The following is a 57,671-nucleotide window of genomic DNA, read 5'->3' as shown; positions in this document are numbered from 1 at the left end:
GCAAGAATAATTGGTGAGGTTTGGAGGCCAGGTGTAATTAGACGGAGTGCGTAACGTATCGCTTTAGCGACAGCCTCTGAAAATTTATTTTAGATTTCGGGAAGACGTTTTATTGTCTGCTTCGCTTGATCCCATCAACGAACCAAGACATGTACCCATGACAAAAAAGATTGCTTTATCTGCGACCACTCTCGCTCTCATCTTCGCCAGCATCCAGGCCCATGCACAAAATTCTGTGACTCTGTACGGGATCATCGATACGGGTTTTACGTACACCCATAACAGCGGTGGCTCCGCCTCCCAGTTCGCGATGACCGCCGGTAACGAATCCGGCTCACGCTGGGGCCTCAAGGGTTCGGAAGACCTGGGCGGTGGTCTCAAGACAATTTTCCAGTTGGAAAACGGCTTTAATTCGACGACCGGAAAACTGGGTCAAGGCGGCCGCGAATTCGGGCGCCAGGCGTTCGTCGGATTGTCCGGTACGAACTGGGGCACCGTCACACTGGGTCGTCAATACGACCCGCTGATCGACTTGGTTCAGCCGGTGCAGGGTGACAACTATCTTGGTGGCATCTTCACATCGCCGGGCGACGTGGATAACGCCGACAACAGTGTTCGTTTCAACAATGCGGTCAAGTGGGCGAGCCCGACCTGGGGCGGCGTGACGGCTGAGGCCATGTACGCAGCAGGTGGGGTCGCGGGTTCGACGAGCAATGGCCAAAGCTACGCCGCCGCATTGGCGTATAACAGCGGTCCGCTCGCTTTGGCAGCGGGCTATTTGCACATTGACAATGGCACCGCGTCGGTACGTGGAACCTCCTCGTCCACGTCTACGGCGGATTCATTATTCAACTCTAACGTCAACCTTCACTACGAATCGGCGAAGACGATCAACATTGCTCGCATTGGCGGCAACTACCAGATTGGCGCAGTGACAGTTGGCGCTTACGGGAGCTACTCGGACTATAAGCCGGATGCCAGCTCTGCATTCACGACCGCTGAGAAATACAAGGTCGGATCTGCGTACGCCGTGTGGCAAGTATCGGCACCGCTTAGCACGGAAATTGGTTACGTCTACATGAAGTCGAACGGCGATTCCTCGGCCGCTTACAATCAATTTGCTGTTGCGGCGGACTATTTCATTAGCAAGCGTACCGACTTCTACGCCTTCGCCGGGTACACCCATGCTAGTGGCTCCAACGGGATTGGCGCGGCAGACGCGGTGGTCGGATCGACGGATACGGATTCGGGCAAGAATTCGCAAGCTGTCGTCACTATAGGCATTCGCCACAAGTTCTGATCGTTGCCAGTCATGTGCCCGCAATGCATCGCGGGCATTCATGGATGATGAGGCGATCTGATGATCGGACTGTTGCGATTGAGCCGGTCATTGGAACGGCAGAAGGGAGAAGGCGACATCCCTTCTGCCGGACCGTGTCCACAAGCTGCGCATAGCGCTTAGGGTGAGATCAACGAGATCGACTGCGGATGCGGTTCTTCTCGTCTCAATGCCGGCTGTGTTTGCAAGGTGGCATCCGGCTTCTCGAAATCGGTCGGATGTGCGCCAGTACCTGATGGACTAAAGACATAGCCTCGTCCGCGGATGGTCTGGATGAACCGGGGAAGCGAGGGATGCGGCTCTAACACTTGCCTGAGCCGCCAGACGAGTACGTCGAGCGAGCGCTCGCTATACCCCGTCGGGGAATCGCGCAGCTTGGCGACTATGGCACGTCGGGAAAGCACTCTCAGTGGATGTTCCACGAAGAGGTGCAATAGCGGGAACAGGCTCGGATGCACCGTGACGGGGATGCCGTCGCGCGTAACCGATTGCGCCCGGAAGTCGAGAGCGATGCTTCCCAGCTCGCATTTCACGCGCCCCGGCAAGCTCCATTGACCATTTTGCAACCTGTGCCGCAGCACGTTCTGGACCCGTGCAAACAATTCATGCGGATCGCAAGGCATTCTTAAATAGTCTTCAGCTCCGAGTTCCAGGCAGATAACTGCATCGACGCAATCCTTTGGCTCCCCGATCACGATAACCGGGATGTCGCTCCCTGCGTTGCGCAAGGTTTGCAGGACGGCAGTGGCTTGAACGTTGGGCGAACCGTCACGCAACACAAGCAGAGACGGGGTGTCTTGCTTCATGTGGCGGATTAACGAGCGACTGCAGTCAAGCATATATACGGTCATGCCACGACTTTCGAGAAAGTCACTTAGCATCCCGAGGGCGGGCGGATCGACTCCAACAAACCAGATACGCTTATTCATCTCTTTCTCTTGGAATGGCTTTGGAGCCCGCTACGAGGCTGGCAGGTCCAATTAGTACTTCAGGAATTCGACAGTACGGTACGGACGGGCGCCTGTTAGCCCTCACGATGCGTTGCGAGTCATTGCGATTGCGCGCATGCATGGGCTTCGGAACTGCTGGTAGACCGCTTCGCCTTATGTTGACGCTCCAATGCGTCGTGTGTGTTGTGAATTCCGCGAATAGAGTAGACGTCTCCGACCGATGTGGATCTCCAGCCGGCCGATTGATGCAAACAATCTGGACCGGAAAGCTAGCGCTCGTTTCGACCTATCTTAGACTAACAAAACTAACCAATGCATTAGAAATTCAGAAATCCAAAGGATATAACCGATTTCTATAAGGATAGACCCACTTTGGGGTAAGAGAAAACCTACAAATGATTAAGGATTTAACTTGAAACCGCCATGCCTATTACTTTGCATATGAAAAAGAATGCTTGATTGAGATACTCACTTCTTATAAATATCACGCTTGTTCATGAGCGAAATGCCCGCTACCGTCTCGCGCCTGTTGCACGCGCCTCGATCGTGACAACCTTGATGTGCCCGCGCGGCGACGATGCCAAGCGCGCCGGCGGATCACGCAGGTCTCTGGCCAGCACAAAAAGCGGCCTGTCAGAACGCGCTAATCCATACAGGCCTCGCAGCACCTCGGGAGGGGTAAAGCGCACCCTGAAATCGGGTGATTTTGAGTCTGACACGGCCTGGGCCAGAACCGGCGATTCGACAGCGACGTCCAAATCGTTGAAAATCGTTGCTCGAATTTTCAACTTCGGGGTCGAAACAGTCGAGCTACCCTCTGGGGCGCTCGAGTCGGAGGCGCGGCCCCGCCTCTGTTAGCTTGTACGTCAGCTCTTAACCGGATGATTCCATCATGACCACCATTCTCGAAAATCTTCCCGTCCAGCAGCGCGTCGGAATCGCGTTCTCCGGCGGCCTCGATACCAGCGCGGCGCTGCATTGGATGCGCCTCAAAGGCGCGGTACCGTTCGCTTACACCGCTAACCTGGGCCAACCCGACGAGGATGATTACGATGAGATTCCCCGTCGGGCGATACAGTACGGCGCAGAAGGCGCGCGGTTGATTGACTGCCGGGCGCAGCTCGTGGCCGAAGGCATTGCGGCTTTGCAGTCTGGCGCATTCCATATTTCAACCGCCGGCGTGACCTATTTCAATACGACGCCGATCGGCCGCGCGGTGACGGGAACCATGCTTGTCGCCGCGATGAAGCAGGATGGCGTCAATATCTGGGGCGATGGCAGCACGTATAAAGGCAACGACATCGAGCGGTTCTATCGTTATGGCCTCTTGGTGAACCCGGACCTCAAGATCTACAAGCCGTGGCTCGATCAGGCGTTCATCGACGAACTGGGTGGGCGCGCCGAGATGTCCGAATTCATGCGCAAATCCGGATTCGACTACAAGATGTCGGCGGAGAAAGCTTACTCGACCGACTCCAATCTGCTGGGTGCGACGCACGAAGCCAAGGACCTCGAAAGCCTCGAAAGTGGCATGCAGATCGTCAACCCGATCATGGGCGTGGCGTTCTGGCGCGACGAGGTGCAGATCGCCCGCGAACAGGTCACGGTCCGTTTCGAAGAGGGCAGGCCGACAGCTTTGAACGGCGTGGAGTTTCCAGATGCGGTCGAACTGCTGCTGGAGGCAAACCGTATCGGCGGGCGCCACGGACTCGGAATGAGCGATCAGATCGAGAACCGGATCATCGAGGCGAAGAGCCGCGGGATCTATGAGGCGCCGGGGCTTGCGCTGCTGCACATTGCGTACGAGCGGCTCGTGACGGGCATCCACAACGAGGACACGATCGAGCAGTACCGCGATAGCGGCCGCCGTCTCGGACGCCTGCTGTACCAGGGCCGCTGGTTCGACCCGCAAGCGATCATGCTGCGCGAAACCGCCCAGCGCTGGGTGGCCCGTGCAATCACCGGTGAAGTGACCATTGAGCTTCGGCGCGGCAATGACTATTCGATCATGAGCACGAAGTCGCCGAACCTGACCTATCAGCCGGAGCGGCTGTCGATGGAAAAAGTTGCGTCGACGTTCTCGCCGCGCGACCGGATCGGGCAGTTGACCATGCGCAACCTGGACATCAACGATACGCGCGAAAAGCTCCGTGTCTACGCGCAGGTCGGCCTGCTGACCCCAGGCGAAACCTCAGCTCTACCGCAGCTGAAAGAAGACGCCCAGTAAGACCTGGGACACGGATAGGAGCGCACCCTTACGAAGATGTTTGGCGTACACCGGGATTCAGCTCAAGTGATCGCCATCGGGCGTTTGCCGGTTACGCCTCGATCTACATGTTGGTTACCGCTAAATGGCCTCGATCCCGAGGCATATCTGCGCCGTGTCCTCTCTCGCATTACCGCCCATCCGGTCAATCACGTGAGCGAATTGCTGCCGTGGGCCGTTGCTGATCAGTCGCCCTCATACGCCGCTTAGTCGCGATTTCGCGTAAGGACGGCCTCGCGCGGACGCTTACGATGGCTCGGTACGTCACGCCAGATCCCGCGCCGCGTATCCGTAAGATAGTGTAAGAATTATTTGTATGAAAATTTCATCCGTACTGTCGTCAACCCCTACATGAGAGTCTTGCGGCGTTCCCTGCCGGTCCGGTTGGGATCCGCTGCCACCGTGAAATGCAAGGAGATTCGACACGCAGTCTCATGAACCTGAAGGGGGCTATCCAGCTCGTCCCGAAAGTTTCAACAGCCATTTTCAGGCTCCTGTCACAGCGACCCCCAGCCGAGACACAGGACCCGTCATCAATGCCCGCACTCGGCAAAACCATCCGTGTGAGACGCTTGGAGATCTCGCGTTTTACTTCCATAGACACGGCACGATCGACGGGATAAAAGTGGGCGTCGTATCCCCCGAATCGAATATTCTAGGCTCCTGGATCGAGGCTGCCGAGGCGCTGCCGATTACGGTCGTCCAAGTCTATCCGGAGAGGTGGCACGCGCGGACATCGCCGGGCGCTACGCCTCGTTTCTACACGAGCACTGACCTTGATGAACTCTCCGACACCCATATTCTAGTGACGGACTGTTGGCCCGCGGAAGCCAAGCCAGAGGAATTATCCAGCTATCAAATCACAACTGGGATTTTGGAGAAACGGCGACCAGACGCCGAATTCTTGCCGTGTCCACCCGTTTCTCGCGGCGAGGAAGTTTCCGAAAGCGCGATGATGCATGCCAGCTGTCGCGTCGTCCAGGCGAAGGCATTTCTGCTTCATGCGCAGAATGCGGTCTTGGAGAAAATGTTTGAAGCGATTTGAAACACAGAGAACTTTCGTTAGGCGGCGTGCGGCCACGAAGCCTCATTCGATCGCACGGTCGATGAGACATCCAGATGTCGGTTTCAAACAAACAAGAGACGCCGGCCAGCCAATTCAAGACCGTTCCCGTGGGCAGGCCCGACGCAGGGTGGCAAGCAGAAAGGCGGTACTGATCGCCCGTTGCGGCGCCGGACAGCATTCACAGCATTCTTCGCAACACGTCGTTACGGGCGATCAACTGATGCTTGACGACCGCAAGCACGTGCAGCAAAACTAGCCCCGCCAGCAGTGCGCAACTTGCGCGATGTATGACGAAAAGTTTGTCGATGAGCGCGCCTTTCACGAAGGGCGTGTGAATCTCGACCAGACCGAAAAATGAATAACCATTCGGGACCATCAGGAAGCCGCTCGCCAGCACGGCAAACATCGTTATGTAGATCAAAATGTGCACTCGGTGTGCCAGCGCGAGCTGTACTTCGGAAACATCTGGAAGCGCTCGCGGCTCGATTCGCACGAACTTCCAGCACACGCGCAGTGGGAAAAGCACGATCAGCACTGTAGCGATTGACATATTCAGTCGCGACAGGAAATCACGCTCCGGTCCGCTCGAAAGCTGTGCGAGCGCGTAGCCCGCAATACTGGCGTAAATGATTCCGGAGGCGAATACCCAATGGAAAAGCCGGGCGACGCCATCGTAACGATCCGGATCGTGCCCGCGTTTCAACCGCCGTGCGTTGTGCTCCTCAAGGCCAACATTCTGAATGATCGCGGCTTGCGCGTCGTCTGCGTTGTTTCGGCTATGTGGTGCCGATTGCAGCCCCCGGTTCACAGACATGTTCGCGTCCAAACTTGTTAAGCAAAAATCGATGCGCTAGTGCGCGCCAAACATGGTTTGTTGTCCGGCAAGTGCCATACGCGCTCAGCTATTGCCGTTCGAACGTTCCAATGAGCGTCAGATCGTAGCGACCGCGTGCATGTTGGTCAATGAAAATGCAAATAATAATCAGCCGCATTTACATCTGCCTTCGATACCTTTCATCTGGATTGCGTCGAGTTCGTGTTGGTCACGTACTTGCCGGTTTGACCGTGTGTGCGCGAAGTTCTGCTTCTTGGCGCGAGAACGTCCACAAGGCATATTCGAGGGTTGGCAATGGGTTGCTACGGTCAGTGGTGCTGCATGTCGCGGTGACGGCCGTAAGCACTTGCGTGCGGCACTCAACGGCTAGTTTCGGTCGTTCGTCGCCATGTAACTTGCGGCTTTGGCCTCTCTTGCCAACTGCATTGCTTTTAAACTGTCGTCTGAGATAGTCAAACCTCACTGAGTGGAGCCTATGGCCACAAGAAATCCAGCACACGTGGCGCACTGCCAATGTGGCGCGGTCGAGATCAGTGCCTGGGCTCAGCCCATTATGGTCAATGCGTGCTACTGCGACGACTGCCAGACGGCAGCCCAACGTCTCGCCGCATCCGCCAATTCAGAGCGAGCGTCCAGCGTCGACGGCGGCACGGAGTTCATGGTGTTCCGCCGCGATCGCATTGCCTGCACGCGGGGCGCAGATCGACTCCAGGCGATGAGACTGACCGCCCCCTCGAAGACCAGACGGATGATCGCGAGTTGCTGCGCAACACCGATGTACTTGGCCTTTGACGACAAGCGACCCTGGGTGTCAGCGTTCCGCACCCCTTTCGGAGCGGATGCGCCGCCGGTGGAAATGCGGATCTGCACCCGATTCAAACGCTCGGAAGTGGAGGCGCAAGACGGCTTGCCCAGCCATCCCGGATACCCTCCCGCAATGATGATCCGGATTCTGGCCGCCTGGCCGTTCATGCTGTTCAGCAGGCCGGTCGGCGCTTTGCCGTAGTGCGATTGATTTACGGAATTCTTATTGCGATCACCTTCCCTTTTCGCGCGCAGCCCCGATTGCAGATCAAGGGAAGCTCAATTGCCTTTAAAGAGTTCTTGCAGCCGCGCCGCTTCGCCGTTTGTTTGTGAGCGCACAAGGTCTTGATAGACTTCCGCGCGGGTTTTGCCTTGGAGCGTGGCAGGAGCGCCAGACATGGAGTTTCCAGACATGTCCGAACCTTCCGAGTTGTCCGCGCTGGTCTGCACCCCAGTCGTCGGATTTGTGCCGGTGGCCTGCGCATTGGCGTGCAAGGCGCACGTGCAGAGTAGTCCACCAGCGACGAGCAAGACTGTTTTCATGAGAATCTCCTTAACGAGCGTTGCCGCAACATCCGGTTGCGACGAGACGAGACAGACCCGGACCGCCTCAAGAACAAAAACAATGGGAACGAAGTCCGGGAGAGGACGGCGCACCGAGGCGAATAACAGTTACAAAAACCTCGGTTCTCGTTTGCCGATGCTGTCATCTCGATTCTCGGTCGAACCAGACGCCGTCGCCACCCACGTAGGTAGGTAAGCGGCCCGAATCGAGTCTGGAAAGATGTAGGCGTTCCAGGTCTGGCAGGCGCATCCAGAACGCTACATTTGTGTGTGTGGCTTTGGATAGGGGCCTGCTATTCTGTTTGAATTGCACGCTGCCCTATCCGCGGACGGCGAATTTCCTGATCGAGCGCCGTCATGAGATCGTCAGGCCTCACGGTGCGCAGGTTCAGATCGGCAGATCAGGAACGTGCGTTCCGGATGGACTACGCACGGCGCTTCTTCGGACAGCGGAGACTCGCCATCACAATCTTCACCGCATTGTGGGTCGTGTTTTCCATCCACGACTTCGGGCGGTTAGACGTACTCGATCCCTCCCATCTGCACCACAAAGAACTCATTCTGCTGAGAATCGCCGGGACGATCGGCATGACGGTGCCCGTGCTGTGGTGGAGCCCACGCGCACTCGACGAGCGCTGGGGCGTCGGGCTGCTCAGTGTCTGGACGATCAGTTGCTGGTTCGCGGTCCTGAGAATGGTACAGATCTATCCGGGCGATCTGGCCTGGCGGGAAGCTTATCCGATCCTGACGTTTGCCCTTTTCATGATATTCATGGCCTTCCGGCTTCGGGTGATCACTGCGGCCTGGCTGATTGGGCTATGTGTTGTCGGTTACCTCGTCATGCTCTATTTCAAACCCAGCGGCCAGAGCGTTGGCACGCGCATGGAGTCGGTGATTGCGCACGCTACGATGGTGCCAATGATGTATATCGTCGGTTTGCTCCTCTGCATTCCGCTGGAACGTGCCGCGAGGCGCGAATTCATGTATCGGCGCTCCCTGCGCGCGGCCAAGCGGCGCGTCGAAGCGGCCTCGCGCGCGGTTCGTGAGCAGAACAAACGTATGCAAGAGCTCGCCAAGGAAAAAGAGCGATTCTTTTCATCGGCGTATCACGACATCCAGCAACCTCTTGCCGCAATCAACCTCTTCATCCACAGCGTCCGGACCCGGGTCAGCGAGGGACGCACGGTGGATCGCGACCTCGATGTCATCGAGCAGACCGCGTTGGACATCGTCAGCATGTTCAAGGACATTCAAGACTATAGCGAACTGGGCTCGTATGTTCCCCGCCTTGCGTCAGTCAATACGCATGGCCTATTGACCGAAGTCTTCGAGCAATATCGTGAGACGGCGCGCTTGCAGGGAATCGATTTTAGATTCGCCAGGCGGCGGAGTCCTCCGTCGTCCATCGAGACCGACCGATCGCTCTTTAAGAGAGCCGTTTCCAACCTTGTATCGAACGCGATCAAGAACACGTCGTCGGGCGGCGTCGTGCTTGGCTGGGTGCAGCTTGACGCAAGAGTGCGCGTGGATGTATGGGATACCGGAATCGGCATTGGGTTGGCCGATCGGGAGGCGATTTTCACCGAGTACTATCAGATCAATAATCCGGGGCGCGACCGTTTGAAAGGACTGGGACTGGGGCTATCGATCGTGCATCGTGTGATCCGCATTCTGCCGGGACACGGCATGAGTTTTACGTCGGTGGAAGGGCGGGGATCGCGCTTTTCACTCTACGCGACGATATCGACAACGTCCCCGGCTATCGTGGCGAAGGGGCTAGATGGCGACGTCCACACGCCAGTTCTCAATGGTGTGTTTATGCTCCTGTGCGACGACGAACCGACCGTCCTTGAAGGCCTACGGCGTCTTTTCTCGAGCGCAGGCGCGCTTGTGCAGGCCGCGGAGTCGATGGCTGGCTTTGAAGCCATCCTCGCCGACGACAGCCGCATTCCCGATCTTATCGTCACCGATATCCGGCTGCGTAACGGAGTCACCGGCAAGGAAGTGGCTGATCGGATCAGGCGCCACTTCGCGTGGGCGGGAACGATTCCCGTCGCATTTATCACCGGCGAGCTAATGTCCGATAGCGTGCTTCGCGACTTCCCCGAACCACTCGTGCTATTGCGCAAGTCGTCGACACCGGAAAACTTGCTGGCGGAAATCAGCAGGTTCGTTGCTGGTCAACGGAAGATGCTTCCTGATCTCGCGAAGGACCGGTGACTGAAAGCGCCTGGAGCGTAATACCCGTGTCCGTCAGCTTCACGCGCGCTGGGTCGACGGCTCGCAGTGAGTCGATGTGAGCCGATAGCCATCCGTCGCTGTTCGGCCACCTGCGGCTATTGGTCTGCTCTTTCACACAGACGTTCCAACGTCGGCTCCGCCCAGGCAACGGACCTTCGAGGGGGAGAAGTCGCCAAAGCGCTTTTGAAAGATGACGAACGCCAACGCCGGCGCAGGGACCAGAACCGGAGGTCACGGGGGACGTTTTCGCATGAGGATGCGGGCGTAACCGACGAACGTCGCGATCCATCGTGGCCAGCAACTGTATTAGCTAAGGAATTAGCGGGGCAAGCGACCCCGGTATCGCCATCACGCTGGAATATTTAGCCCTGTCATCCGTTTACTGCACACGCCTCGCCCGCATTCGCGTTTGCCATCGGACGATCCAGTTCTAGTTGTGAATGACGCATGCCTCGTTCGCCGCGCACTCGCCGGCAACGGGTCTGCTTTTACGTGGTTTACGTAATTCGCCCCACTGCTGCCGACGCTGTGCGACCCGCGTTCGAGTCGCAAGACTGCTGTCACGGGCGAAATTCGCTTGCGGCGGCCGGCACGCGATGCGTGCAGCGACAACAGACGCGCCCGCCCCGCAGCATTCGTGGAGAGCGAAGTCATGAATCCCCTCATGCAAAGTCTTACTCCGAAGTTCGGCTGGCAACCCTGCCACCGCGTTGCCCGTGGAAAAGGCCGCGCGCTGAAACGCTTGCTGCTGAGCACGCTATACGGCACCAGTCTCGCGCTTTCCTTAGCGGGCAGCGCCATTGCCGATGACCTCACGGCGCTGCTGCCGTCCTCGTTCGTCACCTCATCGACGGTGCCCACCAACGGTGACCTCAATCCGTATGGCGTCGCGTTCGTGCCCGACGGTTTCCCCGGCTACGGCACGATCGCAGCAGGTGACCTGCTCGTGTCCAATTTCAACAACTCGCAGAGCGCCGGCAACCTTCAGGGCAAAGGCACCACCATCGTCAAGATCGTGCCGCGCGGCAATCCGGTCACGTTCTTCCAGGGTCCGGCGCGTCTCGGTTTGAGCACGGCGCTCGGTGTGCTCAGGGCCGGCTTCGTACTGGTAGGCAATGTACCGACCAAGGACGGTACATCCCCAACGGCCGGCTCGCTGCTGGTGATCAATCGAAGTGGCAGTCAAATTGCCGAATGGATGCCCCCGGCGGCAAAGATCAACGGTCCCTGGGATCTGACGATCTTCGATGAGGGCGACCATGCGAAGGTATTTGTGTCCAACGTGCTGGATGGCACCGTCACGAGGCTCGACGTTAGCATCGACGACAACGGCGTCCATCTGAACCGCGCCACGAAGATTGCCTCCGGCTACACATTTCGCCCCGATCCATCAGCACTGGTCCTCGGACCCACGGGACTTGCCTACGATCCGCAGCGCGATGTACTGTATGTCGCCTCGACCGCCGACAACGCGATCTTCGCCGTCTACGGCGCGGGCAGCTCGCAGCACGACGGCAGCAAGGGCGTGCTGATCTACGCGGACAACGGCCATCTGCGCGGCCCGCTCGGAATGGCCCTCGGACCGAACGGCCATCTGTTCGTCGCGAACGGCGACGCGGTCAACGCCGATCCGAAGCATCCGAGCGAAATCGTTGAGTTTACGCCGCAGGGCCGCTTCGTCGCTCAGTTTTCCATCGACCCGGCAGTCGATGGTCCGTTTGGCATCGCGTTTGGGCAGCCAGAGCATGGGTTCGTGCGCTTTGCGGCAGTCGACGACAACACGAACACCGTGACCGTCTGGCATCTGCCTTTTGAGAACACGGGCCACTGAGGTGTAACGCTGCACGCGGCGCATCACGCGAAGATGCGCGCGTGCGGCCCTTCAGCGGACATTCGCCGAGGTCGTGTTACTGCCGCGAACAACCACTTGGCCGATGACCTGCGGAGCGACTCGAAGGAGTGAATGACCGTTGTACCCAGGGAGCTGCCGACCAGGCGGCGCTTCGCCCATTGTCCGTTGTGGGTCGACGTGAGCCCGTGGTCGTGGGACAAGGTTCGGCCATGAAGCGTCGCTCGCCATTGCCACGACTGGGGCGTTTGAGCGCCCCCTCCACTCCCGGAACTTGGGCCGCCCTTCTGCTCATGCGACCCAAGTCGCCTGATCTGAGGAACGGATCGACCACCTAATATCGGCGCGGAAAGCTCCCCCGCTACTTAGCCGACGATCCTGAAGCAATGGAGGCGATCCGTGAACTCGCGGAACAACTGCCGATAGACGCGTCGACGAACATTAAAGACATTACACTCTCCGTCTCCCCAGCCGTGGCTAGAGAGTTCTGGCAACGGCGAAATAAGGTGGCGAACTTCCTCAAACACGCAGATCGAGACGCCAGTTCACTTATCGCACTTGACGAAGTAGATAATTTTCGCTTGATCATGCATCCCACAGTGCTTTGTCTTTGGTTGCGCGCTGGTGCTGCCACAGCTCGGCCAGCTTCGGGCATTCGCTGGCAAAGATTGACGTTCGACCGACCGTTCCACTCTGACTATCCGCCAATTGTCAGGGCTGTTCGTAGCGCGTGATTGACGACGCACGACAAGAGCAATTCCATGTCAGCCGCCCAGAGCGAATTTGATGCCGGGCGCCGGGCGCGGTTTCATGACACATTGCCCTGGGGCGACATGCCCCCGAAGTCGCGCAGTGCTCGACCAGGTCGCGGACAGTTGCGAACGACCGAGTCCTCGAAGAAAAGCGTTTGCAGTCCGGATTATCTTGTTGGGGAACGTGCAATATCGCAGTTATGAACTCGAGCCGTGACGGCAAATTGCCGCCCACGTCACCGTCCCTGCGTACTGACTGGAGCCGTGCGACGGGCGTCCAGTTTCTGCTGACGCAGCGCTTCGGTTGTTTCGCCAAAACCGTCCACGCGCCAGCCCGGCGGCAGCATCACGTACCTGATCGCAGTCCACACGCTGCCTGCCGACATGACATCACGGGCGAGGCTGACCCAGTGTTCGAATTCGACAACGAGCGGGTTGCGAGAGCGCGTTGGTGTCGTGAGACCGTAGCGGCACGGCTCATCAGCGCGTTCTTCGACATACGTACCGAACAAGCGGTCGAATATGACGAGCACGCCGCCAAAGTTCGCATCGAGATAGTCGGCATTCGATGCGTGGTGCACGCGATGCGCGGATGGCGTATTGAACACATATTCGAGCCAGCCGAGTTTTGGGGTCCACGTGTTATGCAGCCAAAATTGATAAAGCAGATTAAAACTCAGCGTCGCCAGCACGATTTCCGGACGCACGCCAAGCCATACGAGGGGGGCGAAAAACATCGCTGAGCCAGTCAGCTTGCCGGTCAGGCCAAGCCGGTAAGCAGACGAAAGCGTCAGTTGATTCGGCGAGTGGTGAACCGCATGCGTTGCCCAGAAAAAGCGAATGCGGTGCGACGCGCGGTGGTACCAGTAGTAGCAGAACTCCTGGCCGATAAAGAGCAGGAACACCATCAGCGCGCCGTTGAGCGTGACGGTGAAGATTCGGTGATCCCAGGCAAGCGCGAAAATCGGGGTCGCGAGCGAAAGCGGCAGCAGTGCGAGCAGCTTGCGACCGGCCACATCGGCCAGCGAAATCCACACTTCATACCAGTCAAAAGGCATTGCGCTATTGCGCTGTCTGCGGGTGAGCACGCATGCCTCGATCAGCGAGACGGCGATGACGAACAACGTAGCGCAAAGAGCGATTTTTCCAGTGGTAACCATGATGGGCAGATAAACGGTTGAGATTGGACGCGTCGTTTGCGGGAAAGGCTGCTATCGCGTCGGATGAAGCTAATGTAGTGTTCGGCCCGGTTAAAAACCATGCGTAAACTATGTCGCCAGATGTCGCGAAATTCCGCCCGTGACGGGCGAGCCGCGGTGCAGGGTCGGCGCTGGCGGCATGCCGCGGCGATGGACTGCGACAGACTCACGTTTAGTGAGCAGTTTCCAATTGCTTGCTCCACTGACCGGCAAGGTCATGAAGGGACATTCCCGTCAACGGTGAAGAGGGCGTTTGGGCGGCCGCTTCACAACTCGAAACGGCCGTTCGTCGATTCTTTAGGTGAGCCGAAACCACCGGGCGACCCCTGATACACCGATCGCAAATCGGTGTGCGACAATCATCGGGTCTCGTGATGGGGAGAACCGCCAGCCTGGCGCGAGCGCCTTCCCGCAACTGAAAATAGCATGACTCGCGATTGCGGAAATTGAAGGTTCATTCCTTTCGCTGTGAAAGAACTGACCTTTCTACCTGACAGCACGAGTGTTCTCTATGGCAGAGGATTCCGGGTACATGTTAGTGGCGCTTCGCGAGGAGGCGGACTTCACGCTCTATCGCGGCAGAGCGCTCGGCAGTTCTATGCCGGTCCTGGCGCTGGCGCTCGCCGCTGATCAGTCGTCGCCCCAGCGCCGGCGGCGGCTCGAACACGAATGGTCGCTCGCGAGCGAACTCGATGCGGCGTGGGCCGCTCAGCCGCTGGCGCTGACCCGTCACCAGGGTCGAGCGATCCTCATTCTCAAGGACCCGGGCGGTGAACCGCTGGATCAGTTACTTGAACAACACAAGCGACACCCCATTGATCTGACTCGCGTCCTTCGCATAGGGATCGGTTTGGCGGCAGCACTAAACCAGGCCCACCGGCAAGGCTTCATCCATAAGGACATCAAGCCCGCGAACGCACTTGTCGACGACGCCGGACACGTGTGGCTCACCGGCTTCGGCATCGCGTCCCGACTCCCTCGCGAGCGCCAGTTGCCCGATGCCCCCGAATTTATCGCCGGATCACTCCCCTATATGGCGCCCGAACAGACCGGGCGCATGAATCGCTCAATCGATTCCCGCAGCGATCTCTATTCTCTGGGTGTCACGCTTTACGAGATGTCGACCGGCAGCCTCCCGTTCACCGCTTCTGATCCCATGGAGTGGGTGCACTGCCAGATCGCAAGGCAGCCAGTATCTCCCCGTGAAAGGGCGCCGGACATGCCCGGGCCAGTGTCAGCCATCATTGTGAAGTTACTCGCTAAAACCGCTGAAGCGCGATATCAGACGGCGGTGGGGCTGGAGCACGATCTCCGGCGATGCCTCAAGGAATGGGAATCTCGTGGATGCATCGATGAGTTCGCGCCTGGCGGCCACGACACGTCGGATCGGCTACTGATTCCCGAAAAACTGTACGGGCGCTCAACTGAAATCAATACGCTGCTCGCGTCCTTCGACCGTGTCGTAAGCGGAGGCAGGCCGGAACTCGTTCTGGTTTCCGGCTATTCGGGTATCGGCAAGTCCGCTGTCGTTAATGAACTGCATAAGCCACTTGTCCCGCCCCGAGGCCTCTTTGCATCAGGCAAGTTCGACCAGTACAAGCGCGACATTCCGTACTCGACGCTCGCGCAGGCGTTCCAGAGCCTTATCCGTCCAATTCTCGCGAAGAACCAGGAAGAGGTGGAACGCTGGCGCGATGCAATCCGTGTGGCGCTCGGCCCGAACGGTCAGCTCATGGTGGATCTGGTCCCGGAGTTGAAGCTCATTATCGGCGAGCAGCCGCCGGTCGCAGAACTATCGCCGCGGGATGCGCAGAGTCGTTTCCAACTGGTATTGCGTCGCTTCATTGGTGCGTTCACGCGGGAGCATCCGCTCGCGCTCTTCCTCGATGATCTGCAATGGCTCGACGCGGCTACTCTGGATTTGATGGAAGATTTACTCACGCATCCGGACGTTAAAGACCTGCTGCTGATCGGTGCCTATCGCGACAACGAAGTGGACGCCACACATCCGCTGACGCGTAAGCTGGGAAGCATTCGCCAGGCTGGCGCGATCGTGCATGACATCGTACTTGCGCCTTTAACGCGCAACGACCTGGAAGAGTTGCTTGGCGATTCCCTTCATTGTGAACGGGGCCGTGCCGGCACATTAGCGGAACTGGTCGAAGAGAAGACCACCGGCAACCCGTTTTTTGCCATTCAGTTTTTGTCGGCCTTGTTCGAAGAGGGGTTGCTCGTCTTCGATCACGCCGAGGGGCAGTGGTGCTGGGATCTGAATCGCATTCACGCCAAGGGTTATACCGACAACGTCGTGGACCTCATGGTAGGGAAATTGAACCGCCTGCCCACCGAAACGCAGCAAGCGCTGCAGCAGCTCGCGTGTCTCGGCAACAGCGCCGACTTCGTCATGCTGCGCACGGTGTATCAGGACTCGATCGAGGAAATGCACGGACAGCTTTGGGAAGCAGTCCGAACGGGACTCGTTATGCGTTCAGAAGAGGCTTACCGGTTTCTCCACGACCGTGTGCAGGAGGCCGCTTACTCGCTCATTCCTCAGGCGTTGCGCGCCGAGGCGCATCTGCGAATCGGCATGTCGATGGCTTCGCACACTTCGCCAGACAAACTTGAGGAAGGGATCTTCGAGATTGTCAATCAACTCAACCGTGGCGCTCATCTGATCACGTCGATTGCGGAACGTGAACGGATCGCGCAACTGAATCTCATCGCGGGCAGACGCGCCAGGATCTCGACGGCGTACGCCTCGGCCCTCAAGTATCTCCACGCTGGGCGCAGATTGCTGACGGACGATGCCTGGGATCGCAACTACGGTCTTGTCTTTCCGATCGAGCATCTGCTTGCCGCGTGCGAATTGCTGACTGCTGACATGACTGGCTCGGAGAGCCGTCTTTCCATGCTGGCCGGACGGGCGAAAACTGCCCACGATACTGCGCTGATTGTCCATTTGCGCCTGACGCTCTATAACCTGCTAGGTCGCGGCGACCGTGGCATGGAGGTATTCGTCGAATACCAGCGAGGGCGCGGAAAAGACTGGTCGCCCCATCCGACGGATGAACAGGTTTTGCAGGAATACGAACAAATCTGGTCGTGGCTGGGGACGAGGCAAATCGGCGAACTCATTGGTCTTCCCGTGATCACCGATCCGGATGTACTCGACACTCTGGATGTTTTCACGGAGGCTGTGCTGACGGCGCAATTCACCGACGAGAACCTTCTCGCGCTCGTGCTTTGCCGGATACTTTCCCTTAGCCTCGAGCATGGCAACAGCGACGCATCGTGCTTCGCGTATGTATCGTTCGGCATGATCGCCGGGCCCCATTTCGGAAACTACGAGGCCGGATTCCAGTTCGGAAAACTAGGCTACGATCTGGTGGAGAAACATGGATGGCAACGCTATCAGGCGCGCGTCTATATGCGCTTCGGAAGCTGTGTCATCCCATGGAAGCGACATGCCAGGACCGGACAACAACTTATACGGCGCGCGTTCGACGCGGCAAACAGGATCGGCGACCTGAGTTTTGGCGCATTCAGCTGCCACCACCTGAACACCAATCTGCTTGCAACGGGAGAGCCGTTGACCGAGGTGCAGCGTGAAGCCGAGACCGGTCTCGAGTTTGCGAAGAAAGTTCGGTTCGGCCGCCTCATTGACCAGATCGCCACGCAGCTCGCGTTTGTGCGGACATTACGCGGCCTGACAACGCAGTTCGGTTCTTTCAATGGCGGCGAATTCGACGAGCGTCAATTCGAGGCGCAATTTTCGAGCAATGCCTCCCTGGCGACGCGAGAGTGTTTTTATTGGATCAGAAAGTTACAGGCTCATTTTTTTGCCGGCGATCATGGTGCCGCGGTCCAGGCGTCGCTGAATGCGAAACGTTTGCTCTGGTCCGTGCACTCCTATTTCGAAGTGGCCGAGTTTTATTTTTACGGTGGACTCGCCCGGGCCGGTGCTTTTGACTCTGCAACCGCAGGCTCGCGAAAGGAGCACGTCGAGGCTCTGGCCGATCACCACAGGCAGCTTGCAATATGGGCGGAGAATTGCCCGGAGAACTTTGAAAACCGGGCCGCACTGGTGGGCGCGGAAGTCGCCCGGATCGGAGGGCGCGACCTCGACGCCATACGCCTCTACGAGCGTGCTATCCGCTCCGCACAAGCGAACGGTTTTGTGCACAACGAGGCCGTCGCCAACGAGCTTGCAGGACGTTTTTTCCTGGCGCGCGGTATAGAAAGCGCGGGCTACTTCTATCTCCGCAACGCGCGTCAGTGCTAAGGCGGTTGGGGTGCCCACGGCAAAGTAAAACAACTTGACGAACGATATCCGAGTCTGCGCCGAGAGCGAACGCCGGGTTCCGCAGCCGCGATTGGCGAACCGACCGGGCAGTTGGATGTCGAGACTGTTGTCAAAGCTTCGCAGACACTTTCCAGTGAGATGATCCTTCCCACTCTGATCGAGAAGCTGGTACGACTCGCGGTCGAAAACGCAGGGGCTAGTCGGGCTCTGCTCATCCTCCTTCGGCGCGGCGCGCAGGGCGGCGAGCCCCGGATCGAAGCGGAAGCGATCAGTGGACCGGGCCATATTGAGGTTGCAGTTCGTCAAGCCACGATCACGCCGTCCGACCTCCCGCAATCCGCGCTGCAATATGTCACCCGGACACGGGAGTGCGTGCTCCTCGATGACGCCTCGGCCGATAGCGTGTATTCAAAAGACGAGTATGTCCGGCGTAAGGGTTCACGCTCCATACTTTGCGTGCCCATCGTCAGGCAGGCAAAGCTTGTCGGCGCGCTTTATCTGGAGAATAACCTCGCGCCATGTGCCTTCACGTCGAACCGGGTTGCTCTTCTGCAGTTGCTGGCTTCGCAAGCCGCCATTTCACTGGAGAATGCGCACCTCTATTCGGATCTGCAACTCCAGGCCGGACTGCTGCAGCGACTTCCTGTATCCGCTTGGACGCTCAATGCTGATGGGACAGCGGACTTCGTGAATCAAGTTTGGCTTGACTACTCCGGCCAGACTCTCGACTTCGTCCGGTCGCACCCGGAGGCCTGGATGACCGCAGTTCACCCCGAGGATCGCGAAGCGGCATCGAGGGCCTTTTGGGGCGGGGTGCGCTCGGGACAAGGATTCACCATAGAAACCCGCTCCCTGCGCGCTCACGACGGAAGTTATCGCTGGCATCTCCAACAAGCTGTGGTCTTGCGTGATGCTGAAGGAAAGGTTCTGAGATTCATTGGTACCACCACGGACATCGACGAGCAGAAGCGTGCCGAAGACGCGCTACGTCAAGCGCAAGCCGATCTCGCACGCATTAACCGGGCGACCACCATGGGAGAGTTGGCCGCTTCTCTGGCTCATGAAATCAATCAACCGATTACGGCTGTTATCACTTACGCAAATGCCTGCCTGCGATGGCTTGAACGCGATGAGCCGGATCTCGATGAAGCGCGCTCGGCAGTCACCAATATTGTGAGAGACGGACAACGCGCTGCCCAGATCATCGCCAGGATCCGCACACAGTTCGAGAAGGGTGCCCTGAATCAGGCGGTCGTCGAGGTCAGCGAGATTGTGCGGGACACCGTGGGGCTCCTGCGCGGCGAGGCAGCGCGATACGACATATCGGTCCGCACAGAACTGGCAGCCGGTCTCCCCCGGATTGTCGGAGACCGCGTGCAATTGCAGCAGGTCGCGATGAACCTGATCGTCAACAGCATCGAAGCGATGAAGGATGTTGATGGAATCCGAGAGATGGTCATCAGGTCGCAGCGGGCCGAAAACGGGCAGATCCTTGTGTCTGTCAGTGATACCGGCATGGGCGTTCCGCCGCAGCTCGCGGAACAGATTTTCGATCCGTTCTTTACAACCAAGTCCCACGGCACCGGCATGGGGCTTCGCATCAGCCGTTCAATCGTCGAGTCGCATGGCGGGCGTTTATGGGTCACCGGCGCGCGTGGGTGGGGCGCGGTCTTTCAGTTCACCCTGCCTGTTGCGGTTGCCGACCGTCATTAATTAACTATCAAGCGGTTAGGCCGCGCTCACATGCGCGCAGTCGCGCGTTCGCTTCCAACTGTGAGGGGCCCGGTTCAGTTGAAATCCAAATCGGGTACTGGCTCGCCTCGGGGGACCGGGTCGCCGATGAGCTTCGCACTCTACGCATCTCAATCCACAAGGCGACAGAAACGCTGCATTTCGGCGCTCTATGCATAGTCCAATGACTTGCGAGCCGGTGAAGGCGTCGTCGCGTACACTTTGCCCGGATGTCGCGTGTTTTGGGGGAAAACGGACCGCGCCGAATTGCATTACCACTGACAGCGTTTTGACAGCTTCGCCGGGTCGTCATAGGCGACGGAACATTGCACGACGTCCGGCGACGGCGACCTGACATGGGATAGACATTTGCAGAAAACCCATCATGAAACGCTACGAGGTTCTCGCCAACTCGATCGCTGATGGCATCCGGTCGGGGCAGATTCCGATCGGCTCCCGGCTGCCGTCGCTCCGGCAGATCATCGCGCAGCGCGGTGTCAGTCAGTCGACGGTTTTCCGCGCGTACTACCTGCTCGAAGAGTGGGGGCTGATCCGCGCCGAAGAGCGCGCGGGCTACTTCGTGACGCGCGGTGCGGCGGTCAAACAGGTGCCGTTGCATCAGGACATGCCGCTTGCCGATTCAACGAAGGTCGACATCAGCGATCTGGTGTTTTCCGTCCTCGATGCCGCGAAGCATCCCGACATCGTGCCGCTCGGCTCGGCGTTCCCGTCCCCCCTGTTGTTCCCTTCAGCTCGCCTGCTCAAATCGCTGACTCAAGGCACGCGGGCGCTCAGCCCATGGAGCACGGTCGTGGATCTGCCGCCCGGCAACGACCATCTGCGCCGCCAGATCGCGCTGCGCTATGTGGCCACCGGCATGTCGATCCCGCCCGAGGAGATCGTCGTGACCAACGGCGCGCTGGAGGCGCTGAATCTGTGTCTGATGGCCGTCACGCGTCCGGGCGACGTCGTCGCGGTCGAGTCGCCGGGCTTCTACGCGGCCTTGCAGGCCATTGAGCGGCTCGATCTGCGCGCGGTCGAGATTCCGGTCCATCCGGTCACAGGCCTCGACCTCGACGCGCTCGCCGCTGCGCTCGAGAAGCATTCGATTCGCGCATGCTGGTTCATGACCAATTTCCAGAATCCGACCGGCGTCACCCTTTCCGACGCAAAGAAGAAGTTGCTCGTTGACATGCTTGCAGCGCGCGACGTACCGCTGATCGAGGACGACGTTTATCAGGAGCTGCACTTCAGCCGTGATCGGCCACTCCCTGCGAAAGCCTTCGATAGCAACGGACTGGTCATGCACTGCAGTTCGTTTTCGAAGACGCTTGCACCGGGTTATCGTATCGGATGGGCGTCCGCTGGACGCTTCGCGGATCGCGTGCAGCGGCTCAAACTGATGACGACGCTCTCGGCCAGCATCCCTGCGCAGGCGGGCATCGCGCACTACCTGGAGCACGGCGGCTTCGACCGGCATCTGCGCAAGCTGCACGCAGCGATGCAGACGCAACGTGCAGCCATGGAGGCGGCTTTGCGGCGTTACCTGCCGCGTGAGGTCCGATGGGTGACGCCCTCGGGCGGTTACTTCCTATGGCTGCAATTGCCGGACGCGGTCGATGCAATGGCGCTGCACCGGCTCGCGATCGGCCGTGGTATCAGCATCGCGCCTGGTCCGATCTTTTCCGCCAGGCACGCATTTCAGAATTGCGTCCGGATCAACTTTGGGCATCCCTGGAGCGTCGAGATTGATGGAGCCATATGTGCCCTTGCCGAGATTCTCGATGACCCGGCGGTGCACGCATCAATCTGATTTATGCTCAGTGCGACCGTGATGATCCCGTTGCTGTTAAGCCAACCACCCCAATAGCAACCGGGTTGCGCGGCCAATGCAGCGAAGCGCGAATCAGAAGCCCTGCATTGCGCTCGTCGAGTCCGCGACCAGGTGCACAAAGCCGAATATGATCGCGCCGATGACCACTGCCATGAACACGGCCACGAACGGCAGCAAGACAAAGTTCACGTTGGCGAAGTCCGCCTCATGCGACGCACGCTTGCGCACGCCGAAGAAGCTGGAAAGAACGATGCGGACGACTCGGAGGAATTCCATGGCGCTGCTCCTGTTGGTTTGGAATGCATCCATGATCCATCCACCCGGGAATCGGAAACAGCAGCAGATTCGTGCAATGCGTAGTAAGCACGGGCCGCAATTCGTCGCGGTCCGCTATGTAAGCAGCCGATCCTCTCGCGCGTCAACGTCGCGTCAACGTAATTCGCGACGGTGCAGATCGAATCGTACCGTCGAGGTGAAGAGTTGCTCATTTCATTGCTCAACGTAGCCTGAAAATGGTGCCTGACAGCACGGCGACCACTGAAGGCTCCACCCGAATGTCGGCAAATGCCGAGTGGGACACTAACGCCCACACCGTTACGTCAGGCGGGAATAACAAGACCGACCGTCAATTTCCGTGAACCATCTGCGAGAACCCTTGCGCCGCCGGAGAGAATCAGGCTCAAACCGGCAGACTCAAGCGTTACTTATCCTACCGGCCGTATTGAGGCCAGCGCCCAGTCCCTTGTCCGCCCACAATTAGCTCAGACTCGTACCGGCTCATTGCAGCTCACGTTGTGAAAAACGCCATGACCGGTTTTATTCCTTCAGATCAAAGTTGATCGCAAAAATAAAAAGTGTCAAAAATACCCGCGTGCAGCCTAGATTTTGAATTTGGTCGAAAAGTGTCAGAGTCGTTGATTTGAGCGCCCCGAGCATTGAGTAAAAAATAAAATGTGTCAATTCCGGACACTATGTGCAGACCGGCGTTATCAACGCGTCATGGTCGGGTTCAGGCTCGGGCAAAAGCCGCCGCTGAAGCAGAAGGACATCTGGGTAATTCGGATTCACCTGCAGAACTGCATGCAGTTCGCGATCTGGCCATTGCACCTTCGACAAGCGCTGCTCGCGAAGATCGGTTGGGACGCGAAGGGAGACTTCCTTGCAACAATCGTCAACAGATCAGAGACGTGATAGCGCTCGCCAGCCGGCGTGGCGTTACTGGGCGATCGCGCCTGAGCGGGCGCTTAGCAGTACGCGAGCAGATCAGCCGACCGCTTGGCCGCCGTAAATAATCGACGAGCTGTAGAACGACTGCGGCGCCGGCCCGACAGTCGGAACTGGCGCAAGTACCCCGCCCACTCGCACCAAAGCCCCGCAGCAACTGCCGAAACCCGCAACTGTCTCCGCACCTTCTGACGAAGCTTTATAGCCACGCGCCGCGACATGCCCGGTACGTTCGCCGGAACGTCACGATAGAGATTCTCGACCACGGCACGCACGCACTGGACGTCCTGCTTGACGGTATCCAACACACCGACCACGCCGATACGGCCCATCGACGCACGACCTTTATCAGATTGTTGATCGTCAGGGTCGACACCGAGTGGACTTTGCAACCGAGCTGATACCGGCATCAGCCGACTGCCCTGAAAGGTATGTTGATCACCGCACCGACGCTACCTGTCTCAAGCCTCAAAGTGTGGCAAACCGCGAATCTGCGCCCGCTATCCCGCACGCCGAAGCACGCCGGGCGATGCCGCGAGGACAGCGGCGAGCCGGCCCACTTGAAACCAGCCAGAGTACCGCCATGCAGCGATCTGAAGACGATATGAGAGACCGGCAATCCGGCCTCGATATCATCACTGATCCCGACGCTTTCCTCGCGCTCCGAGACGAATGGAATGCGCTCTGGTCGCAAGTCGATGGACGCCATCACCAGGCTTTCGATGTCTGCTGGCAGTGCTGGACCCAGGCGGCGAAGCCGAGCGGTTACCGGCTGCGTTGCATCGTCTACCGGGAGAACGGTGAACTCGTGCTCGTCTGGCCGCTCATGAGCCACCGGCGGTTCTTCTGTACCGTGCTCGAACCGCTTGCGCCCGGTACCGCTGAACACACGAGCATTCTCACGGCCACCGGCTCGAGCGCGGCGCTCAATGCAGCTTGGCGCGCCGCAACCCAACATTGCCACGCCGATCTCTTCTCTATTCCGTATGTCGCGAAGAACGCCGCGCTCCACGATCTCGCCTCGCGACACGCGGGCCTCGTCGCGGCGAAGCAGGATGTCTCCGCGACGGCGTTACTGCGTAAGGAGCCGGACTGGACGGCATACTGCAACACGCTCGGCACGTTGTCGAAGAAGAAGCCCGGTGCGCGTGAGAGGCGTTTCGAAAAGGAGGGTGTCCTGGACATCCGCATTCTCGAAGCTGACGATACGCACGCGCACGCCCAATGGGTGGACTGGATGCTCGCACGCAAACGCGAATGGGCAGAACACTTCGAAAAGAGCGGGCCCTGGCTTTATTCGCAGGGTTATCGGGACTTTCTGGTCAGTCTCGCCGACGGCACGCACGCGCAGCCGATGGGAACAGTCTTCGTGATGACGCTGGACGGCTTGCCGGTCGCCGCGTACATCATGGGCTTGGGGCATACGTGCGTGAACGGCCTGATCGGCGCCTTCGACTCGAAATTTTCCAGGTTCGCCCCCGGGTCGATCCTGATGGAACGCTGCGTCAAGTGGGCATGGGAAAATCGAATGGATCTCGACTTCGGCATCGGCACAGAAGAATTCAAGGGGTACTGGAGCCGGGGCAATGTACTGCCGAACACCAGCTTTCAGATTGCTACCACGCAGTGGGGAAAGTTGGCGTTTCACGCCAAGAATCTCGCGAAAAAACTGGCCGATTTGCGCGCGGCCAGAGCACGCGCCAGCACCAATAAAGCCGCTGATCAAGCCGATGCCCTCGCCGCGGCGACCGCCCGGACGGCTGATCCAGACATCGCTGAAATGCGGCCATCTCTCGCCATGGCGCAAGCGCCGGAACTTGGCGAAGCCTGAAGCGGAGAAGCGCGCTGCAAAAGCCTCCCTATCTCGACTGGCGCAAGCGCAGATACATCCCAAAGCACGAAGCGGCGCAGCACGTGGAAAAAACAGAGGCCGGCAAGGCCGTTCCCAAGGTCTATGGGTAAAACTCCCTCACCCACTTCCTTTCACATAGTCGACAAAAACCATCCGGGTTTCTTCGGTAGGACCAAGCGTCGGGCAGCCTTGGCCATCGACCAAAGGGGTTTGTGCCGCTCGACCACGAGTCTCGGCCTAAGCGTCGGATTGAAGCCACTCAGAAAGCGGTAGGTATTCGCGTTGGGGATACCGTCGAAATCGAAGGTGAGTTTTCGCTTCATCGCATCCTGGATCGCCGCCCAGATCAGCACGCTGATCGCGCTGCCGTGAGCGCTCGGACTGCGGGAGGACAGAAGGTAGTACGCCGCGTGCGAGTCACAGGTCACGCCAATCGCCGCCACGAGAAGACCGTTCGCGTTGTAGGCGCCAAGCAGATACCCCTCGCCCCGCTCGACGAACGCGCTGACGAGCCGCTGCATCAGATCCGCGCCGTAGATGTTCGAGCGGCTGCGCACTGTGAGATTGGATTCGTAGAACCGGTTGAATTCGGCAGGCGACTCGATAGGTGCAACCTTCAGAAATTTTTGCCCGGTGCGAATCAGGTTGCGGGTCTTGCCATTGAGTCCTTTCCACAGTTGCTCCACGTTGCGTTCCGGAGCGAACTGCAGCGTGTAGCGCGTCGATACGGTAAAGCCGTTCAGCCCGAATGCGAGGGCATCTTCCACGCGCGGATCGAAGATTTGATAAAAGCTGTCCACTTCCGGAATCTGCTCGATGAGCCGCGTGGTGATGTCGATACGATCGAGCATTGCGTGTGCCGGATCGCCTGCGAAAGGTTTGAGAGCGGGTCCAAGTGTGCGCGTGAGCGGCGGCATCTGCGACGTGCGCCAAAGTCCCTTGCGCCCGAGCGAGTACGGCATCTCGCCGACGACCTCGTTACCCCGCCGCACAGTCGCCGCGCGCCAGTTGCCGTCGGTCGCGAGGTCGAGCCACCACGCTTTGTGGAAAACCGACTGTGCGGGAAGCGGCACGCTCGCCGGGGTGGCTCCGTTGTCCGGATAAAGCTGCGGCGCCGCGAAACGCGCGCCACGCAGCGCGCTGCGGTGCGCAGTCTCAGCATCGACTTGCGCGGGGGCGGTGACCCGTGCGGTGCCGATAGTGGGAAACGCACTCGTGAACGGCGATCGCGTGCTGTCAGGACTGTTGCTTGGTGTCAGCGAGGCGCGGGCGGAGCCAAACGACGAGTTTAGGTTTTGCATGCTCTCTCCAGAACCTGTCATCGACGCGCCCGCAGCGGCGTCAGGCGTTGTGAACGCTGTCTCACGTGGCCCGCTTACCGCTGTTGCAACGCGGGTTCGATACCGGGATGTCCGCCCTGATCGTATCGACAGAACGCTTTACGCCAGGCGACGAATGGACCAGTTGCAATGCAGGTTTATATGTGGTGCTCACGACCTGATTCATAGATTGATGCAAGTGGTTTGCGTTTCGTCTCGGCAGTCATCCCTGTGCAGCTCCGGAATGCCGCGCAAATCACCGTGGCTACCGCGGACTTTATTTTCTATTTACCGAACACTACCCGCGTAAGTGCGATTTCAATGTTCGCGGACACACGTTCACGATCAGGCGCAATGTTGTCACTCGCGATTCTCCAGATTGCATCGTGGTCACGGCATTGATAATCATGTAGTTACCTAACAAGCGCAGTGCCGAAGCCCGACGGCATAGTCAAAGTGGATCCGCTCCGCCCGCTCTCGCAGATAAACGTAGGTCGGCCTTCGTTGTCCTTACAAGGTGTGCGACACCTCGGCCGAATTGCCCAGCGCTAACACGCGGTTCATACATACGCCGCGAGAACCGCGCGCTGAACGTCCTCATCAAAGGGGACAGCGGCCGGTCGAACGTCGCAGCGACCCGACGAACGAATGTCCCTCGATGGCCAAACACGGTCCGACGTTGAACTAACGGAGTGTGCCGCCATTGATCGGCCCGCGTTCGGCAGAAGTCGATCCAACTCTGATTTTCCTGTCCTCGGAACCAACGATCGGTTCTCGATCTGAAATGGACGCTGCATCTGTGCTCGAGCGCGTGTGCGAGCTGGCCGGCGAGGGGACGCGTTCACCCATACCTGGGGCACTCAACACGCCGGCGATATAGGTGGAGCCGGGAACGCAAACACTGCGCGCCGCGCCATATATCTGCAGCGCAGCTCGCGCCGTCCAAGGCCTGGCTTAACGCGATGGTGAAGCGCGAAGAGACTCGCCGAGATCAATACACCTTGAAGCGTTCGGTGCGTGCCATCAATGCCAGTCCAATAACTGCCATACCCGCGAAGAGCGCTGGCAGCAGGAAGACATTGGGAAGGCCCAAGGATGCGACCCCGAAACCGCCCGCGATGCCTCCTAACGCCGAGGCGAGAGCCGTCGAACTCATGAAGATTGCCGACGCCGTCCCCACCGCGTTGGGAAGCAGGCGTTGAGCGACGATGATGCCCAGAACCATAAATATGCCCCAGACACCACCCATGAGGATCTGTCCGGCGAACATGCCCGCTGCCGACGACCAGAGCGCAAAGCAAAGATTCGCAAACACCCCGATGGCGGCCGCGATACACATCAACCACACGTTGCCAAGCTTGCGGCCCAGCCCGATGCTGAAGGGCATGATGAGTAGTTCGATGAAAGGCTGTATCCCGATGACCGCTCCCCGTACGGCCGGACTTAGCTTGAGGTGTTCTTCCATGTAGATCAGCAGGAATCCGTACTTCACCGGTTCCCCTGCGTAGACCAGGACGAAGAGTCCCGTGAACGTCAGCAGCGGAAGCATGGCACGCAGGTTGGAGTGACGCGCGGGCTCACTCGCCGACTCCGGCTTGAGCTTGACGGTTGGGTTCAGCGTTCCGAGAGGTGCGATCTGTAGAAGCATGCAGATGGCGGTCATCCAAAGCATGGGGCGCAGGCCGTAGGCTGCTGCCACCCACGCCCCCAGGACAGGCCCAACGATCCATCCGCCGGTAAGCGCCATACGGATGATGGCAACGACACTTTCATTTGCGTCGCCGGACTTGTCGCTGAGTTCATCGTGGACGGCCGCAAAAATTTGCGAGGCGGCAGCACCGGAAATGGCCAGCAAAGCGATGGCGATGATGAAGGGCATCCAGACCGAAGTAGCGAGGGCCAGCCCCGCCCAGCCCACAAAGCCCGCCGCAGCACACATGCGAAAAAGACCGAGGCGATTCCCCGTGTGATCGGAGTAGCGGCCGACGAAATACCCCGCGACTGGAGCTGCAAGGCTGGTCAAGTAATAGAGTCCGGCCAACGGCAGCGAGGCGCCGAGTTCCTTCACCAAGAACAGAACGATCTGTGGTGCAGCCGCTGACGCGCCGAGACCCGACAGGAACATCGCAATGGTTGCACCGAGAAAAAGCCTCGAAGCTGCAACTTGACGCAATGCAGATTTACTACCGGTTCGGTCAGACATCGTGACGGATTGACTACCGCTTTGGTCAGACATCGTGGAACGAACCCCCTGGTGATGCTGCTGAAGTTGTTCGGCAGCGACGGTCCGCCCGGCGCGCACGCTGGAGATTATCGCAGCCGCTCCTCGATTGCTATGGTCAGGTCGCGCGGGACACTCCCGCATTGCCGTAACACCGGGCTGAGGCTGGAAATTGGAAACGCTTGAGCAGTCCGCGCGCTCGTTAATAACGGTCATCCGATCCGACGGTCGCTATGGCCGCAATCTGGCCGGGGCCGCCAGCGGTGGGCGACCCCTCACGGCCCTTCAGACCCTCAGGAAGCGGCCGTTCTACGTTGATATGGCGAGACGCCGAGAGCGGGCCAGGTTAAGAGAAATAAAGCGAAATGGGCGGATGCTGCGCGACTAACCAGCAGCAATATCAAACGGGCTTATCGCTGCAGTGGCTGGTATAGAAACTGATGCCATTGCCATCGGGATCCTGCATCGAGAAATAGTGGTGGCCGTATAAGTCGCCATCCGCGATAGCTGACGGTAAATATCCCTTACCGATCAGGCCGACCCTGTAGGATTCAAGATCCGCTTTTGTACGCGCTGCGATCATCAGGTCTATTTTTTCGCTGCTGAAATCAGGCCTCTGGCCATTCTGACTGTTCCGCAAAGCGCCAGCCTCATCATCTCCCTTGTCGACCAACAGCAAATGCGTGCCACCACGCATTTCAACGATCGCCAATCCGGGAAAGGTGCCGAATGCGCGCAGACCTAAACCAATATAAAAGCGAGAGCTCGCCGCAGCATCTTGGACTTTCATAACAAAGTGACCAAGAGTCAAGGCAGGCAATAGATCTTCCTTTGCATGTTCATTCATAACGTACCCCAGGGAGTTAGTTGAGAAACAATCTTGCGCCGCGAGCATCGCTACGCTAATCTGACTGGCCAGTCGGAAATATTATCCGACTGGCCAGTCGAAAAAGCAAGGGGTTGTTGTGACGCGAAAAAAGGAAATCGACAAAGACCGGGTTTTAGATGCTGCCGAGGCCGTCATCCTCGAATCAGGTGGCCGAAATTTCACGCTCGATGCCGTGGCCGAGCGTGCGGGGATCAGCAAGGGCGGTCTCGTCTATACCTTTGCGACTAAGGATGGCTTGATACACGCTGCGCTAGAACGAGAAGTTGCTCGTTTTCAGGAGGCAGTGCGTCGGCGACTTGGCAGCGGGCCAACTGGGCCGGTCGAATTGGTCCTCGCGCATATCGAGGAAGCACTGGGCGAGGACGACGCCTCGACGCAAATGGCGGCTTTTCTGGTAACCGGCCTGGTGCACGCCCCTGACATGCTGGGGCCGGTGCGAAACCTTTACCGTGCACTGCTCGATCCGCTTCGATCGGAACATGGTGAGGTTGCTGAAGTGCGTCACGCACTGCTGGCTGTTGAAGGTATTTTTCTGCTCCGAGGACTCGGGCTCGCAGAGGTTTCCGCAGACGAGCTCAAATCTGTCCTGCTCCACGCGCGCAATGTCGTCCTTGCGGCGTTAGATAGACCAGCATAGCGCCCGCTCCGAGAATCAGAGGGTCAACGATGAGCGCGGCGATCGCCCAATTCCGGCGTGCCGCGTTCAACGCATCGGCGGCAAGCAAGCAGCCGGTGCAGCGACCCACTATGGCATCCAGGCGCGTCGATTAGAACATGACCGGCTATTTCACTTACTACAGCAGAGTGAGAAGGACATTTGACTTTCTTTGGCGCGTGTCGTGCGCCCGCTGCCACTCTTCCTGAAAAATCGCTTTAAATTCAAGGATAGATTTTTCAGGAATGGCGACGCCCGACACTACGGTCAGTTGGTGACCGCTTTGCTTTGGGCGGTCCTGACGGTCCTGATCGGTACGTCTGTCGTTCACTTGCCGAAAGTTTTCATATAACATGCAAACCGGATAACCTAAACCGATCGACTGAAACTCCAGACCTCCGTGACAAAAGCGCTAACCCTGACCCAGCAAGTCGCCCAGCAAATGACGGGCGATATCCGCGACGGGGTTTACCCGGTCGGCACCAAGCTCCCATCCGGTAAGGATCTGGCTGCGCGCTTCGGCGTCAGCCAGTCGGTCATCCGTGAAGTGACGGAGCGCCTGCGCTCGAATGGCCTGATCGACAGCCGGCAGGGCGCGGGTTGTACCGTTAAGGCGCGTACGGAAACGGGAGGTTTTCGCGTCCCCCACGCGGTCGGTGCGGATCGGGCGGACCTCGCTGACGTCTACGAGCTGCGGCTCGATCTGGAAGGCGCAGCAGCGGCGCTGGCTGCCGTGCGCCGGACTGAAGCCGACATCGACGCACTGGCGGCCATTCTCAAATCGCTCGCCGATAACCTCTACACCCCGGACCACGCCGTGGAGCTGGACATCGCGTTCCATGTCGCGATCGCCGATGCCACCCACAACCGCTACTACGTCGATCTACTCCAGTACCTCAACCTCCAGATCCGCCAGGCCGTGCAGACAGCCCGTACGCATTCGCTCGCGCGTCAGCGTCTGCCTGACGAAGTCCACCGTGAACACGTCCGCGTATTCGAAGCGATCCGTGCCGGCGATCCTGTGGCCGCGCGCATCGCAGCAACTTCGCATTTGCAGAACGCAGCCGCCCGCTTGAACCTCACGATTCCTGGCCGCGACGCACTCAGCAGCGCCGCGAACCTCAGCTCCCTGACGAACACGTGAACGACTAAATGACCGACATCACTTTCCCCCAACGTCTGATCGACAAGCTCGGACCTGACGCTGTCATCACCGCTCCAGAAGAAATCGCGCCGTGGCTGTCGGACTGGCGAGGCATGTACACCGGCCACGCACAAACGGTCGTGCGCCCATCGAGCACCGAGGATGTTGCTGCAGTCCTCGCGCTCTGCTCGGACGCTCGTGTGCCGGTCGTGCCGCGCGGCGGCAACACGGGCCTGTGCGGCGGCGCCACGCCCGACGCCAGCCCCGCGAACGTGATCCTGAGCCTGGACCGGATGCACGCTATTCGCAGCATCGATACGATCGGCAACACGCTGGTCGCTGAAGCCGGCTGCATTCTCGGCAACCTGCGGCGGGCAGCAGCGGAAGAACATCGCCTGCTGCCGCTTAGCCTCGCCGCCGAGGATTCGTGCCAGTTGGGCGGCAATTTGTCGACGAACGCGGGCGGCGTCAATGTCGTGCGCTATGGCATGACGCGGGAACTGGTGCTCGGACTTGAAGCCGTCCTGCCGAATGGCGAAATCTTTCACGGCCTGCGCACGCTGCGCAAGGACAACACCGGTTACGACCTCAAGCAATTGCTGATCGGCGCGGAAGGGACGCTCGGCGTCATCACCGCCGCGGCGCTGCGGCTGTATCCGCGCAACGACGTGCGCGTGGTCGTGCTGGCGGCCGTGAATTCGTCGCAGCAGGCGCTCGATCTTTTCGAACTCCTGTTCGAACGCGGCGGCCCGCGCATGCAGGCGTTCGAATTCTTTACCGCCGAATGCCTCAGTATGGTGCTTGAACAAGTCGATGGCATGCGCGCGCCGTTCGCCGAACGTCATCCGGCTTACGTGCTGATCGAACTAGCGGATACCGTCGATGAAGCCGCGTTGCGCGAGCTTGTGGAAACGGTGATCGGCGAAGCACTTGAACGCGAGTTGTGTGTGGATGCTGCGGTATCCGAATCAATTGCACAGGTGAACAGCATGTGGCGGCTTCGTGAGGAAATCTCTGAAGCCCAGCGTGCCGATGGTCCGCATGTGAAGCATGATGTCTCGTTGCCGATTGCTTCCATTCCCGCGTTTCTTGCCTCGGCGGGAGAGCGCATCGACAGGCATCACGCGGGCGTGCGGCTGATCGTGTTCGGTCATTTCGGCGATGGCAACCTTCACTACAATCTCTCGCGTCCGGTGGGCGCGCCGCGCGAGTTCTTCCAGCTTCACGGAGAGGGATTGACGGCGCAAGTGCTGGACGAAGTAGCGCGTTATGGCGGCAGCATCAGTGCCGAACACGGCATTGGACAACTCAAGCGCGAGTATTTCAGCCGCTATAAAGACCCGCTGGAAATCCGCCTGATGCGCGAGATTCGAAAGGTCTTCGATCCCCACGGCATCATGAATCCGGGCAAGATCTTCTGATGAGAACACGGGCGCTTGCAGAAGGCGCATCCTCGCGAACGCACTGCATTCATCTTACGCACTGGCGCTGACCTGAAGGGTCCTTGCCTAGCGCGCCGGTGCGCTGGCATGGCCCGCCAGATTGGCGTTCAACTGCCCGGCAAGCCCATACAGCACGCTAAGAAACGGCACCGGGATTCCAGCCTTCACCGCCAGCTCATGAGGCGCACCCAGGATGGCTTCTATCTCCAGTTGACGGCCTGCTTCCACGTCCTGGAGCATCGACGTCTTGAACGCGCCGAGCTTGCGGGTTTGCGCGTTGCGCGCCTGGGCAGTCATGTTCAGTTCAATCCCGATCTCTTCGCCTATGCGCCGTGCCTCTTCCATGATCGAGACGACAAGCTGCGCCGTCAGCGGGTCATCGAGAATCACGTCGGCGGTCGAACGGGTGATCGCGCTGATGGGATTCATGGTCATGTTGCCCCACAGCTTGGCCCAGATATCGCTGCGAATCTGGCTCGATGCCGTTACGTCGAATTGAGCGAGGCGGAGCAATTCGATAGCGCGCGCCGCCTGATCGGCGACACCCGCAGCGGCGGGTCCGACAATAAGCTGGTTGCCATTGCCCTTTTTGATCACGCCAGGCGCGGCTATTGACGAGGAAAGATGCACGACGCAGCCGGAGACTTGCGACGGCGGCAGCGCAGACGATACAACGCCTTCCGGATCGACCGATTCGAGCCGTTGCCCTTCAAGACGTCCGCCAAACGCGTTGAGAAACCACCAGGGCACGCCATTCATGACCGAGACAATATGCGTGCCTGCGTTCACCAGAGGCGCCAGAGATTGGGCTGCCTGTATCAGCGCCGGTCCTTTCAGGCAGATGAACAGCAAGTCCTGCGCACCGAGCGTGCCGGGCTGATCGGTCGCGTTGATAGTGGCGACATACTGGTCCTCGCCCTCCACGACGCTCAGGCCATTGCGTTGTATGGCGTCAAGATGCGGCCCGCGCGCCAGGAGGTTCACTGCAACGCCGGCACGCGCCAGGCGAGCCGCGACGATACCGCCAATGGCGCCCCCGCCAACCACGGTGATTTTGATGGCTTGTTGATTCAAATCTATCCCCTGTACGAAGTGTCGATGCGATCGACGCGTCGAATAAGTGCGGCAAGGACATTCTCCCCAGCGCCATGCGCAGGCGAAAACTGTAGCGAATCCCGCGTCGTGCCCTTCACGATTTCATCGCTGATGGGCAGCGTATTTCCGCGCATGGAATGCGTGACAACTTGAATCTCGCACGCGCGGTTCAGGGTCCAGAGCAACGCGAACGCGTGAGCAAGCGTGGTTCCATGCGCGAGCAGCCCGTGGTTGCGAAGGATCAGCAGGCGCTTGTTGCCCATGGAGCTTAGCAGCCTGGACTTCTCTTCGTCATGGACCGTGATGCCCTCGAACGGATGGTACGCAACCATGTTGTGCAACTGGGCGGAGTAGAAGTTCGTGTACGACAAACCATCCTCCATGCACGCAACCGAAAGCCCCGCGGTTGTATGAGTATGCATGACGCAATGTGCGTCTTCCACATGCTCGTGAATGGCGCTGTGAATGACGAAACCCGCAGGATTGACCGGGTAATCCGACGGACTCAGGATTCTCCCGCTTAAGTCTATCCTGATGAGATTGGATGCGGTGACTTCGTCGTAAGCCAGTCCGAAAGGGTTGATCAGGAAGTGCTTTTCCGGTCCGGGTACACGCAACGTAATGTGATTGAAGATCAGCTCGGTCCAGCCGAGCATATGAAACACGCGATACGTTGCGGCGAGCGAGAGTCGGGCCTGCCATTCGTCAGGCGAACACCAGGCGGGCGCGGGCGGCGTGTTACGTTCGGAAGCGGTCACGGTGTGTCTCCTCAGACTGCCGAAGCAGGTGCAGTCAAGTTCAGGATTTGCTTATTCTGCGCTTGTGGACTGATCGATGTGCATAAGTGGCTTGCATAAGTGGCTTGCATTAGCGCTGACCGACCGTCAAGTTCGAAGCGTACAACATGGCTGGATTCATAAGGCAGTGCCGTCTAAACAAAACGCATACCGATCGCGCCCAGCGCGCCATAGTCCACATGGAACGTGTCGCCCGCAAAGGCCTTGACGGGTGCGGTGAACGAGCCGGCGAGAATCACGTCGCCTGCGCGCAGCGACTCATCGTATGGAGCGATCTTGTTGGCAAGCCACGCAACACCGGTTGCCGGATGATTCAGCACGGCGGCTGCCAGACCGCTTTCTTCTATCGCGCCATTCTTGTAGAGCAACGCGCCGACCCAGCGCAAATCCACGTCGAGCGGGCGCACGGGTCGGCCGCCCAAGACAATGGCTGCATTCGCCGCGAAGTCCGAGATGGTGTCATAGACCTTGCGCGGCGCATTGGTTTCTCGATCGAACTGCTCGATCCGTGCATCGATGATCTCGAGCGCAGGCGACACATAAGCGGTCGCATCGAGCACATCGAATAGCGTGACACCAGGGCCCCTCAGCGGCTTGTTCAATATGAACGCGAGTTCGACCTCGACGCGCGGAGCGATGAATCTGTCGGCGCGAATGTCCTGCCCGCTTTCGATGAACATGCTGTCCATCAGCGGGGCGTAGTCGGGTTCGTCGATCTGTGATGCACGCTGCATGGCGCGTGACGTGAGCCCTATCTTGCGGCCCTTGACGACCTGTCCTTCCGCAAGCTTGAGTTTGAGCCATTCGCTCTGGATCGCGTAGCCGTCGTCAACGGTCATCTCCGGATAAGAACGGGAAAAATGGCGCAACTGGGTCCGGGTCTTTTCAGCGTTATCGAGCTGCAACGCAAGATCGTAAATGGTCTTCTGGTCTAGCATGGCCGTCATCCGAGTTAGCCGCTCAAGTCTTGAGGCGAGCGTGGAGATTATTGTGTTTCCATGTGCCCGTTTCGCTGAACTCGTTGATCTCCATCGACAGCGCCAAGCCGATTGTCGCGAACTCATCGGCGAAATGTTCCTTGATGACGTTGAAGAGGGCGTCACCCGCAGCCTGTCGAACTTGCGGAGACCGTCCCATGGCGATCTTGAGGTTGGCGTGCAAAAAGGCGGCGTCGGGCCGGCCGTCGGCGACACAGTATTCGTGGCACCGCAGCGCGCGCACGCGGATACCGCCGAGCGGGAAAACCCGTTGCTCGCCATCGCGCTGGGCGTCCAGGCAGTGAGCCAGCTTGTTGCACAGCTCACCGATGTGTCCTTCAGCGGCAAGGTTGGCGCTGTATTCGAGTGTCAGGTGGGGCATGGTTATCTCCTCATCGCTCATTCACACGGGCAGCGGCGTAACCGGGAAAATGGCGTTGATCTGGCCGGTTCCCGAACTGCCGAAATAGGGCGTCACGACCTCGGCCGTGCCTTCATAACGGTCCCAGCCCAGCGCGCCCAATAGCATGGCGGTGTCATGCATGCCGCCTTCGCCCCAGCATTTTTCGTTGTAGAGCGGCAGCATTTCGCAGAACGTCGCCCAGTCGCCACGTTCCCACAACTCGACTACCTTGCGGTCCATTTGCTCGAGAAACGGGCTCCAGACCTTGTGCATGAATTGCTCGGCTGTGCCGTTGTTTGCGAAGTGGTGGCTAAGCGATCCGCTCGCGAGGATGGCGACGGTCCCGTCGTAGCGTTCCTCTATGGCCCGGCGCACTGCAAGGCCGAAACGCGCGCTGGTTGCGAGGTCGTGCCACATGCACCAGCCCGCAACGGAGACGGTCTTGAAATGCTGGTCAGCGTTCATATAGCGCATGGGGACCAGCGTGCCGTACTCGAGCTCGAGCGTGGTGTCGCTATGGGCCCGGCTCTTGACACCCATTCCGTTGGCCACCTCCGCAATGAGATGGCCGAGGCTCGTGTTGCCGGGGTAGGCGTAGGGCATGTTCTTGATGAAGTGGGGCAGTTCGTTGCTGGTGTACACGCCTTCGAAGCGAGAATTGCAGTTGATGTGATATTCGCTGTTCACGAGCCAGTGGACGTCGAATACCACGATGGTGTCGACCTCCAGTTCACGGCAACGCCTGCCAATCTCATGATGCCCGTCGATAGCGCTCTGACGGCATCCTTTATGCGGACCGTCGAGTTCAGACAAATACATCGACGGCACGTGCGTGACTTTTGCCGCCAGCGCGAGCTTGCCCATCGCGGCCTCCTATTTTGATGGCGCGAGCGCCGGGCTAAAGACCCCAGCGCGGGATGTGATGCGATCCAAGCGACACGCAGATATTCTTCGGTTCGAGAAAAACGTCGTAGCTCCACGTTCCGCCTTCACGCCCCACGCCCGAGGCCTTGGTGCCTCCAAACGGCTGCCGCAGATCGCGCACGTTCTGGCTGTTGACGAAACACATGCCCGCTTCAACTGCTGCCGCCACGCGGTGTGCGCGGCCCGTGTTTTCGGTCCAGATATAACTCGATAGCCCGTACGAGATATCGTTCGCGAGTTGAATGGCGTGGGCTTCGTCGTCGAAGGGAATCAGGCAGGCGACCGGGCCGAAGATTTCCTCTTGCGCGATCCGCATGCGGTTGTCGACGTCCACGAACACGGTGGGCGAGACATAATTGCCTTTTCTCAGCGACGCCGGCAGATCGGGTGTTTCCAGCCCGCCGCACGCAAGCGTGGCGCCTTCCTTGGGCCCCAGTTCTATGTAGCTACGGACCTTGGCGAGATGGGCCTGACTGATCATCGGACCAATGACCGTGTTTTCGTCAAGCGGGTTGCCAACCACAAGCCGCTTCGCGCGCTCTATAAAACGTTCGGCAAACATGGCGTAGATAGAGCGCTGCACCAGGATCCGCGACCCGGCCGTGCAGCGCTCGCCGTTGTTGGAAAAGATCATGAAGACAGCGGCGTCCAGCGCGCGTTCGAAGTCGGCATCGTCGAAAATAACGAACGGTGACTTGCCGCCGAGTTCCATCGAAAACTTCTTCAGGCCGGCGGTTTGAACGATCCGGTTTCCCGTTGCCGTCGAGCCGGTAAAGGAGACCGCACGCACGTCGGGATGGGCCACAAGCGGCTCACCTGTCTCCTTTCCGAACCCGTGTACCACGTTCAAAACGCCTCCGGGAATACCGGCTTCCAGCGCAAGGTTGCCGAGCATCGATGCCGTCAGCGGCGACAGTTCGCTCATCTTGAGCACGGCCGTGTTGCCGAACGCGAGGCACGGCGCCACCTTCCATGTAGCGGTCATGAACGGCACGTTCCAGGGCGAAATCAGCGCACAGACGCCTACGGGATGGAACAACGTGTAGTTCAGGTGCGAACTGGTCGGATACGTGTGGCCGTCGACTCGCGTGCACATTTCGGCGAAGTAACTGAAGTTGTCAGCCGCGCGCGGAACCAGTTGTTTGCGGGTTTGCGAGATCGTCTGGCCCGTGTCATTTGTTTCCGTCGCAGAGATTTCCGGCACGTTCTTCGTGATCAATTCGCCGAGTCTCGCGATCAGTTTTGCGCGCTCAGCCGCAGGCTTGCCGGCCCATGCAGGAAAGGCTTCTTTCGCGGCGCGAACGGCTGAATCGATTTCTTCAGGCGTGCCTCGTGCGACCTCAGCCAGGATCTCCTGGTTCGCGGGATTCACCGTGTCGAAATAGTCGCGCGCGGCGTGCGGCCGGCCGTTGATCAGATGCTCGATTCGCATGATGGTGTTCCCCTGGTCGGTCAAACGCGCCCGAAGTCGGCGTCAGACGCGATGACATTGAGAAGCCGGCCGAGACCTTCAATCTCGCACACGACTTCGTCGCCCGCATTGACGTTCACTACACCCTCGGGTGTCCCGGTGAGGATGATGTCGCCGGGTGCGAGCGTCATGAAGCTGCTCAGATATTCGATCAGCGCTGGTATGCCGGTGACCAGATCGCGCGTGTTGCCCCGCTGCTGCAGCGTGCCGTTGACGGTGGTGCGCAATTCCAGTTGGGCGACATCGGCGACATCCTTGGCATCGACGAACCAGGGTCCCAGCACCGTTCCCCCATCGCGATTTTTTACGCGAAGGTTAGGGCGATAGTAGTTCTCGAGGTAGTCGCGAATCGCGTAGTCATTGGCGATCGTATAACCGGCAACGTAATCGAACGCTGCTTCGCGCCGGACGCTCTTTGCTGCGCGCCCGATCACTACCGCAAGCTCGCATTCGTAGTGCATGAAAGCGACGTTGGCGGGACGGCGTGTCACCCCGCGATGGCCGATGACCGACCCCGGCCCTTTGAGAAAAACGAGCGGCTCTTCCTGGCTGGAAAACTGCAGTTCCTTCGCATGTTCGGCGTAGTTAAGGCCCAGGGCGAAGATCGTGCCGGGTTCGATCGGCGGCAGCCAGACGACCTCGTGCTCTTGCCTGACGCGTCCGTCAGCCAGGCGAACTCCATCGCCATCAGGGTAGGCCTCGTGGATTGCACCTGCGTACGCCACGCGTCCGCGCTTCATGGCTGTCCTCCATCGCATGTGTCATCGCCGATGAATGACACGCACAAAGGTGCCCACGATCCGATGGAAAGCGTGGCTTCATCGCCCGCGTGCGCCACCGGTGAGCCGTGCGGTACGCCTAGCGTGAGCACATCGCCGGCGCTCAGCGTCATGAACTCGGTCACATCGGTAATGAGCTTCGCGACGCTGCGCACTGAGGACGCCGTGCTGGCAACGAACGAGGGTTGGCCCGCTATCTTCACTGTGATTGTCAGGTTGTCGGGGTCCGCAACGTAATGCCGCGCGACTACCGTAGGGCCGATCACGCAGAATTTGTCGCGTGCGCGAAAACGTACCGACGGCCGGTAGACGCTTGCATGCGGCACGCTGATGTCGGCCACGACGGTGTAACCGGCCACGTAGTCAAACGCATGGTCGATCCCCACGTGGGTCGCCGTGCGTCCGATCACGATGCCGAGCGACGCACCCACTTCAACGCCCGCTGCATCGTTCGGGATCTCGACACGCGCACGATGCCCCGCGAGCGTATTGCGGGGTTTGAGATAGAGGACCGGTGAGTTCGGCGGCCTTTTATACGGCGCAGTGTGCATGGTATCGCCGAGGGCGAGCAGGGCGGCGCGGTCGTTGAGCAAGGTTCCATAGACTGCGCCCGTGACCGGTGCGCGGCACCTTGCATTCGGCGATAGCATGGCGAGAACCTGTTGGGCGTCGACGTCGCGCGGCAGCGGCTCACCCTCTATATGGATCAGGTAGTCAGCAAGTGCAAACATAGTCCCTGTTCTCTCGGATAAAACACTAACATGTGAGTATTGTGCTGCTTGATATGATTGGGGGTCAATAAATTCCCGTGTGTTCCTGGGTTTTCCCTAGGCGTTTCCTAGGTGCTTCCTGGGTGCTTCCCTAGCCCGGCCGCTCGTACTTTTATCCGTCGCCATGTCCGCAAAAGCCACTACCCGAAAGCTTCATCGAAACCTGCCGATGCTGTTGCTGCGCGCACGAGAAAAGATGATGGAACGGTTCCGGCCGCTGCTCACGGCGAACGGGCTGACTGAACAACAATGGCGCGTGATTCGCGCGCTTACTGAAAACGGCCCAATGGAGCCACGGCAGATCTCCGACATCTGCACCATCTCCAGCCCGAGCATGGCGGGCGTGCTGGCGCGAATGGAGGCCCTGGAGCTCATTACGAAGGAGCGTTTCGCCGATGACCAGCGCAGGATTCTGGTGTCATTGACGAAGAAAAGCGTTTGTCTTGTCCGCGTGATCTCGAAGGATCTCGAGGCGCGATATCGGGAGCTGGAGCGCACGGTAGGGCCGGAAGTGGTCGCGCGCGTGTACAGCGCGATTGACGATTTGCTGGCGGGTCTTGAATAACCCGTATAACCAGCGAGTTTGCATGCCGGGATTTGTTGATTCCCGCATTGCGCCTGTCGTTTGAAAGCTTTCAGCGCGCTTGTCATTTAATCGCGCCCTTTTTTGAGCGGCCCGGCACTAAATCGAGCGGACAATGGCGAGGTACATGCTATTACCGAACAATTCGATCTTCCGCAACCTTCCCGGCGAGGTGCAATATCGCGGGTTTCCAGGCAACGGAGAGAGGGTCTAAATCACTTTAAATTGAAAATGTGCATTTTTTTGTAACCTGGTTAAGCGTTTAATGCCGGCGTGGACATTTTCCAGAAATATGCTGGCCTGCAACAACTTGATTTTTCGCGTTATGACCGGGTGAATGTAACGCCTGCAAAAGCCCGTGTTTCAAGCCGCTTCCCGTCATATCGACCGATTGGCATGTGATATATCGCATCCCATCCGAAATCCGGCCGCCGCATTTGAATTTGTTAAGAAGCGTTAAAACATGCTGATGCAACCAATCCACCGTTCGGCATTTACACCGTCCCCCGGCAGATCGCTATAAGGTGAAACACCCTTTCGTATTATTTTATTTGATAATCCGGAATTCCAAAGGTAGTATGTTTCGAACCGAGAGAACCGCGCTGCACGTTATTCAGACCCGTTATATAAAGAGAGGGTTCACACGATGAAGCCAAGACTTATTTTGTCCGCGCTCACCGGCGTCCTGCTTTCTGCGCAGGTCATGCCTGTCGCAAACGCCGCTGTTTATTCAAACGGCACCAACACCACCACGTTTAACGTCACGCTCACATTGCAGGCGAATTGCACGATCTCGGCCACACCGCTGAGCTTCGGAACGAATGGCGTGCTGGCCACCGCGATCAACCAGCAAACTACGCTCGCGGTCACCTGCACGAACACTACGCCGTACAACGTCGGACTCGACGGCGGCAATGTGGCGAGTTCGAGCGTTACCGCCCGGTTGCTGGCCGGTACGGCCACGGGAAACACCGGCACCACCGTAGGCTTCCAGTTGTATCAGGACGCCGGGCACACCACGGTATGGGGCACCACCCAAGGCACGAATACCGTGGCTGGAACGGGCACCGGGTCCTCGCAGTCGCTCACGGTTTATGGCCAGGTGCCCGCGCAGGCCACGCCGAAACCGGATCTCTACCAAACCACCGTCACTGCAACGGTTTATTTTTGATCGCCACCGGCAGTCTCATGGTCAGGCGCTCGAAGCTGCTTGCGTTTCTGCTGTGCGTGGTAACGCTGAGCGCACAGGCGGCGACGCTGCAAATCTCTCCCGTGATGGTAGATCTCCAGTCGAGCGAAAGCGCGACCGGTATCACGCTCCGGAACCCGGGCGACCGACCGCTCTATGGTCAGGTGAGGGTGTATCGCTGGGACCAGTCGAACCGCGATGAAACGCTGACGCCAACGCAGGAGCTGGTCGCGAGCCCGCCGTTGATCCAGATCGCCGCACAGGCCGATCAACTCGTCCGGCTGGTGCGCACGACGCCGGCTCCGGTCGCGGCCGAGCAGAGCTACCGGATCCTTATCGACGAACTGCCTGCGCCGAATACCGCGCCTACCAGCGGCGTGATGATCCGCCTGCGTTATTCCGTGCCGGTGTTCGTGGAACCGGCCGGCAAGGCGGCGCAACCGGTGCTTTCCTGGCACCTCGATCGTGACGGCCAGGGCTGGGTCCTGCGTGTCGACAACGCTGGCCGGAGGCGTGCGCAGATCGCCGCCGTTCAACTGGTGGACAGCGCGGGCAAGGTCTATGAGATCAACAAGGGATTGCTCGGCTATGCGCTGGCCGGGCGTACGCGCCTGTGGACCGTGCCGTTGCCGGCCGACGCCGACATGAGCGGCTCCGTGAAGGTGCGGGCCGCGGTCAACTCGCTGCCGGCCGAAGCTGTCGTCACGGTTGGGCAGCCGGGCTAGGCGGCATGATTTCATCGCTTCGTGACTACGTACGTCGCTGCCTGCCTGCGCGGTGCCGGACGTTGACATGATGCGTCCCAATTCAATCGATGAGAATCCGACGACGGTCAACACGTCATCTGTACGGCCTCCGCATCGCGCTAGCCGCCACGGGGATAATCGCCGTCCTTGCCTGCATGCAGGTGTACGCACCAGCGGTGTACGCACAAGCGCCGCCGCTTCCTCCGCCCGCGAGCGCAAACCTGCCACATGATGTGTACCTCGAAGTGGAACTCAACGGCCAGCGTACCTCGGTGATCGCACAGTTTCGTGAGCTGAACGGGCGCCTTGCCGCGACCGGCAAAGACCTGGGCAACCTCGGGCTTGCCGTGGACCGGCTCGGCATTGCGGACGCGGCCGACGTGCAACTGGACTCCATTCCCGGACTTCACTACACCTACGACGCTGCGCGCCAGACGGTGTCCTTGCAGGTTCCGGACACCATCCGCAAGCCCTATACCTTCGATACCCGAGCACAGGTCAAGACGCCTCCGGCGACTTCGTCGCGCGGGTTGCTGATCAACTACGACGCGTACGCGCAAAGCAACACGGACTCGCAGCTCGCGATCTGGAGCGAGGAGCGCTACTTCGATCCCACCGGTGTATTCAGCAATACCGGCATCATGTACTTGTATCGTAACGATCGCCGTTATACGCGTTACGACACATCGTGGAGCATGTCCGACCCCGTTGCATTGAATACCACGCAGTTCGGCGACACCATTTCTTCGTCGCTCGCGTGGTCGCGCTCGGTGCGAATCGGCGGCTTCCAGTGGCGCAGCAATTTCGCGTTGCGCCCGGACCTGGTGACGTTCCCCGTGCCCGCGTTCGCGGGGTCGGCGGTGGTGCCTTCGTCGGTGGACCTTTATATCAACAGTGTCCGGCAGTACAGCGGCAACGTGCCGAGCGGGCCGTTCATCGTCAACAATGTGCCGGGCATTACCGGGGGCGGCCAGGCCACCGTCATTACGCGCGACGCGCTGGGCCGCTCGGTCGCAACGTCGCTGCCGCTGTATGTGGATACGCGCCTGCTTGCCCCCGGACTATCCAGCTATTCGTTCGAGGCGGGTTTCCTGCGCCGTTCATACGGACTGGATTCGTTCGACTACGATCCGCGCCCGGCGCTCAGCGGATCGGCTCGATACGGCGTCAATGACCTGCTGACGGTCGAGGCACACACGGAGGCCACCAGCGGGGTCTACAACGCCGGTGGCGGGGCGCTGGTGCGGCTTGGCATGGCGGGTGTGGTCAATGGCTCGCTGTCGGCCAGCGCGGGGCGTCTGGCCGGCACGCAGGCAAGCCTGGGTTATGAACTGGTCGAACCGCATTTTTCCATCGATGCCCAGACCATTCGCGCGTTCGGCAACTATGGAGACCTCGCCGCCCGCGACGGTACGCCCGTCCCGAGCGCGACCGATCGCGTGACGCTGGCGCTGCCGCTCTTTGCCAGTCAGACCTTCTCGGTGAGCTATATCGGCTTCAAGTTTCCACAGGCGCAACCGTCGCAGATCGGCTCGGCGTCGTACACGGTGAACTTCGGCAACCTGGCGTCGCTGAATTTCAGCGCCTACAAGGACTTCAAGCAGCACGATTCGCGCGGTGTGTTCCTGAGCGTGAGCTTCGGCCTCGGCAACAACACGTCCGTCAACGCAAACGTTGGCAGGCAGAACGGGCAGTCGAACTACAACGTCAACGCCACCCGTCCGCCCGATTACGACGGCGGCTGGGGTTGGGGCGTGCAGGCCGGCGACGCGGGCTCCGCGCCGTATCGTCAGGCCCAGGTGCAGTATCTCGGCAAGGGCGGCGAGGTCACGGTCGTCGGGCAGGATATCAACGGGCAGGGCACCGCGTCGCTCGATGTCACCGGCACCGTGGTGCTCATGGACGGCAGCGTGCAGCCGTCGCGGCGCATCTACGACGGCTTCGCGCTGGTGTCGACCGATGGCGTGGCCGGGATTCCCGTGCTGCATGAAAACCGCGTGATCGGCGTGACCGATCGCGGCGGCCATTTTCTCGTGCCCGACCTCAACGCGTATCAGGACAACCAGGTGGGTATCGACGGCATGAAGTTGCCCGCCGATGCGCGCATTGACACGACCTCGCTGCAGCTCGTGCCGCAGGCGCAGTCGGGCGTGCTGGCGCGTTTCGGGGTCACGCGTTATAGCGCTGCTTCGGTGATCCTGCAGGGACCCGACGGCAAGTTGTTGCCAGCGGGGGCGGCGGTTCATCACGAGGAAAGCGGCAAGGATACGATCGTCGGCTACGACGGGCTCACCTTCGTCGAGGGTCTGCAGCCCGACAATCATTTAGTTATCGAAAGTGGTTCGCTGTACTGCAAAGTGGAGTTCGCCTTCGAGCGGCCGGGCGATGGCTCGCTGCCGACAATCGGCCCGTTGACCTGTCGTCCAACTGCCGTGAAAGTGCGATGAGACGGATCGTCTTTCTGATGTTAGTCGTGGCTTTGGCGCTGGGTGTGCCGGAGCGTGCGAGCGCGCAGAGTTGCACGGCGGTTGCATCGGCGATCAGTTTCGGTTCGGTAAGTCCGATCAGCGGCGCTGCTGTCGCTACGACCGGCAGCGTTAGTGTGACGTGCACGTGGCCCGCTATCACGCTGGTACCGAACGCTCAGGTGTGCCTGAACCTGGGCGGCACCAGTCCGCGCTCGCTGACGAACGGTACCAACCTGTTGCAGTACGACTTGTATCAGGACGCCGGGCACTCGCTGGCATGGGGGTCGATCTACTCCGGCACCACGCCGATATCGCTCACGCTGGTCAAGCCTGCACTTGGCACGAGCGTGACCCAGGCCGTGCCGATCTACGGACAGATCACTGCGAACCAGCCGACGGTGCCGACTATTGGCAACGCCAGCACGCTGTACAACCAGACTTTTGGCGGCAGCCAGACGTCGATCAATGCAGGGTTTTATCTGCTGGGAGCACCGACCTGCGCGTCGCTGACCGCTTCAGAAGGCACCTTTCCATTCAGTGCAACCGCCACGGTGGTGAACAACTGCAACATCAGCGCGACGAACCTCAATTTCGGGGCCACCGGCTTGCTGAGCAGCGCGCTGAAGGCGACCGCTTCGATCACCGCGCAATGTACCAATGGCGACGCGTATCAGATTGCGCTGAACGGCGGCACGACCGCCAATGTGGCGGCGCGGCAAATGACGCGCTCGGGGGGAGGCGGTGCGGTCAACTACCAACTCTATGTCGATTCAGGGTTGACCACGACTTGGGGCGACGGAACCGGCGGCACTACTCAGGCGACCGGCACGGGCACCGGTAATTCGCAAGTGCTGACAGTGTATGGCGAGGTGCCCGCGCAAACCACGCCCGCGCCGGGCATTTATACGGACACGATTACCGCCACGATCAGCTTTTGAAACCGCATGGCGGTAGCCAAGGCTTGCTCGAACGGATACCTAGAAGTCCACCATCCACACTTTGGATTGCTTGCTGACGCGAGTGGCGGACTGTTCCGTAGATGCGGGTTGGACGGGATCGAGAGTGACGAACGTGATGTCATAAGGCTGGCCATGCAGGCACGATACGCTGGGCTTTGCGACGACCGCGGCCTCGGTGCCCGACTGGATCACACAGCTTTCCTGCACCAGCAGGCTGACCGATAGCGTAGTCAGTTCCGTGGGCGAGACATCCGATGCAAACACGCCCAGCATGATGGCGGTGAGCGCGAATATTTTATTTTTTTGCCACATAGGGAAGTGGAGTGATGATGTCGTTGGTGCGTAAATGTCCTGGTTGCGGCATGCCGGAAGGTGCCCGAATTCACCCTCCTGAACCGCTCTCTAATGCTATCGGCACCTGGGCGCGAGACTTTAGCGACAGTCCGCGGAATAAGCCTTCCCCGAATGGTCGCGGCGACCGTTTGACTTCGCTTTAAGCTGTGGAACCAGACGTCTCTCTCGTTCCTGAACTTGCAGCACGCAGAGATAAGTATCGAAAGACCGTGGTTTTATCGGCTCAGCTATAGTCGCGGCTTGACCACCCGTCAACCTATTGATCCGACGCCGGAGTTCCATGAGCCTGTCACTCAGAAGCGTTCGCTATTTCATCGCTGTCGCTGAAGCCGAATCGGTGACGGGCGCGACCCAGTCGCTCAACATCTCGCAATCGGTCATCACCGACGCCATCAAGGGACTCGAGACTGAAGTCGGCGCGCAGCTCTTCGTGCGCCACGCCCGCGGCATGGTCCTCACGCATGCGGGGCACCAGTTCCTGCGCCATGCGCATCAGATCCTCGCTGCGGTGCGCAATGCGCAGCAGGCCATGTCGTCGCGACCGGACACCATGACCGGGCGGTTGAACATTGGCGTCACGACCATGATGACGGGCTACTTCCTGCCGTACCTGCTCGATCACTTTCGCCGTGTGTTCCCGAAGGTAGAGGTCAACGTGATCGAGGACCAGCGCGACTACATAGAACATCTGCTGGTCAATGGTGAACTCGACGTGGCCGTGCTGATCGTGTCGAACATAGAGAACACGCAGGCGATTGAAACCGAGTCGCTGATCACGGCCGCCTGGCGTTTATGGCTACCGGCTAATCATGCATTGCGCGGGCTCGGCAGCATCTCCCTGCGTGAAATTGCCGACGAAGCGATGATCATGCTCAAGGTCGATGAGCTCGAGGACAACACCAATACTTACTGGCGTGCATCCGGGTTCAAGCCGAACGTGGTGATGCGTACGGCATCCGTGGAGGCGGTGCGCAGTCTTGTTGCCACGGGTGCGGGTTTGTCTATTCTCCCTGATGTTCTTTACCGCCCGTGGTCGCTCGATGGTGACCGGCTCGAGGTGCGCAACATCATGGAAGAAATGCCGAAGATCGATATTGGCATTGCATGGCGCCGCGGGCTCACGCAGTCGGAGACAGCCCAGAACTTTCTTGTCGTCGCGCGTGAACATACGCGCGGGCATGCCAAAATTTCTATCTGAATTTCCGATATCACGATGGCTGCGTTCTGTTTTGTGGAGACCTCAGTGGTATACGGAGAGCCTGATTCTGCGCGGTCCGTTTGGGCGCCATAGACCCCTAGGCGCGGCTCGCCGGTAGTGACCGATGGCAATAGTGGCTCCAGGACCGCTGCATCCTGCTTGTTTCCCTTTAGCCGCTCCAGCAGCAGTACGCCTTAAAACCGAGTGAATACGCCTCCCGTTCGGAATCGTCGATAGCTCCTATCTGTGATGCAGGCTGGCGGCCAAATAAAACGCAACCCTAAAATCCGTGAATGCCTCGTAGTTCCCGCAGAGCACGCTTGAACATCGCAGCAGTGAAGGCGCGGCGTTCTTCTTCCAACAAGAGAGAGACAGACATATGGAACAGACCCTGCAAACCAGCCTTCTGATCGGCGGCGAATTCGTCTCCGGCGCGGGGAATGTGGAGGACGTCCTGAACCCCGCGACGGGCGACATCATCGTGCGGATAGCCGAAGCATCGCTGGATCAGGTTCAGGCGGCCGTCGCCGCTGCGAGCCGTGCGTTTCCCGCGTGGGCGAAGACCGTGCCGAAGGATCGCGCGAACCTGCTGCTCAAACTCGCCGATGCCATCGAGGCACGGGCAACCGAATTCGCGCGGCTCGAGTCGCTCAATTGCGGCAAGCCTTATCTCGGTGCGCTTAACGACGAGATCCCCGCGGTGGCGGACGTGTTCCGCTTTTTTGCGGGTGCTTGCCGCACGCAACATGGACAGCTTGCGGGTGAATATTTGCCGGGCTACACGAGCATGGTGCGGCGCGATCCGCTGGGTGTGGTGGCATCGATCGCACCCTGGAACTATCCGTTGATGATGGCCGCGTGGAAGATCGCGCCGGCGGTGGCGGCGGGTAACACGGTTGTCCTCAAGCCGTCTGAACAGACGCCGCTCACCACACTCAAGCTTGCTGAACTCGTGGCCGCGATCTTCCCGCCCGGGGTGATCAACGTCGTGACCGGGCGCGGCGACACGGTCGGCGCACCGCTGATCGCGCAGCCTGACGTGCGCATGATTTCAATTACCGGCGATGTATCGACAGGGCAGAAGATTCTTGAAGCGGCGTCGCGCACGGTCAAGCGCACGCATCTGGAACTGGGCGGCAAGGCGCCGGTGATCGTATTCGACGACGCCGATCTGGAGCAGGTCGTCGCAGGCCTGCGCACGTTCGGCTACTACAACGCGGGACAGGACTGCACGGCCGCGTGCCGCGTGTATGCGGGCCCGAAGATCTACGAGAAGCTGGTGGCCGACCTCTCCAACGCGGTGAGCACGATCCGCGTAGGTGAGCAGCATATGGACGGCGTGGAGATGGGGCCGCTGATCTCCGAGCGCCAGAGAAGCCGCGTGGCGAGCTTCGTGGAGCGGGCGGCGAGCCAAGGTCATATTGAAGTCACCGCAGGCGGCAAGGCAGGCGCATCGCGTGGATTTTTCTACGAGCCGACCGTGATCGCGGGCGCGCTGCAGACCGACGAGATCGTGCGGCGCGAGGTGTTCGGGCCGGTGGTGTCCGTCACCCGCTTCGACGATACGGCCCAGGCTATTGCATGGGCCAACGACTCCGACTTCGGGCTCGCGAGTTCCGTATGGACGGGCGACGTAAGCCGCGCGTTCAAGGTAGCTGCCGAGCTGCACTACGGCTGCACCTGGATCAACACTCATTTCATGCTCGTGAGCGAAATGCCGCATGGCGGCATGAAGCGCTCAGGTTATGGCAAGGACATGTCGATGTACGCGCTCGAGGACTACACCTGCGCGCGCCATGTGATGGCGAAGTTCGAGTAGCGAACCTGCTTAAAGGCTCGCCGAAGGCTCGCAGCGATCCGCTTGTGGAAGATGGTTGTTTTCTTGCGTTCCAGCCGGTCCCGTTCTTAGCCCAGTTGCTAGCCGGCCTTCTTGTCCCTTAGCTGTCCCTTCGCCGTTCTTCAACCCTTTGAAGTCAAACCGAGCAAGAGGAAACACATGGAACCAGTCAATCTGCCCGACGCGCCCGCCGCGCTGGACCACGACGCCCGGCAACTCAAGAGCATGGGTTATACCCAGGAACTTGCGCGCCGCATGAGCGGCTTCTCGAACTTCGCCATATCGTTCTCGATCATTTGTATTCTGGCCGGGGGCATTACCGCGTTTCCGCAGGCATTGAGCGCGGCGGGCGGTGCGTCTATCGGTATCGGCTGGCCGGTCGGCGCGCTCTTTGCGATGGTCGTTGCGGCTTCAATGGCGCAGATCGCGTCGTCTTATCCGACTGCCGGTGGCCTGTATCACTGGAGCTCAATTCTTGGCAACAAGGGCTGGGGCTGGGCGACTGCATGGTTCAACCTGCTCGGGTTGATCTTCGTGGTGGCATCGGTGAATTTCGGCGTCTACGATCCGTTCTTCAAGACGCTGATCGCGCCGCTGTTCGGCATCAATCCCGACTCGCTCACGTTCTGGCACCAGACCGCGTTCATCGCTGCGGTGACGCTGACTCAGGCGTGGCTCAACCATAGCGGTATCCGGATCACGACGATCCTGACCGATCTCTCGGGCTATTTGATCTTCGCGATCGCACTGCTTTTGACGCTGGCACTGCTCGGGTTTTCGAAGACGCCGTTCGACTTCGGGCGGCTGATCGACTTCAGCAACTTCACTGGTTTCGACGGCGGCGCGTGGCCCAAGCAAGGCATGCTGGCGGCGTTCCTGTCGGGTCTTTTGCTGACCATCTACACCATCACCGGTTTCGATGCCTCCGCTCACACCTCGGAGGAAACCCACGATGCCGCGCGCAACGTGCCGAGGGGCATGCTGCGGGCGGTGCTCTGGTCGGCGTTGTTCGGCTACATCATGGTCTGCGCATTCCTGCTCGTGATGCCGGACATCAAGGAAGGCGTGAAGCAGGGCGGCGGGTTCTTCAATGCGCTGCTCAGCACGCTGCCGGCGTGGCTGCGCGTGTCGCTGGGCATCGGTATCTTCCTGTCGAACTATTTGTGCGGTCTCGCTTGCCTCACGTCATGTTCACGGATGATGTATGCGTTCGCGCGCGACGGTGGACTGCCTGCATCGACCTGGCTCAAGAAGGTCAACAATACTCATCGCACGCCGGGCGCCGCGATCTGGGTGTCGGCAATCCTGGCGATTGGAGCAACGTTATACGGCGATGCGTTCGCGGTGCTCTCGACGGGCAGCGCGGTGTTCTTATACGTCTCTTATGTGATGCCGGTTGCAGCCGGGTTGAACGCTGAAGGCAAGACATGGGTGCGCAAGGGGCCGTTCAACCTGGGCGTGTGGTCGAAGCCCATTGCGATGCTGGCGGTGCTCGGCGGGGCGGTGCTTGTTTATGTCGGGATTCAGCCGCCGAACGAGAAGGTGCTCTACATCAGCTTGTTGCTTATCGCGATCATGGCCGTGTTCTGGTATGGCCTTGGCGTGAGGACGCGGTTCGCAGGACCGCCAGAGGTCAAGAACGAGATGAAGGCGGAAGCCGACGTTGTCAATACTTGATAGGCATGCTGATTAACGAGTTTGATTGACGGTGCGGGCAAGGGAAGCCGTTGATCCGCGCGTGCCGGGCCCGGTTCGACTAGAGGACCGAGCGTCCATCGAACGCAACAGGCGGTTCGTCCGCGTGTTCTTGCCGGGTGCGCAGCCAGTCGGCAATCGCCTTGCTCGTCCAGACGGGATCGTCGTGAGGCAGGTCGTGGCCGGCCCACACATGCATTGCATGCGCAGTACCCCATTGGGCCGCTATGCGCGTGGAGCAGACCGGATCGACCAACCGGTCCGCCCTCGATGAAAGCAGCAGCGTAGGGCAAGCGGGCGCGTGCTTGTCGGCGCGAAAGCGCGCTGCCGCCCACAGCTGGCGCAGACCGTTCGCCGCGCTCACTCCGGCACTTTGCCTGATCGCAGCCCAAGCGGCGATGTCGGCGGACTGGGTGTCCAGCCGGTTGCACGTCAGGTCGTGGATGATCGTTTCGCACTTCAAGGCATCCGCCCATGCAGCAGCGACGCGCATGAGAGCAGGCCAAATTTCGGGTCGAAGACGCTCGTTCATGGCGCTGTACGGCCGCATGCTGGTGTTGATCAGCACCAGCCGTTCGACCTCGTCCGGATAGCGCTGCGCCCAGCTGGTCGCGACCATGCCGCCCAGCGACATGGCAACCAGCCGATACGGCGGCAACAGCCCAGACTCGGCCGCACGCGAGCGGACGAACTTCACCATGTCCGCCACGTTGAGCGGGGCGCTCAGCGCATTCTCGCGGCCGTTCCCGGGCAGATCGAGCATCGCAATGTTGTTTGCACTGCCGTTGAAATCCATCTCAACGCGCAGTTGTTCGGGAAACGATCCCCAGTGGCGACCCTCGCGCGTGAGTCCGCGCAACAAGATCCACGTGCTCATTGTGAGGATTTGCGCTGCCAGTGTTCCATGGCGCGCTCGAGGATCTGTTTTCTTACGTCGCCCTTGGGGAGCCATCTATTCGATGCAAACGCCGCGCGGGTCAGGAAGTCCAGGAAGTTGGCGTGACGGCGCAAGACCCGTTCAACCCGATGCGCCTTGACCGGGTTGAACATACCGAGGCGGGAAAAAATCTGGCTGGGGTTTTTCCTGATCCAGCGCCAGGAGCCCAGTTCCAGCGTCATCGGCAGGAACACGTTGGGCGCGGGTGTCTGGTCATACGCGCAGTCCCAGAGGTCGCCGTGAAGCAGGTATTGATGGCTTTGCGGTTCAAACGCATAACCGTGATGCGGATACGCCTGTTCGAACATGGTCTTGAGCTGGTACATCTCGGGGAGATGGGGCATTTGCTGTTTGGTTCGCGCATAGGGGAACCAGATGCTGTCGCCCCAGCCGTAACCTGAATGACAGTCAAGTGCAAGGCTCAGCGGGCGTGTCATCAACTCCTGCTTCACGACATCGAGCAAGGCAGCGCTCTCGAGTTCCAGAGAACCCTGGAGCGGACCGCGATACCAGGGCAACCACGAACCAATACGCTGGCCGCCCGCAAGGAAGGGGACGCGTCCTTCAGCGCTTTGAGGGGCATTGCGCATCAGGTCGACGCCGTTCGGATTCGAGCGGGTCTGTGCCCACATGCCACCCGGATTCACGATGGGCATGAAAACCAGGCGTATCGAGCGCAATTGTTCGTGCAGCAGTTCGTCCCATTCGAGACGCCGCAGCAGCGCGCGCATGTAATCGAGGATCAGCTGTGTACCAATGCGCTCCAGGCCGTGCACGCCGCCAAAAAAGCCAATGGCGGGCGCTTTGGGATCGTTCGATCCGATCGCCGCGGTAAGAATGGGGAAGGAGTGTCCGCCGGCGCGTACTTCGCCCACCGTGCGTGATTCGAAGCGCGCGCAACCGGCCGCCAGGATGGCATTGAGGTCATCGAACTCCGCAAAGCTTGCGGAGGCTATGCTTAATGGTCTCATACCCGCGGCCTGTTTTTCGATGCGTCTTCAGGCGGCCGGAAACACTATTGGCCGCCTAAAAGATGCTTGGGGTAGCTCAGGACTTGCCTGGCCTTCCTGTTTTGACTGTCTCTACAGCGGCGACAGCCGCAGTGAGTTGCTCTATGTTAGCGCGCTCAAGTATGAGCAAACCTGCCCGCAAGAGCTCGCCTTTTTTGACGTGCACGCCATTGGCGAGGCATTTTTGCTTCAGCAGGCCGATTTTGTCGTAATCGGACTTGGGCATCGTAAAGCTGTCACGGACGACCTTCTCTTTTTTCGGCCGTTTGACTTTCTCTTCGGCGGCGACGGACTCGACGGGCGCCGCTTTAGCCTTCGATTTAGCAGGCACCTGGACTGCCTTGCCTTCGCTTTCCTTTGCCGCCTCGACCGCTGCTTTGGCGATTGCCTTGCGTTTGCTTACTGCCGGCTCGGCAGCAGCCGTTTCCGCAGTCTTGGGGAAATGAAAAGCCTTCTTGCTAGGGGCCTTCGTAGCGGGTCCGGGCATGGAGTCTCCAAATGAGTAAAGGTATAAACAGTATATACGCTTTTTGAGACAGCCCGCGCGAGGGTTTTCGAGGGGCGGTTCTATATGCGGTTTGGCTGGGTTCGCGCCGGTGGGGTACGTGATTTGCCAGTGCGACCCAAGCGTCAACTTCAGTGCCGGCCTTAGCGGACGGCGATCACGAACAGTCGTGGAAAGGGCAGCAGCACCGTTCCGTCCGGGAACGCAGGATAAGCCAGCGCAACCGCTGTCTTATAACGCTCCAGGAACGCCAGTCGTTCATCTTCAGTAAGCGGTTCCAGAAACGGCCGCAGACCACTTCCCTTGAACCACTCGACGACCGCGTCCGCGCCACCCGCCAGTGCATGATGGTAAGTAGTCCGCCAGACATCGGGCTTCGCGCCGCAGGAGCGAAGCAGTTCGAAATACCATGCTGGACTGGCCATCGGTGTCCGGGCTTTCGTGACCTCGGACAGTTTGCTCGCCCAAGGGCCGTCGGCCGCGACTTCACGCATCAGCCGATGCGCCGGCTCTTCCAGGTTGTCCGGCATCTGAACCGCGAGACTGCCGCCAGGTGAAAGCTTTGCGACGAGTGCGGGAAACAGGCTGGCGTGATCGGGCAACCACTGGAACACCGCGTTGGCGAGGATCACATCGAACGGGCCGGGGGCGTTCCATGTCTTGATATCGGCTATCTCGAAGTGAACTTGCGGCAGCCGCTTGCGGGCTGCTTCGATCATGTCCGGCGAGCTATCGAATCCGCTCGCTATAGCGGTGGGAAAGCGCGCCATGAGCGCTTCGGTGGAATTGCCGGGACCACATCCTATGTCCACGACCGTGCGCGCGTCGATGTCCGGAACGGCAGCGAGCAGATCGTGTATGGGACGATTACGCTCGTTTTCAAAGGTTACATACTGCTTGGCAGACCAGCTCATTGTGTAAGGCCTCAATAGATGAATGACAGCGCAATGCGGTTTTGACGGGTTTTATAGGCCGGAAACCGCAGGCGTGAATGTTCAAGCTTCTACGCGATGCGACTAAGGTACAGCATGAGTGCAACCGGTCGCAGGTTCTGACCTGGTGAGCATGCGTTGCCGGTTGTGAGGATTGCAAGCTGCCGCGCGTATTCGGGCGGGTCACGCTCCAGGCGCTGCGGCTTACATTCTGAAAGCAAGCACTCCGTACTACGCTGCCGACTCATGCAGAACGTTCAGTGCGGACCCTGCGCGGAACCACTGCAACTGAGGGGCGCTATACGAGTGCTTGAGCCACACGGTTTCACGGCGTCCATCCGCGTGGTTGATACGGCACTCGACCGGTTCTGCCGGTGCCAGACGGTCAAGCCCGACTAAGTCGATCCGGTCATCGGCCAGGATCCGGTCGTAGTCATCTGAATCGACGAATGTCAGTGCAAGCAGACCTTGCTTCTTCAGGTTCGACTCATGAATGCGCGCGAAGCTGCGGGCGACTACCGCTGCACCACCCAGAAGCCGTGGTGACAACGCTGCATGCTCGCGGCTGCTGCCTTCGCCGTAATTCGCATCACCGATCACCACCCATGGTTGCGCTGCCGCCCGATATTGACGGGCCGCTTGCGCAGGCGTGAGACCACTTTCGCCCGTGATTACATTCGTCGTCTTGCCGATTTCGCCCGTATAAGCGTTGGTCGCCCCGTTGAGCAGGTTGTCGCTGAATTTATCCAGATGTCCACGAAAGCGCAGCCATGGACCGGCGGGCGAGATGTGGTCGGTCGTCGTCTTGCCGCGGGTTTTCAGCACGACCGGCATGCCGGTGAAATCACGCCCATCCCATGCTGCCCACGGCTTCATCAACTGGATGCGCTCGCTGGCCGGGTCGACGCTCAGCGTGATATCGCGACCGTCCGCGGGCGGCGCGACGTAGGTCGTGCGACCGGGCGCGAAGCGGGTCGGTGGTACTTCGGGCGCGGGCTTTGGCGCCGTGAGCATGAACGGCTTGCCGTCCGCGCCGGTGAGCGAGTCCGTGGCCGGATTGAACGACAGCCGGCCTGCCAGCGCGAGCGCCGTCACTATTTCCGGACTGGCGATCAGGTTCATGGTTGCCGGCGAGCCGTCATTGCGGCGCGGAAAGTTACGGTTATATGACGTGACGATGGCATTCGGCGTAGCCGTCACGCGCGGGTCGCGATGCCACTGGCCGATGCAAGGACCACACGCGTTTGCGAGCACAGTGCCGCCGAGCGCTTCGAGTTCGTCGAGCTGACCATCGCGTGCAATCGTCGCTCGGACCTGTTCCGAACCCGGTGTCACGAGGAACGGGACGACTGCCTTCAACCCATGCGCGCGAGCTTGCGCGGCGACATCGGCGGCGCGGCTCATGTCCTCGTAAGACGAGTTCGTGCAGCTGCCGATGAGCGCGGCGGAAATGGCTTCGGGAATCGTGTTGCCAGCGCTTTTAAGTTCGCCCGCGAGTTGCGAGAGCGGTCGTGCACGATCGGGCGAATGTGGTCCGACAATGTACGGTTCCAGCGCAGACAGGTCGATGCGGATCACGCGATCGTAGTAGCGCTCCGGGTTGGCTTCCACGGCTGCATCCGGTTCGAACAAAGCAGACGTGTATTGCCTGATCAACGGCGCGAGGTCGCCACGGCCCGTTGCGTTCAGGTACGTGAGCATGTGTTCATCGGCCGGGAACATGGACGTTGTTGCGCCGAGTTCCGCGCCCATGTTGGTGATGGTGGCCTTGCCAGTTGCGCTGATGGTGCGCGCGCCAGGGCCGATGTATTCGACGATCGCGTTGGTCGCGCCGGACACCGTGAGCTGGCCTGCCACGTTGAGGATGACGTCCTTGGGCGCGGTCCAGCCGTTCAAGGCGCCGGTCAGGTATACGGCAATATGCTTTGGATAAAGCACTTCCCACGGCAAGCCGGCGATGGTCTCTACGGCATCCGCGCCGCCGACACCCACCGCGCACGCGCCCAGTCCTCCCGCATTCGGCGTGTGCGAATCAGTGCCGATGATCAACGCGCCCGGGAATGCGTAGTTTTCCAGAACAACCTGGTGGATGATGCCGGCGCCCGGTTCCCAGAAGCCCGCGCCGTATTTGGCTGCGGCGCTGCGCAGGAAATCGTAGACCTCGCTGTTTTCCAGCACCGATACCCGCAGGTCCGAAGCGCCGTCAACACGCGCCTGGATCAAGTGGTCGCAGTGGATGCTGGTCGGGACGGCCACGCGTTCGCGCAGCGTTTGCATGAACTGCAGCATGCCGGTTTGCCCGAGCACGTCCTGGAACACGACCCGGTCGGGGCGTAGTTTCAGGTAGCTGCTGCCGGGAATGAGTTCCTGATCGTCGGGGTTGTCGAGATGACCGAGCAGTACTTTGTCGGCGAGCGTGAGCGGCTTGTCGAGACGGCGGCGTACGATCTCGAGTTTGCGCGCCATCTCGGGATAGAGGCGCGTGGCCATTGCAACGGGGGAGTCGTCGAGAGCTGACATGGTGGTTTCCTCTGCGGGAAGGGGTGTGGGGTGCCGCCAGTTTGCGCATTGCCGATCTCTGCGTAAAATGAATTTATTATTCCGATTGGTTCATTTTTCTTATGAAAATCGACATCCTTGGCGTTCAGGCTTTTGTTGCCATCGCCGATAAAGGCAGCTTTCAGAATGCTGCCGACTCATTGCATGTCACGCAGACGGCGATTACGCAGCGCTTGCGCAAGCTAGAAGACTTTCTTGGCGTGACGCTGGTGGAGCGGACGACGCGTTCTATTGCGCTCAGTCTGATCGGTCGGGATTTCCTGCCGCAAGCGCGGCGTTTGCTGGAGGAGTTGGGGGACGCGCTCCTGGAGATACGCGAGACGGGTAAGGCCGAGCGTGGAGATGTATCGATTGCATGCGTGCCCACGGTCGGGGTTCAGTATTTGCCGCGCATCATGCAGGAGTATTCGGCGCGGTATCCGAATAACCGGATCAAGATCCTGGATCACGCGTCGTCGGCGGTGGCCGATGCGGTGCTACGCCGGGAAGCGGAGTTTGGTATCAATATCGCGGGCGCGCATCATCCTGAACTCATGACGATGCCGCTGCTTGAAGACCAGTATGTTTTGATCTGTCACGAGGATCATCCGTTGGCTAAGCGCAAGCGGGTGGCGTGGAAGCAATTGCTCCCGTATCCGCTGATATTCGCGGGACAGGTCAGCGGCAATCGTGCTTTGCTGGATACGGCGCTGGGCGCTAATGGGCTGGGGTTGCAGTCGTTCTACGAAGTGCAGCGGAGTTCGACCGCGGTCGGTCTGGTGGCCGAGCGTATTGCTGCGGCAGTGGTCCCGCGGCTTGCGGTGCAAAAAGGCGCGTATCCGAATATCCGCACGATTGAACTCGTGGATCCGGTGGTGTCACGTGCGCTGGTGCTGGTGGTTCGAAAGACTGCGCGGCTGTCGCCGGCCGCGCAAGCGCTTTTTGACATGATCAAGGGGAGGGGCGCTCGCGCCGGTGGACGGGGTTGAACGGGTGGTGGGTTCTAGCTGTCTCTTATACACATC

At 59.7% G+C, this 57,671-nt stretch carries 46 protein-coding genes and 1 pseudogene; 23 read left to right on the top strand and 24 right to left on the bottom strand.

Going from position 1 to position 57,671, the window contains the following annotated elements:
• Positions 1-157: 157 nt before the first annotated feature.
• Entirely contained in the window at positions 158-1,300 is a 1,143-nt protein-coding gene (locus FH08_RS0126250) for a porin (RefSeq protein ID WP_031361217.1), read from the top strand.
• A 158-nt stretch (positions 1,301-1,458) separates the two neighbouring features.
• Here the strand turns inward: FH08_RS0126250 and FH08_RS0126245 are convergent, their stop codons facing one another.
• On the bottom strand, positions 1,459-2,268 hold the full coding sequence (locus tag FH08_RS0126245) for a winged helix-turn-helix domain-containing protein (RefSeq protein ID WP_051888558.1): 810 nt from the start codon (positions 2,266-2,268) through the stop codon (positions 1,459-1,461).
• Positions 2,269-3,181: 913 nt separating this feature from the next.
• Between FH08_RS0126245 and argG the strand changes: the two genes are divergently transcribed.
• From argG to FH08_RS50600, 3 genes and pseudogenes are all read left to right on the top strand, one after another.
• Positions 3,182-4,516, top strand: a complete 1,335-nt coding sequence (gene argG / locus FH08_RS0126240; RefSeq protein ID WP_031361215.1) for an argininosuccinate synthase — start codon at positions 3,182-3,184, stop codon at positions 4,514-4,516.
• A 120-nt stretch (positions 4,517-4,636) separates the two neighbouring features.
• Positions 4,637-4,765: pseudogene (locus FH08_RS50605) on the top strand (transposase domain-containing protein); the annotation flags it as partial.
• 415 nt (positions 4,766-5,180) lie between these two features.
• Positions 5,181-5,600, top strand: coding sequence for a hypothetical protein (locus tag FH08_RS50600; RefSeq protein WP_075583377.1), 420 nt, complete (start codon positions 5,181-5,183; stop codon positions 5,598-5,600).
• Between the two features lie 199 nt (positions 5,601-5,799).
• Here FH08_RS50600 and FH08_RS0126230 read toward each other — a convergent pair whose 3' ends face one another.
• The gene (locus FH08_RS0126230; RefSeq protein WP_051888556.1) at positions 5,800-6,435 is read right to left on the bottom strand and encodes a cytochrome b; all 636 of its coding nucleotides are present in this window, start codon (positions 6,433-6,435) and stop codon (positions 5,800-5,802) included.
• A 496-nt stretch (positions 6,436-6,931) separates the two neighbouring features.
• Here FH08_RS0126230 and FH08_RS54430 point away from each other — a divergent pair, with 496 nt between their 5' ends.
• Positions 6,932-7,462: a DUF6151 family protein gene (locus tag FH08_RS54430; RefSeq protein WP_031361212.1), complete on the top strand. Its 531-nt coding sequence runs from the start codon at positions 6,932-6,934 to the stop codon at positions 7,460-7,462.
• 77 nt (positions 7,463-7,539) lie between these two features.
• On the opposite strand, the gene FH08_RS0126215 is transcribed toward FH08_RS54430, so the two are convergent.
• Positions 7,540-7,803 carry a hypothetical protein gene (locus FH08_RS0126215; RefSeq protein ID WP_031361211.1) on the bottom strand — a complete coding sequence of 88 codons (264 nt, stop codon included), beginning with the start codon at positions 7,801-7,803 and terminating at the stop codon, positions 7,540-7,542.
• 378 nt (positions 7,804-8,181) lie between these two features.
• Here FH08_RS0126215 and FH08_RS0126210 point away from each other — a divergent pair, with 378 nt between their 5' ends.
• Both FH08_RS0126210 and FH08_RS0126205 read left to right on the top strand, forming a co-directional pair.
• Complete coding sequence (locus tag FH08_RS0126210) at positions 8,182-10,044, top strand: hybrid sensor histidine kinase/response regulator (RefSeq protein ID WP_081889579.1); 1,863 nt, start codon at positions 8,182-8,184, stop codon at positions 10,042-10,044.
• A gap of 673 nt (positions 10,045-10,717) precedes the next feature.
• The gene (locus tag FH08_RS0126205) at positions 10,718-11,896 is read left to right on the top strand and encodes a hypothetical protein (protein WP_235210502.1); all 1,179 of its coding nucleotides are present in this window, start codon (positions 10,718-10,720) and stop codon (positions 11,894-11,896) included.
• A gap of 1,006 nt (positions 11,897-12,902) precedes the next feature.
• Here the strand turns inward: FH08_RS0126205 and FH08_RS0126195 are convergent.
• Complete coding sequence (locus tag FH08_RS0126195) at positions 12,903-13,826, bottom strand: sterol desaturase family protein (RefSeq protein ID WP_031361207.1); 924 nt, start codon at positions 13,824-13,826, stop codon at positions 12,903-12,905.
• A gap of 550 nt (positions 13,827-14,376) precedes the next feature.
• On the opposite strand from FH08_RS0126195, the gene FH08_RS48605 reads away from it, so the two are divergent.
• The 3 genes from FH08_RS48605 (at position 14,377) to FH08_RS0126185 (ending at position 21,712) form a co-directional block, all read left to right on the top strand.
• Positions 14,377-18,147: an ATP-binding protein gene (locus FH08_RS48605; RefSeq protein WP_235210501.1), complete on the top strand. Its 3,771-nt coding sequence runs from the start codon at positions 14,377-14,379 to the stop codon at positions 18,145-18,147.
• Positions 18,148-18,258: 111 nt separating this feature from the next.
• Entirely contained in the window at positions 18,259-19,881 is a 1,623-nt protein-coding gene (locus tag FH08_RS53540) for an ATP-binding protein (protein WP_235210500.1), read from the top strand.
• A gap of 403 nt (positions 19,882-20,284) precedes the next feature.
• Positions 20,285-21,712, top strand: coding sequence for a PLP-dependent aminotransferase family protein (locus tag FH08_RS0126185; protein ID WP_031361206.1), 1,428 nt, complete (start codon positions 20,285-20,287; stop codon positions 21,710-21,712).
• A gap of 93 nt (positions 21,713-21,805) precedes the next feature.
• Here the strand turns inward: FH08_RS0126185 and FH08_RS0126180 are convergent, their stop codons facing one another.
• Positions 21,806-22,009, bottom strand: a complete 204-nt coding sequence (locus FH08_RS0126180) for a DUF2970 domain-containing protein (RefSeq protein WP_031361205.1) — start codon at positions 22,007-22,009, stop codon at positions 21,806-21,808.
• A 968-nt stretch (positions 22,010-22,977) separates the two neighbouring features.
• Entirely contained in the window at positions 22,978-23,367 is a 390-nt protein-coding gene (locus FH08_RS52635) for a hypothetical protein (RefSeq protein ID WP_160172504.1), read from the bottom strand.
• A gap of 173 nt (positions 23,368-23,540) precedes the next feature.
• Between FH08_RS52635 and FH08_RS0126165 the strand changes: the two genes are divergently transcribed.
• Positions 23,541-24,788, top strand: coding sequence for a GNAT family N-acetyltransferase (locus tag FH08_RS0126165; protein WP_031361203.1), 1,248 nt, complete (start codon positions 23,541-23,543; stop codon positions 24,786-24,788).
• Positions 24,789-24,940: 152 nt separating this feature from the next.
• Here the strand turns inward: FH08_RS0126165 and FH08_RS0126160 are convergent, their stop codons facing one another.
• From FH08_RS0126160 to FH08_RS0126150, 3 genes are all read right to left on the bottom strand, one after another.
• The gene (locus tag FH08_RS0126160) at positions 24,941-26,110 is read right to left on the bottom strand and encodes a GNAT family N-acetyltransferase (RefSeq protein ID WP_081889577.1); all 1,170 of its coding nucleotides are present in this window, start codon (positions 26,108-26,110) and stop codon (positions 24,941-24,943) included.
• Between the two features lie 1,009 nt (positions 26,111-27,119).
• A complete protein-coding gene (locus FH08_RS0126155; RefSeq protein ID WP_200878788.1) occupies positions 27,120-28,253 on the bottom strand; it encodes an MFS transporter in 1,134 nt (377 codons plus the stop codon).
• A 496-nt stretch (positions 28,254-28,749) separates the two neighbouring features.
• Positions 28,750-29,196: a VOC family protein gene (locus FH08_RS0126150; protein WP_031361200.1), complete on the bottom strand. Its 447-nt coding sequence runs from the start codon at positions 29,194-29,196 to the stop codon at positions 28,750-28,752.
• A 118-nt stretch (positions 29,197-29,314) separates the two neighbouring features.
• Between FH08_RS0126150 and FH08_RS0126145 the strand changes: the two genes are divergently transcribed.
• Complete coding sequence (locus tag FH08_RS0126145; protein ID WP_031361199.1) at positions 29,315-29,875, top strand: TetR/AcrR family transcriptional regulator; 561 nt, start codon at positions 29,315-29,317, stop codon at positions 29,873-29,875.
• A gap of 157 nt (positions 29,876-30,032) precedes the next feature.
• Here FH08_RS0126145 and FH08_RS0126135 read toward each other — a convergent pair whose 3' ends face one another.
• On the bottom strand, positions 30,033-30,248 hold the full coding sequence (locus FH08_RS0126135) for a hypothetical protein (RefSeq protein ID WP_031361198.1): 216 nt from the start codon (positions 30,246-30,248) through the stop codon (positions 30,033-30,035).
• A gap of 45 nt (positions 30,249-30,293) precedes the next feature.
• Here FH08_RS0126135 and FH08_RS0126130 point away from each other — a divergent pair, with 45 nt between their 5' ends.
• Both FH08_RS0126130 and FH08_RS0126125 read left to right on the top strand, forming a co-directional pair.
• Complete coding sequence (locus tag FH08_RS0126130) at positions 30,294-31,037, top strand: FadR/GntR family transcriptional regulator (protein ID WP_031361197.1); 744 nt, start codon at positions 30,294-30,296, stop codon at positions 31,035-31,037.
• A gap of 8 nt (positions 31,038-31,045) precedes the next feature.
• Entirely contained in the window at positions 31,046-32,458 is a 1,413-nt protein-coding gene (locus FH08_RS0126125) for an FAD-binding oxidoreductase (protein WP_031361196.1), read from the top strand.
• Between the two features lie 87 nt (positions 32,459-32,545).
• Here FH08_RS0126125 and FH08_RS0126120 read toward each other — a convergent pair whose 3' ends face one another.
• The 8 genes from FH08_RS0126120 to FH08_RS0126085 all read right to left on the bottom strand — a co-directional run bounded on the left by FH08_RS0126120 (position 32,546) and on the right by FH08_RS0126085 (position 39,656).
• Complete coding sequence (locus FH08_RS0126120) at positions 32,546-33,559, bottom strand: 2-dehydropantoate 2-reductase (protein ID WP_051888550.1); 1,014 nt, start codon at positions 33,557-33,559, stop codon at positions 32,546-32,548.
• Entirely contained in the window at positions 33,556-34,332 is a 777-nt protein-coding gene (locus FH08_RS0126115) for a class II aldolase/adducin family protein (RefSeq protein WP_035567176.1), read from the bottom strand. Before FH08_RS0126115 ends, FH08_RS0126120 begins: the two co-directional genes overlap by 4 nt.
• Before the next feature lie 173 nt (positions 34,333-34,505).
• On the bottom strand, positions 34,506-35,309 hold the full coding sequence (gene hpaH, locus FH08_RS0126110; protein ID WP_031361193.1) for a 2-oxo-hept-4-ene-1,7-dioate hydratase: 804 nt from the start codon (positions 35,307-35,309) through the stop codon (positions 34,506-34,508).
• 22 nt (positions 35,310-35,331) lie between these two features.
• Positions 35,332-35,730 carry a 5-carboxymethyl-2-hydroxymuconate Delta-isomerase gene (locus tag FH08_RS0126105; RefSeq protein WP_031361192.1) on the bottom strand — a complete coding sequence of 133 codons (399 nt, stop codon included), beginning with the start codon at positions 35,728-35,730 and terminating at the stop codon, positions 35,332-35,334.
• Between the two features lie 21 nt (positions 35,731-35,751).
• The gene (gene hpaD / locus FH08_RS0126100; protein WP_031361191.1) at positions 35,752-36,615 is read right to left on the bottom strand and encodes a 3,4-dihydroxyphenylacetate 2,3-dioxygenase; all 864 of its coding nucleotides are present in this window, start codon (positions 36,613-36,615) and stop codon (positions 35,752-35,754) included.
• 34 nt (positions 36,616-36,649) lie between these two features.
• Positions 36,650-38,107 carry a 5-carboxymethyl-2-hydroxymuconate semialdehyde dehydrogenase gene (gene hpaE / locus FH08_RS0126095; protein WP_031361190.1) on the bottom strand — a complete coding sequence of 486 codons (1,458 nt, stop codon included), beginning with the start codon at positions 38,105-38,107 and terminating at the stop codon, positions 36,650-36,652.
• Between the two features lie 20 nt (positions 38,108-38,127).
• Positions 38,128-38,886 (bottom strand): fumarylacetoacetate hydrolase family protein, encoded by a 759-nt coding sequence (locus FH08_RS0126090; protein WP_031361189.1) that lies wholly within the window; start codon positions 38,884-38,886, stop codon positions 38,128-38,130.
• On the bottom strand, positions 38,883-39,656 hold the full coding sequence (locus FH08_RS0126085; RefSeq protein ID WP_031361188.1) for a fumarylacetoacetate hydrolase family protein: 774 nt from the start codon (positions 39,654-39,656) through the stop codon (positions 38,883-38,885). The genes FH08_RS0126090 and FH08_RS0126085 overlap by 4 nt, the downstream gene beginning before the upstream one ends.
• A gap of 208 nt (positions 39,657-39,864) precedes the next feature.
• Between FH08_RS0126085 and hpaR the strand changes: the two genes are divergently transcribed.
• From hpaR to FH08_RS0126060, 5 genes are all read left to right on the top strand, one after another.
• Entirely contained in the window at positions 39,865-40,260 is a 396-nt protein-coding gene (gene hpaR, locus FH08_RS0126080) for a homoprotocatechuate degradation operon regulator HpaR (RefSeq protein ID WP_035567174.1), read from the top strand.
• Positions 40,261-40,924: 664 nt separating this feature from the next.
• Complete coding sequence (locus FH08_RS0126075; protein WP_051888548.1) at positions 40,925-41,449, top strand: spore coat U domain-containing protein; 525 nt, start codon at positions 40,925-40,927, stop codon at positions 41,447-41,449.
• Between the two features lie 17 nt (positions 41,450-41,466).
• The gene (locus FH08_RS0126070) at positions 41,467-42,192 is read left to right on the top strand and encodes a molecular chaperone (protein ID WP_031361185.1); all 726 of its coding nucleotides are present in this window, start codon (positions 41,467-41,469) and stop codon (positions 42,190-42,192) included.
• A gap of 176 nt (positions 42,193-42,368) precedes the next feature.
• On the top strand, positions 42,369-44,660 hold the full coding sequence (locus tag FH08_RS0126065) for a fimbria/pilus outer membrane usher protein (protein ID WP_051888546.1): 2,292 nt from the start codon (positions 42,369-42,371) through the stop codon (positions 44,658-44,660).
• Positions 44,657-45,619 (top strand): spore coat U domain-containing protein, encoded by a 963-nt coding sequence (locus tag FH08_RS0126060; protein WP_051888544.1) that lies wholly within the window; start codon positions 44,657-44,659, stop codon positions 45,617-45,619. The genes FH08_RS0126065 and FH08_RS0126060 overlap by 4 nt, the downstream gene beginning before the upstream one ends.
• A gap of 39 nt (positions 45,620-45,658) precedes the next feature.
• On the opposite strand, the gene FH08_RS0126055 is transcribed toward FH08_RS0126060, so the two are convergent.
• Entirely contained in the window at positions 45,659-45,952 is a 294-nt protein-coding gene (locus tag FH08_RS0126055) for a hypothetical protein (protein ID WP_031361182.1), read from the bottom strand.
• Positions 45,953-46,274: 322 nt separating this feature from the next.
• Here FH08_RS0126055 and FH08_RS0126050 point away from each other — a divergent pair, with 322 nt between their 5' ends.
• From FH08_RS0126050 to FH08_RS0126040, 3 genes are all read left to right on the top strand, one after another.
• Entirely contained in the window at positions 46,275-47,192 is a 918-nt protein-coding gene (locus tag FH08_RS0126050; protein ID WP_031361181.1) for a LysR substrate-binding domain-containing protein, read from the top strand.
• Positions 47,193-47,571: 379 nt separating this feature from the next.
• Positions 47,572-49,011 carry a gamma-aminobutyraldehyde dehydrogenase gene (locus tag FH08_RS0126045; RefSeq protein ID WP_031361180.1) on the top strand — a complete coding sequence of 480 codons (1,440 nt, stop codon included), beginning with the start codon at positions 47,572-47,574 and terminating at the stop codon, positions 49,009-49,011.
• A gap of 177 nt (positions 49,012-49,188) precedes the next feature.
• Positions 49,189-50,706 carry an amino acid permease gene (locus FH08_RS0126040; protein WP_035567171.1) on the top strand — a complete coding sequence of 506 codons (1,518 nt, stop codon included), beginning with the start codon at positions 49,189-49,191 and terminating at the stop codon, positions 50,704-50,706.
• 79 nt (positions 50,707-50,785) lie between these two features.
• Here FH08_RS0126040 and FH08_RS0126035 read toward each other — a convergent pair whose 3' ends face one another.
• The 5 genes from FH08_RS0126035 to FH08_RS0126015 form a co-directional block, all read right to left on the bottom strand.
• Positions 50,786-51,601 (bottom strand): alpha/beta fold hydrolase, encoded by an 816-nt coding sequence (locus FH08_RS0126035; RefSeq protein ID WP_051888543.1) that lies wholly within the window; start codon positions 51,599-51,601, stop codon positions 50,786-50,788.
• Complete coding sequence (locus FH08_RS0126030) at positions 51,598-52,632, bottom strand: M14 family zinc carboxypeptidase (RefSeq protein ID WP_031361177.1); 1,035 nt, start codon at positions 52,630-52,632, stop codon at positions 51,598-51,600. Before FH08_RS0126030 ends, FH08_RS0126035 begins: the two co-directional genes overlap by 4 nt.
• A gap of 76 nt (positions 52,633-52,708) precedes the next feature.
• Complete coding sequence (locus FH08_RS0126025) at positions 52,709-53,158, bottom strand: hypothetical protein (RefSeq protein ID WP_031361176.1); 450 nt, start codon at positions 53,156-53,158, stop codon at positions 52,709-52,711.
• Positions 53,159-53,319: 161 nt separating this feature from the next.
• Complete coding sequence (tam, locus tag FH08_RS0126020) at positions 53,320-54,090, bottom strand: trans-aconitate 2-methyltransferase (RefSeq protein ID WP_031361175.1); 771 nt, start codon at positions 54,088-54,090, stop codon at positions 53,320-53,322.
• Positions 54,091-54,339: 249 nt separating this feature from the next.
• Complete coding sequence (locus FH08_RS0126015; RefSeq protein WP_031361174.1) at positions 54,340-56,628, bottom strand: aconitate hydratase; 2,289 nt, start codon at positions 56,626-56,628, stop codon at positions 54,340-54,342.
• A gap of 101 nt (positions 56,629-56,729) precedes the next feature.
• Here FH08_RS0126015 and FH08_RS0126010 point away from each other — a divergent pair, with 101 nt between their 5' ends.
• Positions 56,730-57,635 carry a LysR family transcriptional regulator gene (locus FH08_RS0126010; protein ID WP_031361173.1) on the top strand — a complete coding sequence of 302 codons (906 nt, stop codon included), beginning with the start codon at positions 56,730-56,732 and terminating at the stop codon, positions 57,633-57,635.
• Positions 57,636-57,671: the final 36 nt, after the last annotated feature.

Source organism: Caballeronia sordidicola (genome assembly GCF_000729995.1).
In the GTDB taxonomy this organism is placed as follows: Bacteria; Pseudomonadota; Gammaproteobacteria; order Burkholderiales; family Burkholderiaceae; genus Caballeronia; species Caballeronia sordidicola_A.
The sequence above is the reverse complement of the archived record's forward strand: the minus strand, read 5'-3'. Positions and strand labels throughout refer to the sequence as shown.

What these genes read in the sequence shown, in the direction of transcription:
- FH08_RS0126185 (WP_031361206.1), top strand. Translation starts at nt 20,285, where the DNA reads ATGAAACGCTACGAGGTTCTCGCCAACTCGATCGCTGATGGCATCCGG.
- FH08_RS0126205 (WP_235210502.1), top strand. Translation starts at nt 10,718, where the DNA reads ATGAATCCCCTCATGCAAAGTCTTACTCCGAAGTTCGGCTGGCAACCC.
- FH08_RS0126195 (WP_031361207.1), bottom strand. Translation starts at nt 13,826, where the DNA reads ATGGTTACCACTGGAAAAATCGCTCTTTGCGCTACGTTGTTCGTCATC.
- FH08_RS0126135 (WP_031361198.1), bottom strand. Translation starts at nt 30,248, where the DNA reads ATGTTATATGAAAACTTTCGGCAAGTGAACGACAGACGTACCGATCAG.
- FH08_RS0126010 (WP_031361173.1), top strand. Translation starts at nt 56,730, where the DNA reads ATGAAAATCGACATCCTTGGCGTTCAGGCTTTTGTTGCCATCGCCGAT.
- FH08_RS0126150 (WP_031361200.1), bottom strand. Translation starts at nt 29,196, where the DNA reads ATGAATGAACATGCAAAGGAAGATCTATTGCCTGCCTTGACTCTTGGT.
- FH08_RS0126155 (WP_200878788.1), bottom strand. Translation starts at nt 28,253, where the DNA reads ATGTTCCTGTCGGGTCTCGGCGCGTCAGCGGCTGCACCACAGATCGTT.
- FH08_RS0126075 (WP_051888548.1), top strand. Translation starts at nt 40,925, where the DNA reads ATGAAGCCAAGACTTATTTTGTCCGCGCTCACCGGCGTCCTGCTTTCT.
- FH08_RS0126245 (WP_051888558.1), bottom strand. Translation starts at nt 2,268, where the DNA reads ATGAATAAGCGTATCTGGTTTGTTGGAGTCGATCCGCCCGCCCTCGGG.
- FH08_RS0126230 (WP_051888556.1), bottom strand. Translation starts at nt 6,435, where the DNA reads ATGTCTGTGAACCGGGGGCTGCAATCGGCACCACATAGCCGAAACAAC.
- FH08_RS0126070 (WP_031361185.1), top strand. Translation starts at nt 41,467, where the DNA reads ATGGTCAGGCGCTCGAAGCTGCTTGCGTTTCTGCTGTGCGTGGTAACG.
- FH08_RS0126125 (WP_031361196.1), top strand. Translation starts at nt 31,046, where the DNA reads ATGACCGACATCACTTTCCCCCAACGTCTGATCGACAAGCTCGGACCT.
- tam (WP_031361175.1), bottom strand. Translation starts at nt 54,090, where the DNA reads ATGAGCTGGTCTGCCAAGCAGTATGTAACCTTTGAAAACGAGCGTAAT.
- FH08_RS0126060 (WP_051888544.1), top strand. Translation starts at nt 44,657, where the DNA reads ATGAGACGGATCGTCTTTCTGATGTTAGTCGTGGCTTTGGCGCTGGGT.
- FH08_RS0126085 (WP_031361188.1), bottom strand. Translation starts at nt 39,656, where the DNA reads ATGTTTGCACTTGCTGACTACCTGATCCATATAGAGGGTGAGCCGCTG.
- FH08_RS0126210 (WP_081889579.1), top strand. Translation starts at nt 8,182, where the DNA reads ATGAGATCGTCAGGCCTCACGGTGCGCAGGTTCAGATCGGCAGATCAG.
- FH08_RS0126250 (WP_031361217.1), top strand. Translation starts at nt 158, where the DNA reads ATGACAAAAAAGATTGCTTTATCTGCGACCACTCTCGCTCTCATCTTC.
- FH08_RS0126040 (WP_035567171.1), top strand. Translation starts at nt 49,189, where the DNA reads ATGGAACCAGTCAATCTGCCCGACGCGCCCGCCGCGCTGGACCACGAC.
- FH08_RS0126025 (WP_031361176.1), bottom strand. Translation starts at nt 53,158, where the DNA reads ATGCCCGGACCCGCTACGAAGGCCCCTAGCAAGAAGGCTTTTCATTTC.
- FH08_RS0126215 (WP_031361211.1), bottom strand. Translation starts at nt 7,803, where the DNA reads ATGAAAACAGTCTTGCTCGTCGCTGGTGGACTACTCTGCACGTGCGCC.
- FH08_RS0126090 (WP_031361189.1), bottom strand. Translation starts at nt 38,886, where the DNA reads ATGAAGCGCGGACGCGTGGCGTACGCAGGTGCAATCCACGAGGCCTAC.
- FH08_RS48605 (WP_235210501.1), top strand. Translation starts at nt 14,377, where the DNA reads ATGGCAGAGGATTCCGGGTACATGTTAGTGGCGCTTCGCGAGGAGGCG.
- FH08_RS0126055 (WP_031361182.1), bottom strand. Translation starts at nt 45,952, where the DNA reads ATGTGGCAAAAAAATAAAATATTCGCGCTCACCGCCATCATGCTGGGC.
- hpaE (WP_031361190.1), bottom strand. Translation starts at nt 38,107, where the DNA reads ATGCGAATCGAGCATCTGATCAACGGCCGGCCGCACGCCGCGCGCGAC.
- FH08_RS0126065 (WP_051888546.1), top strand. Translation starts at nt 42,369, where the DNA reads ATGCAGGTGTACGCACCAGCGGTGTACGCACAAGCGCCGCCGCTTCCT.
- argG (WP_031361215.1), top strand. Translation starts at nt 3,182, where the DNA reads ATGACCACCATTCTCGAAAATCTTCCCGTCCAGCAGCGCGTCGGAATC.
- FH08_RS0126035 (WP_051888543.1), bottom strand. Translation starts at nt 51,601, where the DNA reads ATGAGCACGTGGATCTTGTTGCGCGGACTCACGCGCGAGGGTCGCCAC.
- FH08_RS0126045 (WP_031361180.1), top strand. Translation starts at nt 47,572, where the DNA reads ATGGAACAGACCCTGCAAACCAGCCTTCTGATCGGCGGCGAATTCGTC.
- FH08_RS0126180 (WP_031361205.1), bottom strand. Translation starts at nt 22,009, where the DNA reads ATGGAATTCCTCCGAGTCGTCCGCATCGTTCTTTCCAGCTTCTTCGGC.
- FH08_RS0126105 (WP_031361192.1), bottom strand. Translation starts at nt 35,730, where the DNA reads ATGCCCCACCTGACACTCGAATACAGCGCCAACCTTGCCGCTGAAGGA.
- FH08_RS0126015 (WP_031361174.1), bottom strand. Translation starts at nt 56,628, where the DNA reads ATGTCAGCTCTCGACGACTCCCCCGTTGCAATGGCCACGCGCCTCTAT.
- hpaD (WP_031361191.1), bottom strand. Translation starts at nt 36,615, where the DNA reads ATGGGCAAGCTCGCGCTGGCGGCAAAAGTCACGCACGTGCCGTCGATG.
- hpaH (WP_031361193.1), bottom strand. Translation starts at nt 35,309, where the DNA reads ATGCTAGACCAGAAGACCATTTACGATCTTGCGTTGCAGCTCGATAAC.
- FH08_RS0126165 (WP_031361203.1), top strand. Translation starts at nt 23,541, where the DNA reads ATGCAGCGATCTGAAGACGATATGAGAGACCGGCAATCCGGCCTCGAT.
- FH08_RS0126030 (WP_031361177.1), bottom strand. Translation starts at nt 52,632, where the DNA reads ATGAGACCATTAAGCATAGCCTCCGCAAGCTTTGCGGAGTTCGATGAC.
- FH08_RS0126050 (WP_031361181.1), top strand. Translation starts at nt 46,275, where the DNA reads ATGAGCCTGTCACTCAGAAGCGTTCGCTATTTCATCGCTGTCGCTGAA.
- FH08_RS54430 (WP_031361212.1), top strand. Translation starts at nt 6,932, where the DNA reads ATGGCCACAAGAAATCCAGCACACGTGGCGCACTGCCAATGTGGCGCG.
- FH08_RS0126160 (WP_081889577.1), bottom strand. Translation starts at nt 26,110, where the DNA reads ATGCAAAACCTAAACTCGTCGTTTGGCTCCGCCCGCGCCTCGCTGACA.
- hpaR (WP_035567174.1), top strand. Translation starts at nt 39,865, where the DNA reads ATGCTGTTGCTGCGCGCACGAGAAAAGATGATGGAACGGTTCCGGCCG.
- FH08_RS52635 (WP_160172504.1), bottom strand. Translation starts at nt 23,367, where the DNA reads ATGCCGGTATCAGCTCGGTTGCAAAGTCCACTCGGTGTCGACCCTGAC.